Genomic DNA, 55,313 nt, shown 5'->3' on the forward strand with positions numbered 1-55,313 from the left:
TGCCGGTCCTCTGCTCCTCAGGGGTGCTCGACGCGCTCACCGAACAGCCGACGGACTGGGTCGCGCGCCTCGCCCCGGCACAGTCGCGCGGCTGGCGGATCTTCACGGACTTCCTTCTCGGCGCGGGCCACCGTCGCCTCGCCGTGGCACCCAGCCGAGCCTCTACTGGGCGTCCGGGGTCCGCGTCCTGCGCCGGGCCCGCCCCCGGCTCAGGCCTCCTGCAGCGCGGTGACCGGGAGTTCGCCCGAGCCCCGGACGATCAGTCGGGTGGGGACGGTGATGGTGCGGGCGCGGGAGCGGTCGCCGTCGAGTCGGTTCAGCGCGGTGGCGGCCGCCGCACTGCCGAGTCGTTCCGGGTCCTGCGCGACGACGGTCAGCGCCGGTTCGAGCGCCTCGGCGAGCGAGACGTCGTCGAAGGCGACGACGGCGACGTCCTTGCGCCCGCTGCGGGCCAGTTCGGCCACGATGCCCAGCGCCATGATGTTGTTGCCGGCGAAGAGGGCCGTGGGCGGGTCGGCCAGGGCGAGGAGCCGGGCGGTCGCGGCCTCGGCGCCCTGCTGGTCGTGGGCGTTGGTGACGAGCGCCCTGTCGTAGAGGATGTCGGCTTCCTGCAGGGCCGAGCGATAGCCGGCCAGACGTTCCCGGCGGGTGTACAGCTTCGGGGGCAGGTCGCCGACGAAGCCGATGCGCCGGTGTCCGTGCGCGACGAGGTGGGCGACGCCGTCGTGGGCTCCGGCACGGTTGGAGCTGACGATGCTGTCGGTGGCCAGTCCGACTCCTGGCCTGTCGAGGAAGATGACGGGCAGGCCCGCCGTGCGGTGGGACTTGAGGTGCGAGTGGTCGGCGCCGACGGACGGCACGACGATGAGGATGCTCACCCGGCGGGCCAGGAACTTGTCCGTCAGGGCGCGTTCACGGTCGGGCTCGTCCGCGGAGGAGCCCATGAGCAGGGTCAGTCCGCGTTCGCGGACGGTGTCCTCGATGGAGCGGGCGACGGCTCCGAAGAAGGGGTTGGCGAGGTCGGGGATGACCAGGCCGATGGTGGTGTCCGGACCGCCGACGCGGATGTTGCGGGCCATGAGGTTCGGCTGGAAGCCGAGCTTGGCCACGGCGGCCAGCACCTGTTCCCTGGTCTGCGCGGAGGCGGGCCCGTCCTCGTTGAGGACCCGGGAGACCGTCTTGGCGCTGACGCCTACTTCTCGGGCGACGTCGGCCAGGGTGGGGCGGCGGTTCGCTGCCATGGAGGAAACCGTCTCCTGAGGGCTCTCGGTTCCGGCCGCGGCCTCGGCCGGAAACTGTGAGAGCGGGGTCGAGCTGTCAGGTGGCCTGGACTCCGGCGGCCTTGGCGGCCTCGGAATCCGCTACGACAGTATCTCCGGCCTCGTCCACGGTGAGAGCGCCGGTCATGATGGCGACGACCTCGGCCATGGAGTAGTCGGACGGCTTGATCACAGCGGCGCGCCGGCCCAGCCGGTGCACGTGGATCCGGTCGGCGATCTCGAAGACGTGCGGCATGTTGTGACTGATCAGCACGACCGGCATGCCCTTGTCGCGGACCCGGCGGATGAGGTCCAGGACCTGCCCCGACTCCTTGACGCCGAGGGCCGCGGTGGGTTCGTCCATCACGACGACGGATCGGGCCCAGGCGACGGAACGGGCGACGGCGACGGCCTGCCGTTGTCCGCCGGAGAGGGTCTCCACCGACTGTGTCAGCGAACGCAGACCGATCTTCAGGTCGGCCATGTGCTCCGCCGCCTCCTGGCGCATGCGCTTCTTGTCGAGCATGCGGAAGACGCTGCCGAGGACACCGGGCCGGCGCAGTTCGCGGCCCAGGAACATGTTCGAGGCGATGTCCATGGAGGCGGCCACGGCCAGGTCCTGATAGACCGTCTCGATCCCGTGCGCGCGGGCGCTCTGCGGGCCCGAGAAGGCGATGGGCTCACCGTGGAGACGGATCTCGCCCGCGTCGGGGGCCACCGCGCCGGTGAGGGCCTTGATGAGGCTGGTCTTGCCGGCGCCGTTGTCGCCGATCACGGCGAGGACCTCGCCGGGCATCAGGTCGAAGTCCGCGCCGTCGATGGCGGTGACGTGGCCGTACCGCTTGACCAGACCGCGGGCCTGCAGCACGGGCGTGGGGGAGGAGGGGGCGCTCATCGGGCCTTCTTCCGGGAGATCTGGTCGACGGTCACCGCGAGGATCACCAGGACGCCGGTGATCAGGGTCTGGTAGATGGAGGCGACGCCCATCAGCTGCAGGCCGTTGCGGAACACGCCCACGATGAGGACGCCGATGAAGGTGCCCAGCACCGAACCCCGGCCGCCGAAGAGGCTGGTGCCGCCGAGGACGACGGCGGTGATGCTGTCGAGGTTGTCGGTCTGCCCGGCCTGCGGGTCGCCGACCCCGGTGCGGGAGATGAGCAGCAGGGCGGCGATGCCGTAGAGGAGGCCGGCCACCGTGTAGACGCCGATGGTGAGGCGTGAGGTGCGGATGCCGTTCAGCCGGGCCGCCTCGGCGCTGTTGCCCAGGGCGTAGACGTGCCGGCCCCAGCCGGTGCTGCTCAACGCGTAGGCGAGGAGGAGGAAGAGGGCGATGGTGACCAGCGAGCCGTAGGTGATGTCCGTGTGACCCATCGGGAAGGTCTCCCCGAGCGCGGTGAGCGGGCCGGGCAGGTTGGTGACCGTCTGCTCCGCGGAGTAGATGTGGGTCAGCGCGAACGCCACGTTGAGCATGCCGAGGGTCACGATGAACGGCGGCAGCGGGATCTTCTGCACCAGCAGCCCGTTGAGCAGTCCGAAGCCGCCGCAGACGGCGAGGCCGAGCGCGATCGCCACCAGCGGCGGGACCGAGCCCTCGGCCGCCGCCTTGGCGATCACGATGCTGCCGAACGCCATCACGGCCCCGCACGACAGGTCGATCCCCGCCGTGAGGATGATCAGGGTCTGCCCGATCGCGAGGGTGCCCACGACCATGACCTGCTGCACGATCAGCGAGAAGTTCCCGCCGGTCAGGAACTGGTCGGTCGAGAAGGAGAAGAAGGCGCAGGCCAGGAGGAGGGCGGCCAGGGGTCCGGTGGTAGGCGCCGTGAGCAGTCTGCGGGCCGTGGTCGGCGCTTTGAGCTCCGAGTAGGGCGTGGTCGTGGCTGTCATGCGAGGTCCTTGTCGGAAGACAGATGTCCGTGTCGGAGGACGGGGGCCGAAGCCCTCGCCGCCGGGACGAGGGGGCGGTCGTCCCTGGTCGGGGAGGCGGGCCGACCGCCCCGTCGGCGGGGAGTGACGGTGTCGTACGGTCCGGGGAGGGCTCAGCCCCAGCAGTTGTCCAGGCCGTAGGCGGTGTCCTTCGAGGTGACCCCGGCCTGCGCCTTGTCGGTGATCAGCGTGACGCCGGTGTCGGTGTAGCCGGACGCCTTCTTGCCGTCCTTGGCGTAGGCGACGACGGCCTTGACGCCCTCCGCGGCCATCTTCAGCGGGTACTGCTGCGACGTCGCGGCGATCTTGCCGTCCTTGACGGCCTGGGTGCCGGTGCAGCCGCCGTCGACGGAGACGATCAGCACGTCCTTCTCCCGGCCCTTGGCCTTGAGCGCGGTGAAGGCGCCGAGCGCCGCGGGCTCGTTGATGGTGTAGACGACGTTGATGTCGGGCGACTTCTGCAGACAGTTCTCCATCGCGGTCTGGCCCTTGGCCTGGTCGCCGCCGGTGTCCTGGGCGCACACGACGTCCTTGTCGGAGGCGCCGAAGCCCTTGAGGAAACCGTTGTGCCGCTGGACGCCGACGGAGACGCCCGGAGCCAGGTCGAGGGCGGCTATCTTCGCCGTCTTGCCCTTCATGGCGGCCTTGGCGTACTCGCCGATCAGCTGGCCGGCCTTCAGGTTGTCGGTGGCGAAGAGGGCGTCGACCGCGCTCTCCGGCTCGGTCGGCGTGTCCAGGGCGATGACCAGGACGCCCTTGGCGCGGGCCTTCTGGATCGCCGGCACGATCGCCTTGGAGTCGCTCGGGGTGATCAGGATGCCCTTGACCCCGGCGGCGACCATGTTCTCGATGGCCGTGACCTGCCCGGCGTTGTCCCCGTCGAACTTGCCCGCCGCGGTGGACAGGTCCGCGCCGTTCTCCTTGGCGGCCTTCTCCGCGCCCTCCTTCATCTTCACGAAGAACGGGTTGGTGTCGGTCTTGGTGATCAGGCCGACCTTCACGCTGCCCGAGCCCGAGCCGGAGCCGGCGGAGCCCGAGCCCGAGCCGGAGCCGGACCCGCAGGCCGTCAGGGTGAGGGCCGCCACGCCCGTGACCGCGGCGGCTCGGAGGAGGGAGGAGGACAGGCGAGTGGTGCGAGACATGAACGACTCCTGTGGGATAGCGGCACGGGGGTCGGGATCGGGATGTGCCCCCCGGGTGTCATCGTTGACTTATGTCATCGTTGACACTGCCTGGCGAGGATGATGGACTCCGGATCCCGGCAACGTCAATGCCTTCCACTCGTCACAAATCGGCAACGTCCGTCGCCGCCGTCTCCGCGCAGCCGGTCAGGGCCGGTGTCACCGCACCGCCCCCCGCGCCCGGTCTTTCCGAGCCCCTCGAGAGAGAGCAGCCCATGAACCCGCGTCAGATCACCGTGGTGGGAGAGTGCGTCGCGGACGCCTTCACCGAAGCGGCGCCCGCCGCCAACGAACTCGCCCTGCGCGTGCTGCCCGGCGGCGGACCCGCGAACACCGCAGTGGCCCTGGCCCGGCTCGGCACCCCGGCCCGCTTCCTCGCGCGTCTGTCCGGCGACGTCTTCGGCCGTCTGTTCCGCGCCCACCTGGAAGCGTCCGGCGTCGACCTGTCCTACGCCGTCGCCGCCGCCGAGCCCAGCACGCTGGCCGTGGCCGAGCTGGATCCCGCCGGGCAGGCGACGTTCTCCTTCCACGCGCAGAACACGGCCGACTGGCAGTGGACGCCGGCGGAACTGGCCGGGGTCGACCTGTCCGGCACGGCCTGTGTGCACACCGGCTCGCTGGCGCTCGTCCGTGAGCCCGGCGGGGCGGTGGTCGAGGAGTTCCTGACGGCGGCGGCTCCACGGGCCACCGTCAGCATCGATCCGAACGTCCGGCCGCTGCTGGTGCGCCCCGAGGTCTACCGCGCCCGGCTGGCGCGCTGGTGCGCTCTCGCCGACATCCTGCGCCTGAGCGAGGACGACCTGGAACTCCTCCTGCCCGGCGTCGCGCCCGAGCAGGCGTGCGACGTCTGGCATGCCGCGGGGGTGCGGCTCGTCGTGATCACCCTCGGCTCCGACGGCGCCCTGGCCTCGCTCGACGGCGAACGGCTGCGGGTGCCCGCGGTGCGCGCACGGGTCGTCGACACGGTCGGCGCGGGGGACTCCTTCACCGCGGGGCTGCTGCACCACCTCGGCGCCCACGGCCTCCTCGGCGGCCGGCTGGACGGCCTCGGCCTCGACGAAGTCGCCGCGGCCTGCCGGTTCGGCGCCCAGGTCGCGGCCCTGACCTGCTCGGTCGCCGGTCCCAATCCGCCGTGGCGGGACCAGCTGGCGCAGCTCACGGCGACCGGGGCCGCCTGACCGCGCGGCCGGACCGTGGCGCGGCCCGCGTCCGAACCGTTGACTCCTGCGCGGGACCTCGTCCATCATCGGGCCAGCCGGTGTCATCGATGACACAAGTCAACGATGACATGCGCCGGGCGATGGCGGTCCGGGCACCCTCTCCCGCGGCCTGCCCGGGTCGGGCACCCTCTCCCGCGGCCTGCCCGGGTCGGGCCGCGCCCGCGCACGACCCTCACCACGAACCCGAACCCCTCACCACGAACCCGAACCCCTCACCACGAACAAGGACGCGACCCCATGAAGAAGACCCTGCTCGCCGAGTTCACCGCCCGCGAGGGAACACAGGACGAGGTAGCCCGCCTGATCGGCGAGTACGCCCTGAAGGTGCGCGAGGAGGAGGGCAACGTCGTCTTCGACGTCTACACCAAGGAAGCCGCCCCGCGCGCGTTCTGGATCTTCGAGGTGTACCGGGACCAGGCCGCCTTCGAGGCGCACCTGAACGCCGCGTACGGCGGCCCTTTCAACGCCGCGCTCGTCCCGCTCATCGAAGAGGACGCCTCCGTGCTGACGTTCCTGACCCCGCTGGCCACCGAGTCCTGACGGGCCGTCGGCTCGGGCCGCCCACCCCGCGAGCGCCGACGGCCCCGCACGGCAGCCCTGTTCCGAGGCGGGTGTGCGGCAGCTCACTCGGAAAGGGTGACAGGGGGGTGTCGCGGACGGCTGCGAGGGTCGGCGCATGACGATCACGGACGAGGACTGCCTCGCGGAAACCCTGGCGTTCAACAGACAGTTCGAGGCCACTGCCGCGAGCCGTCCCTCCCGCGGACAGGCGCCCGACGCCGCCGTATTGGCGCGGCTGCGACGCAACCGGCTCGGCGGCCGCACACCGCCGGTGCGACTGCCGCAGGGCCGGCCCCGGCTCGTCGCCGACGACGTGCGCGTGCGGGTGTTCGTTCCCGACCGCGTCGACGGCGTCTACCTGCATCTCCACGGAGGCGGCTGGGCGTTCGGATCGGCGGACGGCCAGGACGAGAGGCTGTGGCAGCTCGCCGAGCAGACGCACCTGGCCGTGGTGAGCGTGGATTACCGCCTCGCGCCGGAGCACCCCTTCCCCGCGGGGCCCGACGACTGCGAGGCGGCGGCGCGTTGGCTGGTGACGCACGCCGAAACCGAGTTCGGCACCCGGCGGCTGCTGATCGGCGGCGAGTCGGCCGGGGCCCACCTGAGCGTCGTCACGCTGCTGCGACTCCGCGACCGGCATGGCGTCGCCGGCGCGTTCCGGGCGGCCCACCTGCTCTTCGGCCCCTACGACCTGTCGATGACGCCGAGCCAGCGCTTGTTCGGATCGAAGCCGCTGCTCAGCAACACCGATACGCTGCACGGCAGTTATGAGCTGTTCACGCCGGGGGCGACGGCGGAGCAGCGCCGCGACCCGGCCGTCTCGCCGCTGTTCGCCGATCTGACCGGCCTGCCGCCCGCGCGGATCGTCGTGGGAACCGAGGATCCGCTGCTCGACGACTCACTGTTCCTCGCGCAGCGCTGGCGGGCGGCCGGCGCTCCCGTCCGGCTCGGCGTCGTCGCGGGCGCCATGCACGGCTTCACCCTGTTCCCCCTGACCGTCACCGAGCGCGAACTGCGGCGTCAGCACCGCTTCCTGGCGACCGCGTGAGGGTAACGTCGGCCGCATGAACCGCACTGCTCGCCTGTACGCGCTGGTCGAGGAGTTGCGTGCGGCGGCGCCCCGTCCGCTGACGGTCGCGGCGCTCGCGACGCGGTTCGAGGTCAGCACACGCACGGTGCAGCGTGACCTGCAGACGTTGATGCGGACGGGGGTCCCGCTGCGCTCCGTGCCGGGGCGGGGCGGCGGCTGGGCGGTCGATCCGTCCATGACCCTGCCCCCGATCCGGCTGACCGTCGAGGAGGCCACGGCGCTGACCGCCGCGCTCGCCCTGGCCGACGCCCGCACTCCGTACGCCGGCGCCGCCCGTACGGCGGCGCAGAAGATCGTGGCCTCGATGACCCGCCCCGCCTCGGCCGCGGCCCGGGCGCTCGCCGGACGGATCGTCGCGGTGCCCGCGCCCGACGACCGTCCGATCCGCTGCACGGTGGAGCGGGCGCTCGACGAGGCCATGGCGCTGCGCCTGACCTACACCGACGCGACGGGACACGAAAGCGACCGCGTCGTGGAACCGGCCGGACTGCTCACCGCCGACGGTCGCTGGTACCTCATCGCCTGGTGCCGCACACGCCGGGCCGGTCGCGGCTTCCGGCTGGACCGGATCACGGCGGCGGCCCTCACCGGCGAACCGGCGTCGCCCCGTGACCTGCCCGCGCTGCTGCGGGGATCGGCCGCCGCCGCAGCGGTGCCGCCGGCCGCGCTGGCGTCCCTCGCGCCCCCGTCCTGAGGGCCGGCCGGTGAGCGGGCGGGAACGCCTGACGTCGAAGGGGCCCTGGGTATATCCCGTTGTGGGGTCGGTGGCGCGACCGTAGGGTCCCGGCATGTCTCTCCGTGCCCTCATGCGTCAAGCCCTCCCCGAAGCGATGCGCGCCCGCGACAAGGCGGCGGTCAGCGCCCTGCGCGCGACACTCGCCGCACTGGACAACGCGGAGGCGGTGCCCGTGGACGGAGCCCGCCTGCGCGGCGTGGCTCTCGAACAGTCACCGATGGGCGTCGGAGCCACCGAGGCGGCTCGGCGTGAGCTGAGCGAGGGCGAGATGACGGACCTCGTGCGCGCCGAGGCCGCCGAACGGCTGGAAGCCGCGGCCCAGTTGACCGCCCCGGCGCACGCCGACCGAGCCGCGCGACTGCGCGCGGAGGCCGCCGTCCTGCTGCGCTTCCTCGAACCCGCCTGACCCCGACTCTTGCAAAGAAGACGTTGCAAAGGAAGCGTTGCAACGTCTTCTTTGCAAGAGTATCGTCGTCTTCATGAACGAGCCCCGGGACCCACGGGTCCGCAGTCTCGACGCCCGCTCGCTGCGCGGGCTCGCACACCCGCTGCGTATGCAGCTGCTGGACGCCCTGCGCTTCGGCGGCCCGGCCACCGCGTCCCAACTGGCGGAGAAGCTGGGGGAGTCGAGCGGCGCCACCAGCTACCACCTGCGACAGCTCGCCGCCCACGGCTTCATCGAGGACGCCCCCGAGCGGGGGAAGGGCAGGGAGCGCTGGTGGAAGGCCGCCCATCAGGGGCTGCGCTTCGACGACGCCCTGCTCACGGACGCGAATCCGGACGTGCGCGGGGCCGCCGACACGTATCTCCACGAGGTCGCGACCAGTCAGGCGCGGGATCTGTCGACCTGGCTGGGCAACCGTCACACCTGGCCGGAAGAGTGGAACCGCACCTGGGACATGAGCAGTGCGACGCTACGGCTGACGCCCGAACTCGCTCGGGAGCTGGTCGAGAAGATGCACGCGCTCGTCGACGCCTACCGCGACCGTGCCGTCGACGCGGACGACCCCACCGGTGCTCAAGTACGCCTGCAGACCCGCGCGTTCCCCTTCTCCGCCGAATGAGAGGCCACCACCCGATGCACCCCGACACCCATCTCGCCCTGCACCGCGTCCGCGCCGCCGAGCTCCGCGCCGAAGCCGACGCCCACCGTCTCGCCGTCGCCGCTCGGCTCACGGGCGAGAGCGCGAACCCCGCAGGCCTGCGGACCCGCGTCGGCTGGGCCCTCGTGGAAGTCGGCCTGCGGCTGGCCGCCGCGCCCCGGACGGGCATCGCCGCTCTCTAGCCCTCGCTCTGGCAGGATCACGGCATGGAACGTGTGCTGGGAATCGGTGGATACTTCCTGCGGGCGGCCGACCCCGTGGCCCTGAGCGCCTGGTATCGCGATTGCCTCGGCCTGGAGGCCGACGACAACGGGGTGTGGAGTCAGGGACCCGGACCGACGGTGTTCGCGACGTTCGAGTCCGGGACCGACTACTTCGGATCCCGCACCCAGCAGACCATGCTGAACTTCCGGGTCCGCGACCTCGACGCGATGCTCGCGCAATTGCGCGCCACAGGCGCGGACGTCGAAAAGGAAACGCAGGACATGGAAGGCGTCGGCCGTTTCGGCTGGGTCACCGATCCGGAAGGGAACCGGGTCGAACTATGGCAATCCACCTGAAGACACAACCGCCCATGACGTGAGGTCACGGCGGAATGCGCCAGGCCTGCCGCACGGATTTCGGCACGCGGACGCAGAGATTCCGCCGTCGATGCGGGGGACCAGGCGCTTCTCGGCCTACTCCGAATGGAGGGGGCGTCTTTCGGTAATTCACGCAGGGGCGGACAGCCCCTGCGCGTCATGGTCGATCAACCGCCGATCGGGTGATGGCCGGGCCGCCGGCGAGGCCGGACCGAGGCCCGCTACCGCGCCGGACCAGGCGAAAGCCCACTGCACAGCGCTGCTCCGGGACTCCGGGAGGGGGTTTCGAACTCGCCTCCGCCGACCCCGGATGTCACGGTCCGGGCGGGTGACAGGCTTTCGCGGGGCCACGTGACGGGGGCCGCGCGGGCCCCTGTTCGGCGTTCGGATGTCGCACAGGCGGCGGATCATGGGGCGTTGCTCTCTGGTGGGCGCCGCTCTCGCCGTGTAGCGTCATCGTCAGCTGTCGTGGTTCGCAGTACCTGCCCGCGCCGTCGCGTGGGCGTTTTGCTGTGCAGTGCCGGACCAGGGCGATCACCTCCGGGGCCGCGCGGTGCGGTTCCCGACAACAACTGGGAGGCACCAGCATGGCCAGCGGAACTGTGAAGTGGTTCAACGCCGAAAAGGGCTTCGGCTTCATCGCCCAGGACGGCGGCGGACCGGACGTCTTCGCCCACTACTCCAACATCAACGCCTCCGGCTTCCGTGAGCTGCAGGAAGGCCAGGCGGTCACCTTCGACATCACCCAGGGCCAGAAGGGCCCGCAGGCGGAGAACATCACGCCTGCCTGATCTCGAACGCCGTCAGGCCCCGGAGCGCTCGCGCTCCGGGGCCTGACGCGTGCGACGGCCCCGGATCCGCGCCGGCTCACGCGGGACCGCCTGTCGCTACGCTCACGGCATGACAGCGGACGCGCGCCTCACCCAAGCCGAACTCCTCTACGAACGTGCCGTGTTCGGCGGCGACAGCGGTGCGCTGACGCCCGCCGGCCAGAGCCTCGACGCGGTCGAGGCGGACCTCGCACTGGCCCGCGGCCGACTGATCCACGCCCGCTTCGTGGAGGAGCGGGTCGCGGACACCCGCGAACTCGACCTCTTCGAGCGGGCGGCGGAGCTGTACGCGGAACTCGGCGACATACGCGGCGAGGGCGAGGCGGCCTTCTGGGTCGGCGCCTTCCACCAAGTGGTCCGCGACGACGTCGCAACCGCCGTTGCGGCCTTCGAGCGCGCCCTCGACCTCTCCACCCGGGCCGGAGACCGGCTCACGACGTCCTACGCGTTGCGGCACATCGGCTTCGCCGCGCACATGGCCGGCCGGCTCGACCGGGCGCGAGCGCACTTGGAGGAGTCCACCCGCCTCCGCCGAGAGCTGGGCTTCCTGCCGGGGGTGGCGGCGAACCTCATCGGGCTGGCCTACCTCGCCGCCCAGCAGGAGCGGCGGGACGAGGCGGCGGCACTGCTCGAAGAAGCCACGGAGCTCGCCGAGAGCACCGACTCGCAGGCGGTGCTGCGCTGGGCGACGGAAGCCCGCAAGGAGATCGGCCTGCCGTGAGACACGCACCGACGACGTGGTTCCCGGCGGAGAGACACGGGCGAACCCGTCACCCGGCCGTACTCCCCGTCGGGTGATCGGTGACGCGGGCGGCACCATCCTCACGCCGGGTCGCGGCCCCGCCGGAAGAGGGTGACGCGGGCGGCACCATCCTCCACGCCGGGCCGCGGCCCCGCCGGACGAGCTTTCACCCTCGGCCATTGCAACGAGAGGGGGCGCGGCTTGTTGCGTTATCCGTGAAGTCGTTGCAACGATATTTGGGCCATGAGCTGCTCCTTTGGCCTCCAGGTGCGATAAATGCGTTGTTGAAGGGGTGAAGGCAACGTAGCGTTTCTGCGGTAAGAAACTGCGGATCGACTGACGGGCCTCGCCGATGGGGAGGGGTCGATCCGCAGCGGGGGCGGTCGAAGGGGCGGGGTCATGAAGGCGGTGCGCAAGGGGCGGCGGGCGGTGCCCGACAGTGTCCTGGCTTTCGCCCGCTTCGTGGTGTGCGGCGGCGGAGTGGGGCTGGCCTCCAGCTTCGCCGTGGCGGCCCTCGCCTCCTGGATCCCTTGGACCCTGGCCAACGCCCTGGTCACCGCCGTCTCGACCCTCGTCGCCACCGATCTGCACGCGCGCTTCACGTTCGGCGCGGGCGGACGGGCGACGTGGCGGCAGCACACCCAGTCGGCCGGGTCCGCGGCGGCCGCGTACGCGATGACCTGCGCGGCGGTGCTCGTCCTGCGGACGGCGGTGGAATCGCCCGGCGCGGTGTGCGAACAGGCCGTGTACCTGTCCGCGTCCGCACTCGCCGGCGTCGCGCGGTTCGCGGTCCTGCGCCTGGTCGTCTTCGCGCGCGGCCGCTCCGGGGGCGCGGCCCCCGCTCCTGCCGTCCGGTCCGTCCCTGCCGTCCGGTCCGTCCCCGCAGCCCGGTCCGTCCCCGCAGTCCGGTCCGTCCCAGCGGTCCCCGCCGCCCGCATCGCCGGCCCGGCCCAGCCCGGAGCGCTCTGCCGCGCCGCCTGACCGAGCGGCGTGCGAGGGGCGGCATGCGGTCGGGCGATCGGGGCGGTGGGCGATGCGGAAAGCCGGGGTCGGCCGTCGAATATGGCGTGCGGCGCCGTCGGTGGGCGTAGCAGACTTCCCGGCATGGTCGACATGCGCACGTTCCGGGACGAGGTCGCGGGCTGGGCGGGGGGCGGCTCCAGTGGGCCGGCGGCGGAGCTGGCCGGACTGCTGGGGGTGCACACGGCCGTCCTGGTGGAGGGGCTGAGCGACCTCGCGGCCGTCGAGGCGCTGGCCGCGGTGCGGGGCCGGGACCTGGCGGCCGAGGGGGTGTGCGTGCTGCCGATGGGCGGGGCGATGAGCGTCGGCCGCCACGCGACGCTGCTGGGTCCGGCCGGCCTCGGCCTGCGCCTGGTCGGTCTGTGCGACGAGCGAGAGAAGCCCTTCTTCGACCGGGGCCTGGACCGGGCCCGGACGCCCCGATCCGCGGTCCACGTGTGCACGGCGGACCTGGAGGACGAGCTCATCCGTGCGCTGGGCCCCGCGCGGGTCGAGGAGATCGTCGAGGCGGAGGACGAACTGCGCGCCTGGCGGACGTTCGTCCGGCAGCCGGCCCAGCACGGCCGGCCCCGGCACCAGCAGTTGCGGCGCTTCCTCGGCACCAAGAAGGGGCGCAAGATCCGTTACGGACGCGTCCTGGTCGAAGCCCTCGCCCCTGGCCGGGTCCCCGCCCCGCTGGACGACCTCTTCGCCGCGCTGTGAATGCTCCGCTGCCGCCCGCGTGACCATTCCTTGCCGACGCCTTGCCCATGGTTTGGCGTGCGGGTGAGGACATGCGGGGCAGGGGAGAAGGCATGACAGTGAACGATTCCCGCCAGGGCGCCGCCCTCCTGTACGACCCGCTGCGGAACAAGGGGACCGCGTTCAGCGCGGCGGAGCGGGCCGAGTTCGGCCTCGACGGGCTGCTGCCGCCCGCCATGGAGACACTGGACGACCAGGCCGATCGTGCCTATGCGGCCTTCCTCGGCTACGACAAGCCGCTGAACCGGCACATCTACCTGCGTCAGCTCCAGGACACCAACGAGGTGCTGTTCCACCGGCTGGTCACACGCCACCTGGAGGAGATGCTGCCGGTCGTCTACACCCCGACGGTCGGCGAGGCGTGCCGGCGCTTCAGCGAGATCTACCGCCGTCCACGCGGGCTGTTCCTGTCGTACGAGGACCGCCACCGCTTCCGCGACCTCCTGCGCAACCGCCCGCACGACGAGGTGGACGTCATCGTCGTCACCGACGGCCAGCGCATCCTGGGGCTGGGCGACCAGGGGGTGGGCGGCATGGGCATCCCGATCGGCAAGCTCAGCCTCTACACGGCGATCGGCGGCATCCATCCCGCCCGTACGCTGCCCATCCTGCTCGACGCCGGCACGGACAACGAGGAACTGCTGAACAACCCCCACTACCTGGGCCGCCGCGAGCGCCGGGTGACGGGGGCCGAGTACGACGAGCTGGTCGAGGCGCTGGTCGCGGCCGTCGAAGCCGAGCTGCCGGGGACCCTGCTGCAGTGGGAGGACTTCGCCACGGCCCACGCCCGGCGGATCCTCAGCCGCTACCAGGACCGGCTGCTGACCTTCAACGACGACATCCAGGGCACCGCCGCCGTCGCGCTCGGCGCGCTCACCACGGCGACGCGGGTGGCGGGGACCCGACTCGCCGACCAGCGGATCGTGATCCTCGGCGCGGGCTCGGCAGCGGTCGGCGTGGCCGACATGATCCGCGTCGCGCTGGTCGACGACGGCGTGCCGGAGGAGGAGGCCGCCTCCCGCTTCTGGTTCGTGGACGTCGACGGGCTGCTGACCGGCTCCCGTCCCGGGCTGACCGACGAACAGCGGGTCTACGCCCGCGACGACGAACAGGAGGCGTACGGCCTGGCCGAGGTGGTGGACCGGGTCGAGCCGACCGTGCTGATCGGCCTGTCCACCGCGCACGGCGCCTTCACGGAGGAGATCGTGCGGCGGATGGCGGCCTCCTGTGACCGGCCGGTCGTCTTCCCGCTGTCCAACCCGACCTCGCACGCCGAGGCCGACCCCGCCGACCTGATGCGCTGGACGGACGGCAAGGCGCTGATCGCCACCGGCTCCCCGTTCCCGCCGGTGACGGTCGACGGCGTCGAGACGCCGGTCGCGCAGGCGAACAACGTGTACGTGTTCCCGGCCATCGGCCTGGCCGTCACCGCGTCCGGCGCCACCCGGGTGACCGACCGGATGATGGTGGCCGCCGCCCGTGCGGTCGGCGACTGCGCGGCCCGGTCCGCACCCGACGACAGCCGCGCCCCGGCGCCGCTGCTGCCGCCGCTGGGGCAGCTGCGGGACGCCGCCCGGGAGATCGCGGTGGCCGCCGCGCTGGCCGCGGTGGAGGAGGGCGTCGCCCCCGAGGCCACGCGGGAAGAACTGCGCGCGGCGGTCGAGGCGGCCCAGTGGAGTCCCCGGTACGCCCGGTGACGGCAGTCCCCGGCTGAGCCTTCGACGGCCGCGGGATCGCCGGGCGGCCGGCGCATGCGTCCACGCCGTCCGGCAGGAAATCGCCCGGCCATGGCGCTCAACGCGTTCGCGACCGGCCGCCGTGCCCCACGTCGCTTCGGTGGACGGACAGCGGGGATCTGTCGAGCCGCGTTCACTCGTCCGAGTTGTCCTTGCCCTCGATTCCCCGGCATCCGCATGTCGAGGTCATATGCGGAGCAGCATCCGCGCATGCAGAATGCCGCATTCGACGGAACACCGTCGGCAGAGGGGAACGGATCCGGTCCCCCCATCGTCTTCACCGCGGACTTCGCGTCCACCCGCCAATGGGTGGCGGGGCGTTCGTGGGCGTATCCGAACGGCGGACCGGTCAACCCCGGCGACAACAAACTGGATCACCTGACGGCGGACCCCGCCTACAGCCGCTCGGGGGTCTTCCGCGCCACCCTGCGCAAGGACGGCCGGTGGGACACGGGCCTGCTCACCACGGAGGGGAGTGAGGAGGCCTTCACCGTCCGCACCGGGGACGTGCTGGAGGCACGGGTCAGACTGCCCCACGAGGCCGGGGCCTGGCCCGCCATCTGGACCTGGCGGGACGGCGGTCAGGAGGTCGACGTCTTCGAGTACCACCCCGACAATCCCGACCTGCTGGAACTGACCAACCACGTCCGCGGCGGCAACTCGTACTACCGCGACCCCTCCGTCCGCCCGGGTGGATGGATCGATCTGCGGGTCCGGTTCGGCTCGCGGTCGGTGGTCTGGTGGGTGAACGGCAGCCAGGTGTTCGCCGACCGCCAGGGCGTCGGACGGTCCTGGCACGCCTACCTCATCGTCAACCTGTCGGTGTCGGCGGGCCGCTACCACCCGCCGCCGGCCCCCCACGTCAAGGAGATGTCGTACGAGGTCCACAACCTCGCGGTGAGACGTCCGGCCACGCTCTCGGAGGCGGAGTCCGACGAGCCCGAGACGGTGAGCGACGCCGACGGGCTCTGAAATGCCGGGCCCTGGAAGCCTGGGCCCCGCGCCGGGGTGCGCCCGCCGCCGGAGGGCCGCGAGGGGTGGGGACACCCCCACCTCGGCCCTGGGGCGCACCGGATCGCGCGCCGGTGGGGGCCTGACTAGCGTTCAGCCATGGTTCCGACTCTGCGCAAGCACCTCGCCCTGGGCGTCGCCACACTGCTCGCTGCCGGGGCGACCGGCGCCGTCGCCCGCCCGGCCCCTCCCGCGGCCGGGGAGCAGTTACGCCGCGACACCGAGGCGATCCACGCGCTCGGGGTCAGCGGCGTGCAGGCCCGCGCGGTCGCGCCCGACGGCCGGCAGTCCGTGGCCACCAGCGGCACAGCGGACCTGCGCACCGGCCGGCCGGTCCCTTCGGACGGCTACTTCCGTATGGCCAGCACCGCCAAGACGCTGCTGGCCACCGTGGTCCTGCAGGTGGAGGCCGAGGGCGCGCTGTCGCTGGACGACACGGTCGACCACTGGCTGCCGGGGGTGGTGCGGGGCAACGGCAACGACGGCCGCCACATCACCGTCCGCCAGCTCCTTCAGCACACCAGCGGAATCCACGACGATCTGCCCGGCTACACCACCCCCGAGGAGTATGACCGGCAGCGCCACGACGTCCACGCCCCTGAGCAGTTGATCGCCCGCGCGATGGCGCACCGGCCGGACTTCCCGCCCGGTCAGGGCTGGTCGTACGCCAACACGGGCTACGTCCTGCTCGGCTCCATCGTCCGGAAGGCGACCGGCCGTCCCGTCCACCAGGAGATCGAGGACCGTATCCTGCGCCCGCTCGGCCTCGACCGGACCCGCTGGACCGGCGTCTCTCCCGCCCTGCCGCGGCCGCACGCCAGGGCCTACCAACTCTTCGGCCCCCACCGGGCGGTGGACGTCACCGACCAGATACCGGTGGACCACGAGACCGCGTTCGCCACGACCACCCGGGACGAGAACCGCTTCCTGCGCGCGCTGCTCGCGGGCGGTCTGCTGCCGGCGCGACAGCTGGCCGAGATGAAGCGGACCGTCCCCGTGAACGCGGAGGTCCAACGGCTCTGGCCCGGCGGCCGCTACGGGCTCGGCCTGGTGGAACGCCCTCTGAGCTGCGGCGGAACCTACTGGAGCCACGAGGGCGGGGACGGTGGCTACATCACTCTCAACGGCGTCACCGAAGACGGTCGGCGAAGCGTCGTCGTCTCCATGTCCGAGGCCCGCGGCGACACTGCGGAACACATCCTGGGCCAGGAGAACGCAGCCGGCGTCCTGGTCGACCACGCGTTGTGCGCCGGGAGCTCCGGCGCCTCGTGACGGAGGCGTCGCACCGTGGTTCGCGCCCGTCGGCCCCGCCGGAAGACTGCGCGTCCGCTCGCGGAGGCGTCCCTGGTCGGGCGGTGGCGCTCGCTCGTACGCTTGCCCGCATGTCAGCGTCCGAGGAACCGCCGCCGAGGGATTCCGTTCCCCGCATGATCCACATCGTCGACCCCGTGCCCGTCCCGCTGCTGCCCACCCGCACGTGGACGCACGAGGAGTGGTCGCGCATCCAACAGGGGTTCGCGGCGCGGGACATGGACGACAAGTGGGACATCGTGGTCGACGGGCGGACGGCGTTCGTCCGCAGGAGCTGGACGGGGCACATCTTCTACGAGGCGACGTTCGAACCCGTCGACGGCGGCTGGCGGATCGGCTCGGCGGTGGTCGCGGCCGACGAGCGGCGGAGCCTCAGTCCGCGAGCCGCCTATGCGATCGACCAGGAGAACGGCGTCATGCTGGAGTGGATGATCAGCGGCATCCTGCTCGGTGAGCCCGGGGAAGACCTGCAGCGCCGGCTGCTCGCCGTTCTCGACCAGCCGCACCGCACGGACGAGAGGCTGCCCCGGCTGATGCTGCACACGACCCTGGGCCTGCGCTCGGTCCTCTGATCCGCAGGCGGCACCCGGCTGTCGGCGCCGCCTGCGAGACTCGCTCCATGACTGCGAAGCTGCCCCTGCACAGCCCCCGTTGGCGAGACCTCGACGGCGTGAGGGCCGACGAGGTGAAGGCACTGCTGGCGGAGATGGCCTCCGCGGCCGCCGGCGGGAGCGGCGATGCGTGGCGGCGGAGCTGGGCGAGCCTGGCCGAAGACCTGCTGGACGACGGGACCGTCTACGACGGAGCCTATGCGGCGCTGCCCCATCTCGTCGAAGCGGCGGCGCAACTGCCTCCGGAGCAGTCCGTCGCCTTCTGGGTGGACCTGGGCTTCATCGTGACCGCGGAGGACAGGCACCGCGTCCCGTCCGACCTGGAGGCGGGGTTCGCCGCCGCACTCCGGCTCGCCGAGCAGGCGGCTGTGCGCAGCCTGCTCGCCGGCGTGCCCGCTGAGGTCTGCACCTTGCTGGCACTGAGCTGCGTCGCGTTCGCCGGTCACCACACCGGCACGGCTCTGTGGCCGCTCGGGCCCCAGGACGGCGACCTCCGGCTCATGTGCCGTGCGTGCGACGTCGACACCGAGATCAGCGAGTTCTTCGTGGACCTGGCGCGTCCGCCCTTCCCTGCTCCGGAGCCGCCCGCTCCCGCCCCCGCCGGGCGGACCGAGCACCCCTGGGCAGGGGTCGCCGCGGCCCTGCGGGAGGAGACACCGAAGGAGGCGCTGGGACAGGGGTGGGAGCCGTTCCTCCGGGTGGCGCACGACGTCGCGGCCGCCGGCGTACCCCGGGAAACCCCGGGGCAGGCCGTCCTGTGCCTGGTCGCCGGCCTGGTCGCGGCCAAGGCCGTCCCGCCGTCGGCCGACGGGGAGCGGGGCCGCCGGCTGATGCTGCTGGCCGGCTGTTTCCGCTGCTGGAACTGCGAGCAGACATGGACGATCGCCGACGGCCTGGCGGAGAACCCGGGAGGCGCGCGGCCCCAGAGCCCTGGCACGCCGGCGTGGACGGCCGACGACGGACCGGCTGTCCTGCCCGAGCCGACGGCGTCGGACCGCCGGGCGGGCGAAGCGGCGACCCGGCTCCGGCAGGAGGGGGACGCCCTGCTCGCGGCCGACGGAACACCGTGGGGCCGCATCTCGGTGTTCGCCGGCGCCGATCCGGCCTCGATCGGCGGCATCGACGCGCTGACGATCGTGGCCGCGCCCGGCCGGCCGACGCTCGTGGCCGGCGCCGGGGACAAGGGCGTGGTGTGCTTGTGGGATCCGGCCGACGGCCGACTCGTCCACGCCCCGCTGCCGGGACATCCTGACCGTGTCTCCTCCATGACGGCCCTGCCCCTGCCCGACGGCGTCGTCCTGCTGGCGACCGGAGGCGACGCCGGGACGATCGTCCTGTGGGATCCGGTCGGCGCACAGCCGTTGGCCGTTCAGCCGGTGACCGTTGAGCTGACGACCGGGCGACCGGTGGCCGGCCCGCCCGCCCGCCAACCGGTCGGCGACCGGTCCGACGGCGTGAGCGGGATGTGCGTCGTGACCGTCCCCGACGGCCGGACCCTGCTGGTCACCGCCACGTCCCGGGGCGCGGTCCGGCTCAGGGATCCCGGTACCGGTGAGCCCGTCGGGCGCCTCAACCCCTATGGCCGGGCGATCCGTTCGATGGCCGCCGTCCCGGTCGCGGCCGGCCGTACGGTGATCGCCGCCGCCGACGTCCGAGGCGGCGTCGAGGTGTGGGACCCGGCCGTCGACGACCCCTGGGAGCGCGGCGCCGCCGTGCAGTTGAGCCGGCAGGCGCTCCACGACGCCGACCACCGGGTGGCAGCGGTGGCGACGGCGCCGACGCCCGACCGGCCGCTGCTGGCCACCGCCGACGACCGCGGCCGAGTCATGCTGTGGGACCCGGCGACCGGCGCCCCGGTCGGCGACGGCCTCGCCCCCTCGACGGGCACCGCCGGCCTTCCGGCGATGGCGGCCGCCACGCTGCACGACGGGCGCACCGCTCTGGTCGTCGGCAGCCGACGAGGACGCACCCTGCGGGTATGGGAACCGGAAACCGGGGCGGTGCGGAACATCGCTCTGGACGCGGCGCTCACCTGCCTGGCGGCCGTGGGCCCGCAGGTGATCGTGGGCCACGACCGAGGAGTCCTCAGCTTCCCGCTCACCGGGGAGTGAACCGTCCCCGCACGGCTCTCGGGGACGCGCCCTCACACGTCACGGCGCTCCACGACGAACACCGCGACCGACACCGTGACCAGAGGCCACAGCGCGAACACGGTCCAGGAGCCGGGGACCGTCGCGGTGTAGCCCAGGGACGCCGGTTCCGGGTCCCAGGTCTGCACCAGGCGGTTCCACGCCGCCGACACCAGCGCGTGCTTGACATCCGCCGACCAGCGGTTGCCGTCGGAGAACATGGTGGGCAGCATCAGCAGGACGAAGACGCCGGTCACCAAGGTCCCGGCGGCGTGCCGGAGCAGCACCCCGAGGCCCAGGCCGACCAGGGCGCAGACCGGGGCCAGCAGCGCGGACGCCGTCAGCGCCCGCAACACCCCGGGACGGGTGATCGCGACGCCGCCGTGACGCTCGTCCAGGACGGCCTGCGACACGTAGAAGGAGCCGGTGGAGACGACCGTGCCGACCGCGGTCCACACCGCGCCGGTGACGGCCGCCTTGGCCAGCACGACCGAGCCGCGGGCCGGAACGGCCACGGTGGTGGTGCGGATCAGTCCGCTGCTGTACTCGCCCACGACGGTGAGGGCGCCCATGCTCGCCGCGACGAGCATCAGCGTCCAGTAGCCGGCCGCCGGGTAGGCGTCGAAGGGCGGGAAGTCGGCGGGGCCGGAGACCGCGGCGCCGTCCGTCAGCGTGGCGACGGCGGCGGACCCGACGACGAAGACGACGGTGAGGGCGATCGTCCACGGGGTGGAGCGCAGGGACCGCGTCTTGATCCACTCGGAGACGAGCAGGTCGCGAAAGCGGGCGGGGGAAGCGGCGACGGTGGTCATCGGGACTGTCCTGTCGGGTATTCGACGCTGCCGGCGGTGAGTTGCATGAAGGCCTCCTCCAACGAGGCCCCTTGGGGCGTCAGTTCGACGAGCCGGACACGGTGGTCGCAGGCGATCGCTCCGATCCGGTCCGCCGGGAGCCCGGTCACGGTGAGCCTCCCCGTGCGCCCCTCCGCGCCGAGGGGCCCTTCCCTCTCGACCGAGGCGCCGGCCGCGATCAGCAGGGCCGCCAGCTCGGCGGCCTGCGGGGTGCCGACCACGACGCCGTGACGGGTGCCGCGGGCCGCGAAGTCCCGGAGCGGCTCGGCGGCGACGAGGCGGGCCCTGCCGATGACGACCAGCTGGTCGGCGGTGTTCTCCATCTCCGACATCAGGTGGCTGGACAGGAAGACCGTGCGCCCCTCGGCGGCCAGGCGCCGGAAGAGTCGGCGTACCCAGAGCACCCCCTCCGGATCCATGCCGTTGATCGGCTCGTCGAACAGGAGCACGGGCGGGTCGCCGAGCAGCGCGGCGGCGATGCCCAGCCGCTGTCTCATGCCGAGGGAGAAACCGCCGACGCGGCGGCCGGCCGCCTCGGACAGCCCCACCTCACCCAGAACCTCGCCGACCCGGCGCCGCGGAATGCCGTTGCTGCGAGCCAGTGCGGCCAGGTGCGCCTCGGCGCTGCGTCCGCCGTGCACCTGGCCCGCGTCGAGGAGCGCGCCGACGTGCCGCAGTCCGCGCGGGTGACTCCGGAACGGCACGCCGCTGACGGCGGCGGTGCCCGAGGTGGGCGCGTCCAGCCCCAGGATCATCCGCAAAGTGGTGGACTTGCCCGCTCCGTTGGGGCCGAGGAACCCCGTGACCCGGCCCGGTCGCACGGTGAAGGACAACTGGTCGACGGCCGTCTTGCCGCCGTAGCGCTTGGTGAGTTCGCTGACTTCGATCACGGCGTCCACAGTGCCGACAGGGGCCGTCCGCGGGCATGGGGCCGGGGGCGGCAATCAACGGGCCGGGATCGGCCCGTGGGCGTACGTCCGCGGGCTGATGCCGTGGCCCGGGACGGCCCGTTAGTCTCGCGGCGTGAACCTGGAGACGAAGACCGCCTCATCCCCTGCGCGCCTCCCGCACCTCAGTGCCGTTCCGGGCGGGGAAGGCCGCCGATGACGACGACCAAGGCTGCGGCGTGGGCGGGAGCCGTCTGCTATCTCGTCATGGTCGCCCTGCTGGTGGGGGCCGCTCCACGCGCGTCCGGCCTCGTCCACGGCGTGGGGGCGCTGCTGGCCGCGAGCATGCTCGCCGCTGTGGTGCGACGCAGTCCGCTGCTGACTCTGGGGCTGACGCTGTTCGGGTCCACGGCCGTGGTGGTCGGCCCGCCGAGCTCTGTGCGGCAGGAGACGGCGTCGTACCAGGGGCAGTTCGTGGCGTATCTGGCGGTCGACCTCGTGCTGGCTGTCATCGTCGCCACCTGCGTGCGACGGGCCTGGAGCCGTGCCGTGGCCGTGGCCGGCGTCGTGCAGCTCCTGGTGGTCGGCGGCTTCACGCACGGGGACGAGGTGGCCGTCAACGGGGTGATCGCGTTCCTCGCGCTGGCCGCGGCCTGCATGGCGGGTCTGCTGAGCCGTGAGCGTCGCGAGCACGCGGTCGCACTGCGCACGCAGGAGGTGGCCGAGGCCGTGACGGCCGAACGGCTGCGGATCGCCCGGGAGTTGCACGACATGGTCGCGCACAGCATCGGCGTCGTCGCCATCCAGGCCGGGGTGGGCAGCCGGGTCATCGACACGCGGCCCGCGGAGGCGCGCGAGGCCCTGCGGGCCATCGAGACGACCAGCAGAGAGACGCTCTCGGGTCTTCGGCGCACGCTGGTCTCACTCCGGCAGGCCGACCGCACGGCGACGGCGCCGGAGCAGCCGGGCCTCGCGCCCTCGCCGGGCCTCGCGGACGTCGACCGGCTGGCGGCGGCGACCGTGGGCGCGGGCGTACGGGTCGACGTGCGACGCAGCGGTGACCGGCGTGCCGTTCCGGCCGACATCGACCTGTCCGCCTACCGCATCGTGCAGGAAGCGCTGACCAACGTGGTGCGCCACGCGGGCGCCGAGCGGATCCGGGTGGCCATCGACTACGGGAGCGGGGACCTGTCCGTTGAGGTCGTCGACGACGGGCGGGGCGCGAGCGCGCACGGGACGGCCCAGGGCTTCGGCCTCGTCGGGATGCGGGAGCGGGTCGCCCTGTTGGGCGGCGAGCTCAGCACCGGGCCGCGCCCCGAGGGCGGCTTCCGGGTGGCCGCGCGTCTGCCGTTGCCGGCGCCCGCCGGAGTTCGGGTGGCAGCCCGATGACCGTCCGGGTGGTTCTCGCCGACGACCAGCCGTTGGTCCGGTCCGGTCTGCGCGTGCTCATGGCCGAGCACAGTGACCTGGAGGTCGTCGGCGAGGCCGCCACCGGCGCCGAAGCGGTACGACTCGTGCGGGACCTCAGCCCCGACGTCGTGGTGATGGACATCCGGATGCCCGGCATGGACGGGATCGAGGCCACCCGCCTGATCACCCATGGCGGCCCGGAGGCCGCCCGCGTCCTCGTCCTGACCACCTTCGACGAGGACGAACACGTCCACGGCGCGCTCCGGGCCGGCGCCAGCGGCTTCGTCGTCAAGGACATGGCGCTGGACGACATCCTCGCGGCGATCCGCGTGGTCGCCGCCGGCGACGCGTTGATCGCGCCGGGCGTGACCCGCCGGCTGATCGCCGACTTCGTCGCGCGTCCCACGGCCGCGCCGCAACGCTCCTGGCGGCCGGTCGAGGGCATCACCGAGCGGGAACGGGAAGTGCTGACGCTGGTCGGGCGCGGCCGGTCGAACACCGAGATCGCGCAGGACCTCTTCATCACGGTGGCCACCGCCAAGTCGCACGTCTCGCGGCTGCTCACCAAACTGGGCGCCCGGGACCGGGTCCACCTCGTCATCGTCGCCTACGAGGCGGGACTGGTAGCACCGTCCCGCTGAAGCGGCGCCGCGGCGTTCGCCGTCCCGTCGGCCCCGGACGCCCCCGTCCTCGGGGGCTGTCGACTTCGGGCATGTGTCGATGTGTCACAACGGCTGGGGCTGCCCGTCGAGCGGGACGTCCAGGCGGTCGGCGACGGCGACGAGGGCCGCTCCCAGCGGAAGCGCGACCCGGGTGAGGGCGTGCTGGTCGCCACGGGTCGGATCCCGGTTGACGATCAGGACCGGTTTCCCGGCCCGGGCCGCCTGGCGGACGAACCGGAGCCCTGACATCACCGTCAGCGAGGAGCCGAGGACCAGCAGGGAGGTCGCCCGGTCGACCAGCGTGCGGCAGTGCTCCACGCGCGGCGGCGGGACGGTTTCGCCGAAGAAGACCACATCCGGTTTCAGGATGCCGCCGCAGACCGCGCAGGGCACCACGACGAAGTCCCGGACCTGTTCGTCGGTGAGGTCGGCGTCGCCGTCCGGGTTCATCCCCGCGGCCACCGGGTCGAAGCCCGCGTTCGCCTGCTCCAGCCGCACGGCGAGTTCGTGTCGTGAGCCGGCCGCACCGCAGGACAGGCAGACGACCCGAGCCAGGTTTCCGTGCAGTTCCACGACGTCCCGGCTGCCGGCGGCCTGGTGCAGGCCGTCGACGTTCTGGGTGACGACGCCCGACAGCAGGCCGTGCCGCTCGAACGCGGCCACGGCCCGATGCCCGGCGTTGGGGCGGGCCCGGCCGAAGGTGCGCCAGCCGAGGTGGCTGCGCGCCCAGTACCGGCGCCGGGCCTGCGCGCCGGCGGTGAAGTCCTGGTAGGTCATCGGGGTGTGCCGGCTCAGGCTGCCGCCCGCGCCTCGGTAGTCGGGGATGCCCGATTCCGTGGAGAGACCGGCCCCGCTGAGCACCAGCACGCCGCCCTCGGTCAGCGCGTCGGTGACCTGCCGCAGATCGCTGGTGCCCGGCAGCGGGTCCGCGGTGGGGGTCCAGCTCAAGGTGGGGCGCATGCGCATGCCGCAAGGGTACGGAACACGGCGGCCCCGGGCAGCTGCCCGCCGTGGCGCGGAGGATCGCTCCCGGGGAGCCGAGGCGGTCAGCGGCCGGGGCGGACGAACTCGGGCTGGTCGAGCAGCCGCAGCCAGCTTCCGTCGGGCTGGCGTCGCACGACCTGCGCCCGGGCGCCGGATCCGTCCTGGGGCGGGGTCGAGGGGAGGGCGATGCCGTCGCTGATCAGCGTCGGCAGCGTTGGTTCCGGCTCGAAGCGGGGACGGTCGGCCAGCACCTTCTCCCACAGCGCCCGGATCGCCTCCCGTCCCACGGTCAGCTCGCCGGGAGGAAGCCCCACCACGCGCGCGGCGCTCGCCGCGGCCGGGGCGGTAGGCCAGGCGGTGGACGAGGTGACCGACCTGCTCCGCCGGCGGGCGTTCGCCGGACCCGACCCCGCCGACACCGCCCATTTGGTAGCCAACAGGCTTACGTCCGGGGCGAGTCGGGAATGCGTCCGGGGCGTCCGCGTGTTGACGACCGCCGACCCCTTCTCCTCTCCCCGGGAAGCAGGCAGGCTCATGACGTCCTCGCCGACCACGATGCGCGCCGTCCGACTCTCCGCCCCCGGCCCTGTGGACGACCTGCGGCCGACCACGCTCCCGCTCCCGCCCGAGAGGGACGGCTGGGTGCGCATCCGTGTCGAGGCGTTCGGCCTCAACCGCTCGGAGCTGAAACTGCGGCTCGGTCTGAGCGTGGGCGTCACCTTTCCGCGCGTGCCCGGAATCGAGGCTGCCGGCATCGTCGACGCGGCCCCGGCCGGCAGCGGGCTGACTCCCGGACAGAAGGTCGTCGCGATGATGGGCGACATGGGGCGTACCTACGACGGCGGTTACGCCGAGTACACGTCGGTGCCGTTGTCCCAGGTCATCCCCGTCGACACCGATCTGCCCTGGGAGGTGCTGGGCGCGCTGCCGGAGATGGTGCAGACCGCCTACGGCTCGCTCACCGTCGGTCTGGATCTGAGGCCCGGTCAGTCCGTGCTGATCCGGGGCGGCACATCCTCGGTGGGACTGGCCGCCGCGGCGCTGGCCGGATGGCGCGGCGCCACGGTGCTGTCCACCACCCGGCGGGACGACCGCCTCGCGCTGCTGAAGGAGCACGGCGTCGACCACCCCCTCCTCGACACGGGAGAGGTCGCGCCCGCCGTGCGCGCACTGTACCCGGACGGTGTCGACGCCGCGCTCGATCTCGTCGGCACGCCGACCCTGCCCGACACCCTGCGCGCCGTGCGCGTGCACGGCACGGCGTGCTTCGCCGGCAGCCTCTCCAACCAGTGGACGGTCCGCGACTTCTCCCCGAACGAGTACCTGCCCCGGGGCGTGCGGCTGGCCGGCTACTTCGGCGACGCGTCGGACCTGCCCCGCGAGGCGTTCCAGGAGATCGTCGACGCCGTCGCGGCCGGTCGGCTGGCCTTCCCCGTGGATCGCGTCTACGACGGTCTGGAACAGGTCCCGCAGGCTCACGACGACATGCAGCACGACCGCGCCACCGGCAAGCTCGTCGTCCGCGTCCGGCACTGAGGTCACTCGGCCGCCCGCGACTCGCGGCGAACGGGCCCGGCAGCCGAAGGCGAACGGCCAGGCCTGCCAACTGCCCTACCTGTTCGGCCTGGGCGGCCGTCCGCGCGACCTGACCGCGGCCCAGCGCCGGCTGGCCGACACGACGATCGACTACTGGACCCGCTTCGCCCGCACCGGCGACCCCGACGGCCCGTAGACGCCGCCCTGGTCACGCCGGGCGCCGCTGTCCCTGGTCCCGGACCGCGTCGTCCCCACCCGCACGGCGCGTCTTCGCCACCCCTGCGCGTTCTGGGCCGCCTTGGGGTCACGCCGGCCCCGCGCGCAACCGTCGTCCCTGTTCAGGCGTCGCACCCCACATGGAACGTGAATGGCTTTTCTCGCTCATCCCGCTCGTGATCGGGGTGTCCTTCCTCTGCGCCGGCGTGTACGGCCTGCGCCGCGCCGAGGCCCTGCGGCGCACCGGTGTCACCGCGCAGGGATGGATCGTGCGTCACGATCTCCGGCGGGACTCGGAGGGGGGCAGGTACTACCACCCCGTCGCGGCCTGGACGACGGGGGACGGCGTGGCGTGCCGGCAGGCCTCCCGGTTCGGCCGCGACTCCGTGGCCGGCCGTTTCGCCGTGGGCGCTCCCGTGGTGGTCCGCTACGACTCGGCCGACCCCAGCCGGTTCGAGATCGAGGGGTGGGACGTGACGACGGTCTACCGGGTGTTCGCCATCGTGGGCTCCCTGCTCACCGGGGGGACGTCGCTGGCGCTGCTCGTCCGGCTGCTCACGCTGTGAGCGGTGCCGTCGGATCGTAGATCCTCTGATTTGTGCGCTTTGTCCATGATCGCCCTATGCTGTTGTACGGGAGACCTCGAGCAGTCGAACGTGCCGACTCCTGGTCGGCGGGAAGCGGGCTTCCATGGCTGAGCGACTTAAAAGGTCCGGTTTGGTCGGCGAACTGTCGGCCGAGTTCGCCGGCACCATGATTCTCATCCTCTTCGGCTGTGGCGTGGTGGCCCAGGTGGTCGCCGGCGGAGCGCTCACGACGCCACCGGGAGGACTCGGAAACCACGACAGCATCGCCTGGGCCTGGGGCCTCGGCGTCACCCTGGGCGTCTACGTCGCCGCGCGACTGAGCGGCGCCCACCTCAATCCGGCGGTCACGGTGGCCCTGGCCGCGTTCAAGGGCTTCCCCTGGAGCAAGGTCGCGCCCTACGCGCTGGCCCAGACCGCCGGCGCCTTCGTGGCGGCCCTCATCGTGCGGTGGAACTACACCGAGGCACTGGCCAAGGCCGACCCCGGACACACCATCAAGACGCAGGGCGTGTTCTCCACGCTCCCCGCCAACGGCAATCCCAACCTGCCGGTCCACGAGTGGGGCGCGTTCCGCGACCAGATCATCGGCACCGCCATCCTGCTCCTGCTGATCCTGGCCGTCACGGACCTGCTGAACACGCCACCGGGCGCCAACCTGGCCCCGTTCATCGTCGGTCTGATCGTCGTGGCCATCGGCATGGCGTGGGGCACCAACGCGGGATACGCGATCAACCCGGCACGTGACTTCGGGCCCCGACTGGCCAGCTTCATCACGGGCTACGGCACAGCATGGCGAGATCAGTACGGGAACCTCTACTTCTGGGTGCCCATCGTCGGTCCGCTGATCGGCGGCCTGCTCGGCGCGTTCCTGTACAAGCTCTTCGTCGGCCGATTCCTGCCGACGGCGGAGCCGGAGCCTCCCGGCCGCGTTCCGTCCCCCGAGGAATGACCCCCACAGCAGAGGCGGCAACCCATGGCTGACTTCGTGGGCGCGGTGGACCAAGGCACCACCAGCACCCGATTCATGATCTTCGACCACGCCGGCAACGAGGTGGCGAAGCACCAGCTGGAGCACGCCCAGATCCTTCCGCGGTCGGGGTGGGTCGAACACGACCCGGTGGAGATCTGGGAACGCACCAACTCGGTGATGCAGAACGCGCTGCGCCACGGCAACCTCGCCCCCGAGGACCTGGCCGCGATCGGCATCACCAACCAGCGCGAGACCACCGTGGTGTGGGATCCGCGCAACGGACGTCCCTACTACAACGCCATCGTCTGGCAGGACACCCGCACCGACTCCATCGCCGCGGCGCTGGAGCGCTCGGGCAAGGGCGACGTCATCCGCCGCAAGGCGGGACTGCCGCCGGCGACCTACTTCTCCGGCGGCAAGATCCAGTGGATCCTGGAGAACGTCGACGGCGTCCGCGAGGCGGCCGAACAGGGCCACGCCCTCTTCGGCAACACGGACGCCTGGGTCCTGTGGAACCTGACCGGCGGCCCCGACGGCGGCGTCCACGCCACCGACGTGACCAACGCCAGTCGCACCATGCTGATGGACCTGGAGACCCTCGACTGGGACGACGAACTGCTGGGCTTCTTCGACATCCCCCGGCAGATGCTCCCCACCATCAACCCGTCGTCCCACGGCGAGGCGTTCGGCGTGACCCGCACCTCCCGGCCCCTGCGCGCCGCCATCCCCATCACCGGGGTGCTCGGCGACCAGCAGGCAGCCACGGTGGGACAGGTCTGCTACGCGCCGGGCGAGGCGAAGAACACCTACGGCACGGGCAACTTCCTCGTCCTCAACACCGGTACGGAGCTGGTGCGTTCACAGCACGGTCTGCTCACCACCGTGGCGTACCAGTTCGGCGACAGCCCGGCGATCTACGCCCTGGAGGGCTCCATCGCCGTCACCGGGTCCGCGGTGCAGTGGCTGCGCGACCAGATGAAGATCATCAACGATGCCGCGGAGAGCGAGACGCTCGCGCGCACCGTCGAGGACAACGGCGGGATGTACTTCGTGCCCGCCTTCTCGGGCCTGTTCGCACCGTACTGGCGCTCCGACGCCCGCGGCGCGATCGTCGGCCTGGCCCGGTACAACGACAGCGGTCACCTGGCCCGGGCGACCCTGGAGTCCATCTGTTACCAGAGCCGCGACGTCGTCGAGGCCATGGAGCAGGACTCCGGAGTCCACCTCGACGTGCTCAAGGTCGACGGCGGCGTCACCGCCAACGACCTGTGCATGCAGATCCAGGCCGACGTCCTGGGCGTGCCGGTCAGCCGCCCGGTGGTGGCCGAGACCACCGCGCTGGGCGCCGCCTACGCGGCGGGCCTGGCCACCGGCTTCTGGCGGGACACCGACGAACTGCGCACCCACTGGCAGGAGTCGAAGCGCTGGGAGCCCCAGTGGTCCGAGGACCAGCGCGAGGAAGGATACGCGGGCTGGAAGAAGGCGGTGGAGCGCACCCTCGACTGGGCCAAGGTCGAGTGACCCACAGCCCGACCACGGCAGGCGTCGCCCACGACCGTCGGGCGGCGCCTGCCGCATGTCGTGCGTCCGCCGTGCAGCCGGCGGGTCACCGGACGCGAATCTCGCAGAGCTCGCTTCCCTCTGGCCCCGACGCGGAGTACCTGTGTTGAATCGATTCAAACGGCAGCTTGCAGGCGGGATGCTCGATCCCCGCCGAGCCGGATGTCAACCCTGTGCGCGGTGCGCGGAAAGGATCGTCCGCCGCGGACTCGCGAGGAAGCGCGGGTGGGGAAGCGCGAACGCTGTCCCGTCCGGCCCGCCGTGTGCGGCCGAGCCGGAGGAGACGGCGTCGCGTCCTGCGCCGGCCGGGGAGGCGGGACGCGGGGTCGCCTCGGCGGGGAGTCAGCCGTGGTAGGCGATGTAACCGTTGCCGTCGGCGTCGTTGGCGCGCTTGGTGTAGGAGTGGACGTCCGCCTTGGCGCCGGTGGGCTTGAGCAGGTAGATGGTGTCCTTGTCGTTGTTCCAGATGAAGTTGCAGTTCTGGCGGTAGACGACGTTGCCCGCGTCGGAGTCGGCGCCCCTGCCGCCGCGCAGGTTCACATGGTCGCCGGGCTCCAGTCTGTGGCTGGCGGTGAAGGTGAACTTGTTGCCGGTCGCGTCCTTCACGACGTAGCCCTTGAGGTCGACCGTCGCGGTGCGCGAGTAGTTCTTGATCGTGAGGTACTCGTTCTTGGTGTTGCCGCCGGAGCACCGGTTGGAGTCGGCGCCTGGGGCGTCGTACTGGACGCCCTTGACCTTCAGCGCTGACGAGTACTCGGTGGCCTGGGCCGGTCCCGCCGTGATCGCGGCTATGGCGCCCGCGGCCGCGAGAGCGGCCAGGGCGTGGCGCTTGCGCATGAGGAATCCCCCCTCGGTGGTGCGAACGAAGCGCCAGGAGCATATCGAAGGTGATGAGGGGGTGTTCCTGTTGTGCGTGAATCGTGAAGGCTCCCCGTCGGGTGGGGGGCGTTCCGCTTGCGCTCGGCTCCGGTGGGGGACCCGGGCTCAGGTCTCGCGCCAGAGCCGCAACGCCCGGCGCTCGCCTGCCGTCATGGCGCCCCACACGCCGTCGTACTCGCCGCTGTGCAGCGCCCAGCTGCCGCAGGCGGTCATGACGGGGCACCGATTGCAGACGGCGCGGGCCTGCTCGATCTGCAGTCTCGACGGACCGTCCTCGCCGATGGGGAAGAAGAGTTCTGGATCTTCGAAGCGGCATGCCGCCAGGTCACGCCAGTTCACGCGCTGCCTCCCCGGAAGCCCGTCACACGGTCGACGTCATCGGAATACGGGAACAAGCGACTGATGGAGCGGAAAGACATCACCACAACCTCCGCGTGGCACTCCGGCTACCCGCTTCCGGGCAGCCCCTCGGAACGGTGCTCGACGCACCACATCACCCGGCAGAGGTAGGTGAAAATATAGGACTTTTTTTCCGTTTGGTACAGATCTGGCGGCTGACGGGAATCCGGGAGACGTCGAGGCCGCGGCGACGGGAAGTCCTGCCGCCGCTGAGGCAGCGGGAGCGCTTGTCGCTCCCCGCCCCCGCCCCGGCCACCGCTCTCGGTGCCGCGTGCGGCGAGGATTCCCTTCCCGGAAGGGAGCGTGGTGTCTGGCGAGGTGCTCATGCCGTGATCTCCGCATCGTCTGGGGACGGGGCCTGCGCCGTGGGTGTGTCGGTGCGGTGCGGCCCCCGGAACGCGGGGTCACGGGCGGTCGGGCCGCCACCCAGGGGCGGCAGCGGGCGCCTCGGGGACGGCGTGCGGGGCGACCACCCGCGCGGGCGCGTTCGGGTTCCGCGCCGGTGAGCGCCCGCGGGACCGGTGAGCCGTGCTGCTCGGGGCGGCGGACGCGGCCCGTCGCGGGGTGGGGGCCCGCTCCCGCCCCGCCGAGCGCGGAGACGTCGACCGTGTCACGACGACGGCACGGACGGCCCTGGGCGGACCGGCCTTCACGGACGTCTTCGAACACGGCGGACGGCTGACCCCAGAGGAGGCGGTCCACCGTGCTCGCGCGGCCCTCGACTGGCCGGAGGCCGCCCGACCGGGGCGGTAAGCCCGCTCGGCAGCTCGCCTGTCGCTGCACGGGACCACGGAAAGCCGAACGCCTTTGTGCCGGACGGTGATCGGTTCCCGCGACCCGTGCCGTCGGCGGACCGGATCTCTGCGCGAAGATCAGGAGGCATATGCTTTTGCACATGGTTGAGCATCGAGTGATCGACGTGAACGGGATCCGGCTGCACGTCGCGGAGGCCGGCGAAGGTCCTCTGGTCGTGCTCCTGCACGGCTTTCCCGAGTCGTGGCATTCGTGGCAGCACCAGTTCGCCCCGCTGGCCGCCGCCGGCTTCCGGGTCGTCGCACCCGACCAGCGCGGATACGGCCGCAGCGACCACCCCCAGGACGTGAACGCGTACAGCATCCTCCACCTGGTCGGCGACGTCGTCGGGCTGATCCACGCGCTCGGTGAGCAGCAGGCGTACGTCGTCGGTCACGACTGGGGTGCGCCGGTCGCCTGGCACACCGCGCTGCTGCGGCCGGACGTGGTGTTGGGGGTGGCGGGGCTCAGCGTGCCGCCGCCTTTCCGGGGGACGGAACCTCCGCTCGCCGCGATGGACCGCATGTTCGACGGCCGCTTCTACTGGAACTACTTCAACCGACCCGGCGTTGCGGACGCGGAGTTCGCCAAGGACCCGCGCACGACGTTGCGGAAGTTCTTCTGCATGGCGTCCGGCGACGCCCCGGAGGCCGCTCGGGGCAAGCAGCCGCTGATCGAGCCCGGGCGGGGGTGGCTGGAGACGATGCCCGATCCCGAGGTCCTGCCGGAGTGGTTGACCGAGGCCGATCTCGACGTCCTCACCGACAGCTTCTCGCAGGGCTTCACCGGCGCGCTCAACTGGTACCGCAACCTCGACCGGAACTGGGAGCTGACGGCGGCCTGGCACCAGGCGGTCGTGAGCGTTCCCGCGCTGTACGTCTACGGGGACCGCGATCTGGTCCCGGCCTTCCCGGGAACGCCCGAACTCATCGCGGCGCTCCCGGACCTGATGCCCGATCTGCGACGCGAGCCGCTCAGGCTGGAGGGGTGCGGGCACTGGACGCAGCAGGAGCGTCCGGCGGAGGTGAACGCGGCGCTCGTGGACTTCCTCACCGGGCTCCGCGGCTGACGTCCGCCGCCACCCCGCAGCCGCCGTCGTCCGGTGCCGCGTCATTTCTTGCCGCCCCCGGGGCCGCCACGGCCCCCGCGGCCTCCGGGCCGGCCGGCCGCGTGGTGCGACCGACGGGCCCCGAGGGGGAACGAGCGTCACACGGTGGTGCAGGCGGTGCCGTTCAGGGTGAATGCGGAGGGCTTGGCGAAGGCGCCGCTGTAGGCGCCCTGGAACCCGAAGGCGACCCGGCCGCCGGCCGCGATGTCCGCGTTGTAGGCCAGGTTGCTCGCGGTGACGGCGCCTGAGGACGGGGAGACGTTCGCGCCCCAGCCGCTGGTGATCTGCTGCCCGGACGGCAGCGTGAACGCCACCTTCCAGCCGCTCACGGCGGAGGAGCCGGTGTTGGTGACGGTGACGTCGGCGGTGAAGCCGCCCTGCCAGACGTTCGTCGCGTACGCCACCTTGCAGGTCGTGGACCCGCCGGGGCCGCCCGGGTCGGTCGAGGTGCCCGTGTTGACGGACGAGGAGAACGAGTTCACGGCGAGGCCCGAGCCGTTCTGCCACGGCTCGAAACCGGCCTGAATGCTCGTCAGGTACCAGCTGTTCTGGGCCAGTCCCCGGGAGACGGCCTGCCGCGCGAAGTCCATGACGTCGAAGGACCAGCTCGTGATCGTCGACGGGGCGACGAACGACAGGACGTCGTTCGAGCCGTTGTTGCCGGACCACACCTGCCAGTCGCGCCCCGCCACGGAGGCGGTGCCGACCGGGGAGCCCACGGGCTGGACCGACCCGACCTTGTTGAACCAGATCATGATCTCGGTCCGGTTCACGCCGTCGGTGCGGGGCGTGGGGTCGAGCCAGATGTCGTAGGCGGCGTCGTACACCGCGTTGTTGACGTAGCCGTACGAGATGCTGGTGGGCGCGCTGGAGATGCCGCGGAGCTGGGCGGGGAGGTTGGTGCCGGGCGAGCAGTTGGTGTAGTGGCAGCCGTTGAAGACGGACGGGTACGACTTCGGGGCGCCGTTCGTGGGGACGGACCCGTCGGCCTGGGTGATGCGGAAGCCCGAGTCGGTGACGTTGATGCACTGGGCGTCGCTGGTGCCCCAGCGGTTGTTCTGGACGACGTAGCGGCCCTGGATCGTCGTCGACCCGAACTGCTGGCACACGGTGGTGTCGGCGTGCGCCGCCGGCGCGGTCAGCACCAGCGCGGCGAGTGAGACGAGTGAGGCGAGCAGCGCGCCGAGCAGGCCACGCGCGCGGGGGGCATGGTGCGGTGAAGGACGCATGCGGATCCTCTTCAGAGGGAGGGGGGTAACGGGAGCGTTCCCGCGACTTGTGCATGGGAGCGCTCCCAATCCGGTTCCGCTGGGACTGTAGGGAGGGTTCGCGGGACTGACAAGACTGTCGGCATGAACCTGTCCAACCCGATGTCGTCACCGCAGGTCGGAGGGGGGCGCGCTGCCGCGCCACATCCGTGCCGGGAGCACTGGCGAGACACGCCGGCAGGCGGGGATCAGGCGGATTCGCGTACGACGAGCTCCGTGCGCAGGATGACGTGACGCCAGGCAACCGCGCCCTCTTCCATCTCCTCCAGGAGCAGCCGGACCATGGCCCGACCGATCTCCTCGATCGGCTGCCGCACCGTCGTCAGACGGGGTTCGGTCCGCTGGGCCAGCGGAAAGTCGTCGAAACCGATCACGGCGACATCCTCGGGAACCCGGCGTCCAGCGGCGCGCAGGGCCTCCAGAGCACCCGCGGCCGTGGTGTCCGACGCGGCGAGGACGCCGTCGATGTCCGGGTGCCGTTCGAGGAGCTCGGCCATGGCCCGGCGTCCGCTGTCCGCCGTGAAGTCGCTCTCGGCGACGCGGAACTGCTCGCCGCCCAGGCCCGCCAGCGTCAGGGCTTCCTCGTAACCGCGCAACCGGCACTGTGCGGCGTAGAGGTCGAGCGGTCCGGTGATGGTCGCCACGACCCTTCGGCCCTGTCGCAGAAGGTGGGAGACGGCGGTGCGGGCCCCGCCGATGTTGTCCGCGTCGACGTAGCTGATGTACTCCTCACCAGAGCGGCGTCCGAGGAGAACGGTGGGCAACCGGGCGTCGGCGAGCATGTCGGGCAGTGGATCGCCGGCGTGCACGGACATCAGCAGGGCCCCGTCGACCCGGCCGCCGCGCGCGTACTCGAGGAAGCGCTGTCGCTCGGCGTCCGAGCGGACCAGGGTCAGCAACAACTGGATCCCGGTGTCCGTCAGCGCGTCACCGAGCGAGCGGACGGTCTCGGAGAAGAAGGGCTCGGCGAACATGCGCCAGTCCGGCTCCGTCATGACCAGGGCGACGGCGTCGGCCCGCCGGCCGGCCAGGGAACGCGCCGCGAGATTGGGCACGTACCCCAGTTCCTCGATGGCCCGCTGCACGGCTCGGCGCGTCGATTCCTTCACGCCCGCCGCGTTGTTGACGACACGGGAGACCGTGCCCCGTCCCACCTGTGCGTGGGCGGCCACCTCCTCCAGCGTCGGTGTCCCCGGGCGCCGTCTGCCCATGACCACCTCCCCCCACGAGATCACCGATCTTACCGGCCGGGGGTGGGCGAGCACATGAGTTCACCAGCGGGCGGAGGCCTGCAGCACGTCTTTACGGCCATGCTGGGAGCGCTCCCGAACAGGGGACGGGCACGGAGTCGCCGGAATGACGTGCCCGATCGGCCGCGTCCGTCGACGATTTGGGCCCTCACACCGGCGTCGGCGATGGGCGCGTATGCGACGCGGGGGTTCTGGCAGTCGCTGTGGGCGTGGCCGCGGCTCTGGGTGCGCGTACAGGTTCCATGTGCTGTTCCTCCTTGCGTCGTGCGACTCATGGAGAGATGCCAAGGTCCGAATCCAGTGGGAGCGCTCCCATCGTGGGGACGAATGCCGACGCGGTCAAGACGTCGGTGCGTTCGAAGTCCGAACCGGGCCAGTGGGAGGGAAAGTCTCGCAAGAGCCCTAGGAAATCCGGGCGGTGGGCGTTAACTTCCTCCTCACCAGTGGGAGCGATTCCGTCACTCGACGCGTCCGTAGCGGCGCGCCAAGCTGCAAGGACTCGCTCATGCGACACCCCCCGCGTTCAGTACTTTTGGTCGGCCGCAGTTCGGTCGCACTCCTCCCGGGCACGGGTCGGCTCGTGCTCTCGACCAGGGCGCCACGGCGGCGACGACCGTCGTTTGACGGGCCGTCAGCAGGTGTAAGGGCGGCGTCTGTCGAGTACGCAGGCCCCTCGGGTCCGCGTGGTCGGCAGTCCGGACGGGCCTGGCGGCCGCCCGGAACCGGAACTGGTGCCGATCCCGGTCCCGGTCCCGGTCCCGATCCCGGTCCCGAACCCGGTCCTGAACCCGAACCCGGTCCCGGTCCCGGTCCAAGTCCCGATCTCGGTCCCGAACCCGAACCCGAACCCGAACCCGGTCCCGGTCCCCGTCCCGGTCCCGGTCCCACGGACGATCCGTCCCGTCGGTAGTCGGCGGTCGGCACCCACGCGCACCACGAGGCATGAGGGACCGCTCCCGCGGCCCGTCCCCGAACTGTCCCTGCGCTCTTTTCCGCCGGGGGACCGCCGCCGCGTGGGCGTCGGACCACGAGAGCTTTCGCGCGCACGCCTGCGTGACGGAGCTTTCGCGCGCCTCCAGGCGCGAGGAGACCTTTCGCGCAGCCCTCCATTCGTCAGGCCCCATCGAGAGAAGGAAGCCCCCACTCATGAGTCACACCAGGACATCGCTGCTCGTCGCCCTGGCGCTGGTCGCCGGGTTGTCGGGGACGACGCTCCTCGTCGGCCAGGCCGGCGCGGCCACCTCGGCCATCCCCTGCACCGTCGACTACAAGGTGCAGAGCCAGTGGGACACCGGCTTCACCGCGGCCGTGACCATCACCAACAACGCGGCCACCAAGTCGGGTTGGTCGGTGAAGTGGTCGTACGCCGGAAGCCAGAAGGTCACCAACGGCTGGAACGCGAAGATCACCCAGAGCGGCGCCGACGTCACCGCCGCCAACGAGAGCTACAACGGCACGCTGGCGAGCGGCGGTGCGGTCAGCTTCGGTTTCAACGGCTCCTACAGCGGAGCCAACAGCGTGCCCGCCGCCTTCACGCTCGACGGCGTCGCCTGCAACATCGACAGCGGCGCGGGCACCGGTGGGGGTACGGGCGGCGGCACCGGCGGGGACACCGGGGGAGGCGCCGGCGGTGGAACGGGCGGGGACACGGGAGGAACCGCCGGCGGGGGTACCGGAGGGGGCGGCGGTGGCGGCGGCAGCCGTGTGGACAACCCCTACACCGGCGCCAAGGTGTACGTGAACCCCGAGTGGTCCGCCAAGGCCGCCGCCGAACCGGGCGGCAGCCGCATCGCCGACCAGCCCACCGCCGTCTGGCTCGACCGGATCGCGGCCGTCAACGGCGTCGGCGGCGGCATGGGCCTACGGGCCCACCTCGACGAGGCCCTGAAGCAGAGGGGCTCCGGCGACCTCGTCGTCCAGCTCGTCATCTACGACCTGCCCGGCCGCGACTGCGCCGCCCTCGCTTCCAACGGCGAACTGGGACCCGGCGACCTCGACAAGTACAAGACCCAGTACATCGACCCCATCGCCTCCATCCTGTCCGAACCTCGGTACGCGGGCCTGCGGATCGCCACGGTCATCGAACCGGACTCGCTGCCCAACCTGGTCACCAACGCCGGCGGCACCAACACCACCACCGACGCCTGCGTCACCATGAAGGCCAACGGCAACTACGAGAAGGGCGTCGGCTACGCCCTGGACAAGCTGGGCGCCATCCCGAACGTCTACAACTACATCGACGCCGCGCACCACGGCTGGCTCGGCTGGGACAGCAACCTGGGTCCCGCGGTGCAGGAATTCCAGAAGGTCGCGACGTCGAACGGCGCGAGCGTGGACGACGTGGCCGGCTTCATCGTCAACACCGCCAACTACAGCCCCACCAAAGAGCCGTACCTGAAGATCACCGACACGGTGAACGGTCAGACGGTGCGACAGTCGAAGTGGGTGGACTGGAACCAGTACGTGGACGAGCAGTCCTTCGCGCAGGCCCTGCGTGACAAGCTCGTGGCGGCCGGGTTCCGATCCGGTCTGGGCATGCTGATCGACACCTCGCGCAACGGCTGGGGCGGCGCCGCCCGGCCCACCGGTCCCGCCTCGCCGACCACCGTGGACGGCTACGTCGACGGCAGCCGCACCGACCGGCGCCTGCACGCCGGCAACTGGTGCAACCAGAGCGGAGCGGGCCTCGGCGAACGGCCCACCGCGGCTCCGGCCGCCGGCATCGACGCGTATGTGTGGGTCAAGCCGCCGGGGGAGTCGGACGGCAACAGCGCCGCCGTCCCCAACGACGAGGGCAAGGGCTTCGACCGGATGTGCGACCCGACGTACGGGGGCAACGCCCGCAACGGCAACAGTCCGACGGGCGCACTGCCGAACTCGCCGCTGGCCGGCCACTGGTTCCCGGCCCAGTTCCAGCAGTTGGTGCAGAACGCCTACCCGCCGCTGCCGTAATCCGCTGAAGTGCTGACCCGCTGACGTGGTGCGCGTCCGCCGGGGTCGCTGCCGAGCGACCCCGGCGGGCCGCGGTCCACGACCGGCAGCGACGACCGGACGCGCGCCCACATCCCCGACACGGGAGATCCCCCGCGGGACACGCAGGACACGCGGGACCCGCGGGGCGCGCAGGACACGCAGGGCGCGCAGGACACGCAGGACAAGGCACTGCCGCCCGCCCGTGACGTCACCCGTGACGCGTGCGAACTTCAGGGGCCTTCGGGGGTCTTGGATCAGGTGTCGCGCAGGGACTGGTGTGGATCATGGTCAGGCCGAGGGGTCGCGGTGCCCGGTTGGGCCTGATGCTCATCAGCCGTGGACGATGGCCAGGCCGAGCCTCTGTCACCCTGCCGTCGCGGTCGCCGTCGCGTCTTCGAGGACGGAGGCCGCGACGGCGATCGCGCCGGTCGATCCGCTGTTCAGTCGCGGGAGTTGCCGAACAGCAGGCGGTAAGCGATGAGCAGCACGAGGGCGCCGCCGACAGCCGCGCCCCAGGTGTAGAGGTCGAAGAAGTGCTTCTCCACGGGGCGGTCGAGGAAGCGGGCGGAGATCCAGCCGCCCACGAAGGCGCCGGCTATGCCGATGAGGGTGGTGCCGATGAATCCGCCCGGATCACGTCCGGGGAGCAGGATCTTGGCGATGGCTCCGGCGAGCAGGCCGAGGATGATCCAACCGATGATGCCCACGTCGTACGTCCTCCAGAGGTGTCGGTTGCATCGGTTGCCCGGTTGCGCAACTCCCATAGGTGCCGGTGAAGACGCGGTGCGCTGCCCGGGCGGTTGCGAGGCGGAGTGCGGGAATCCGGGTGGCCCCTGGACTGGGTCGACGCGCAGGCGCGGGCGACCAGGACGGGACGGGAGACGGCTGTGGCTGCGGACAGCGGTGGCTTCGAGGATCCCCCGGCCGAGGTCCTGGAAGAGACGCGGCCTCCTTCGGGCTGCCGCCTACCTCAAGTAGGCAGCGTTGAACTGGATGCCTCCCGGTCGGCCGACCGGGAGGTCAGGCGGTCAGTGCGGGTCTGCCGGGGGGTCGGGGGCGGGGTGGGCCAGGCGGCGGAGGAGGGGGACGACCTGGTCGACGGGCACCGGCTGGAAGAAGCGCGCGTCGGCGAGCTCGACGGCGGCGATCGCGCGGGGGGCCAGGTCCGCGCCGGCCTCGGTGACGCGCAGGCGCTTGGCGCGGGCGTCGGCCGGGTCGGCCTCGCGGGTGACGAGTCCCTTCTGCTCCAAGGTGCGCAGGACCTGGGAGGTCATCTTGACGTCCGTGCCCGCCTGTCGGGCCAGAGTCAGCTGATTGGGACGCTCACCCTGGGAGTTGAGCCACCATGCGCAGGCGAGCAGCACGAACTGGACGTGCGTGAGACCGAGCGGGGCGAGGGTCGCGGCGATGTCGCGCTGCCAGCGGAGCGTGGCGTGCCACAGCAGTAGTCCGGGGCTGTCGTCGGGGCTGAGGGGCATCAGCGCTGAGCCAGCTCGACCAGGGAGGCCATGGTCTCGGGCCAGTCGGCGGTGATGCCCGGGCCGATCTGAGGTCCGGCCTCGTCGGCGCCCGGGCCGCTGATCTCCATGCGGTACACCACCCGGCTGCGGTCGTGGCCGAGGCGCTCGATCCGGTGGGCGGTCCGCAGCAGCAGATCCCCGAAGCGGGCCTCGTCGACGAACAGTTCGCCTTCGGTGACCTCGGCGACGCGCAGCAGTACCGGGTCGTCCCCGGGCGGCGTCATCGTGATGTGGGCGCCCGTCGTGAACGGGCCGTCGATCTCGACCTTCTCGATCTCGGCGTTCCAGGCGCCCCAGTTCTCGACGTCCGCCCAGAGCCGCCAGATCGCCTCGGGAGCGGCGCTGGTCTCGATGCCGTGCTCGTACTTCCACATGGGGGGTCGACCTCCTCGACTGGATGATGTGTCTACAGACTATCTGCGCGCAGTCTATTTGTCGAGAGGTCGCCCGGTGGCGGCGGGGCGGCTCCGATCGGGCCTTGGGCGGTCGCCGTCGCGCGACCCTCGCACAGACGCGGACAGACGCGGACGCGGGCGCGGGCGCGGGCGCGGGCGCGGGCGCGGGCGCGGGAGGGGTGCCGGCGCTGGGGGGTGACCGCTACGGGGGCTTTGGAGGGTTACCGGGCGGGCAGCGCCTCCAGCATCGCCCGGGCGGTGGCCGCCGGGTCGTATCCGTCGGCGACGCCCGGGACGAGGATGATGTCGCCCTCGATGTGCCGCGAACGCAGCGGAGCGATCTCCTGGTACGCGGCCGAGTCCCACCACTCACGCGCCCGGGACAGCGAGGGAAAGCCGATCACCACGACGTGTCCGGGCCAGCCGCCCTCCTTCACCTCGTGCTGCGCGCCGTGCACCAGGAAGCGGCCCCCGTAGGGCGCGAGGGTGTCGGTGATGCGCTCCATGTACTCGGCGATCTCCGGGTGGGGGGCGGCCTCTCGCAGATGGGCGATCGCGTAGGCGGTCATGACGTCCTCCGTCTCGTCGACTCCTTGACGCCGACGATGCTGGCACCGCGGCCGCACCGCGGTCGATGACCTCTCAGGTAAGCGCGCCCCGGGACGGATCGGCGGAGCGGCGAAAGCTGGTGAATTCGGGCGAGTTGTGGGCCGGTGACGGCCTCGGGTCCCCCCGTCGGGGGTTCTTCCCTGACACGGTGACACCTGTCGTGCGTATGGATGGACGAAACAGCGGCCAGGCGTGCCGGACGAGGCGAAGGCGCCTGGCGGACGAAGAGGAGAGCAGACGCGTATGAACCCCAGTGCTCACATCGAGGCCGTCTACGCGGCAGTCTGCCGGCGCAACCCCGGAGAGAGCGAGTTCCATCAGGCGGTCGGCGAGGTGCTGCACACGCTGGCACCGGCGATGCAGGCGCATCCGGAGTACGTGGAGGCGCTGATCGCCGAGCGGCTGTGCGAGCCGGAGCGTCAGCTGATCTTCCGGGTGCCGTGGGTGGACGACGCGGGACGCGCGCAGGTCAACCGCGGCTTCCGGGTGGAGTTCAGCAGCGCGCTCGGCCCCTACAAGGGTGGTCTGCGGTTCCACCCGAGCGTCAATCTGGGCATCGTGAAGTTCCTGGGCTTCGAGCAGATCTTCAAGAACGCGCTGACCGGACTGGCGATCGGCGGCGGCAAGGGCGGCTCGGACTTCGACCCCAAGGGCCGTACCGACGGCGAGGTCATGCGCTTCTGCCAGGCGTTCATGACCGAGCTGTACCGGCATCTGGGCGAGCACACGGACGTCCCCGCGGGCGACATCGGGGTGGGCGGGCGCGAGATCGGCTACCTCTTCGGCCAGTACAAGCGGATCACCAACCGCTTCGAGGCGGGGGTGCTGACCGGCAAGGGCGTCTCGTGGGGCGGCTCGCAGGCGCGGACCGAGGCGACCGGCTACGGCGCGGTGTACTTCGCGCAGGAGATGCTGGCCACGCGCGCGGACGGTTTCGACGGCCGCAAGGTCGTGGTCTCCGGCTCCGGGAACGTGGCCCTCTACGCGATCGAGAAGGTGCACGCGCTGGGTGGGTCGGTGGTGGCCTGCTCCGACTCCTCCGGGTACCTCGTCGACGCGGACGGCATCGACCTGGAACTGCTGAAGACGATCAAGGAAGCGCGGCGGGCGCGTCTGTCGGCGTACGCGGAGGCCAGGCCCACGGCACGCTTCTCCGAGCGGGGCTCGGTCTTCGACGTGCCCTGCGACGTCGCGCTGCCGTGCGCCACGCAGAACGAGCTGGGCGCACCGGACGCGGCCGCGCTGGTGAAGAACGGCGTCCGGGCCGTCGCCGAGGGCGCCAACATGCCGTGCACCCCGGAGGCGATCGAGGTGTTCCGGGAGGCGGGCATCCTCTTCGGACCGGGCAAGGCCGCCAACGCGGGCGGCGTGGCCACCTCGGCGCTGGAGATGCAGCAGAACGCCTCCCGTGACGTCTGGACCTTCGAGCAGACGGAGAAGCGGCTGGCCGCGGTCATGCAGAGCGTCCACGCGCAGTGCCGCGCCACCGCGGAAGCCTACGGAGGCGCCCCCGACGACTACGTGCTGGGCGCCAACGTCGCGGGCTTCCTTCGCGTGGCCGAGGCGATGACGGCCCAGGGCGTCGTGTAACCACACCGGTTGCGCCCCCGGGGAGATCAGGGGCGCACCGTGGTCGCCTCGCGCAGAGCCTGAAGCCCACGGATGTCAGCGCCGCGTCGAACTGCCGCGCGGCGGCGGCTCCTTGCCCGGCGGAGCCCCTGGGGGAGAGGGAGGGGGCGGGTGTGCCGGACGACCAGCGATGCGAGACTCCGCGCCATCCGGGGATGATCGCAGAAGCGCGCGAACCGACGCACGGCAGTTTTCCGCGCGCCGCCCCCCTGTACGGCACACGCGGCGGCGCAGACGTCCCCCGGGCGTCTGCGCCGCCGGCGTCCGCCGGGCCCGCCCCCGTACTCCGGGCCCCGCGGACGCCCGGGCCCCGTCCTCCACCCCCCTACTCCGCCCCCCGCGGACGCCCGGGCCCCCGTCCTCCCCCCCCGTCCTCCGCCCCCCGTACTCCGGGCCCCGCGGGCGCCGGTCCCCCGCGCCGGCGCCACTCCGGCTCAGGCCTGCACGAGCACGGTGCACCAGACCTCGTTGTTGTCGCCGATGCCGCAGTCGCCGATCTCCCCGGTACGGACCTTCGTCCAGACGCCCTTGGCGCGCCAGTGCCAGGTGCCTACCCGCGAGAAGCGCTCGTGGTAGCCGTGACTGGCGAAGGTGAACGCGTCGACGTCATTGCCGGTGCCGTTGCCCCCCTTCGTGCCGTTGCCGAACGACTTCTGGTTGCACTTGGCGTGCTTGAACTCACTCCCGGTGCCGCCGCCCCAGTTCCACACGTCGCAGTAGTGCGGGCCCTCGCCGAGGCTCATCGTGTAGTGCATGGTCTCGCCGGTCCTGTTCTTCACCGCGCCGCACAGGCTGCCCACGCAACCGTCCGCGGAGGCGGTCGTCGCCCCCGCGACGACCACTCCGGACGCCATGAAGGCGGTCGCGACGACGGCGACGGCCGTCCGGTTCTTCACTCGGGACATCATCTTGCCCATGAACGTTCCATTCTCTCGTTGCGTCGGCTCGGCTCGGCTCGGCTCAGCCACGCCTCGCGCGAGCGTCGGCAGGGCGGCCGGCGACATCGCTCCCCGGCAGCCCTGCGCGAGCCGGCGTGGGTGTTCTCGGCGGCACACGGCGTCTGCCGTGATCCGCCTGACGGCACGTGAGACGAGGATCTACGGTGAACCTTGCGAAAACCTTGTGACGGCTGTCCTGCGGCAACCCCGGAGTGAAGGACGCAAGGCCGCCTGGACCCGGACCTTCCCGGCGGGCGAAGTCCCCGTCGCCGCAAGGGCCGTTCCACCGTCCGTCCCACGTGAGGCACGATGAACCTGTACCTACTCGGGCCGTTGGAACTGCGCGCCGCCGGGCGCGTGGTCGACGCCGGGCAGCCGCGCCGTCGAGCGGTCCTCGCGGCACTGGCGGCCGACGCCGGCCGGCCGGTCCCCGTGAGCACGTTGATGGAACGCGTCTGGGACACCGCCGCGCCCGAGGGGGCCCGGTCGGTCCTCTACGCGCACATCAGCCGTCTGCGGCGGCTCCTCGACGACGCCGCGCCCCTGGCGGACGGCCCTGAGGGGCAGGCGTCCGCGACACCGCTGCGCATCAGCCGGACCGCCGGGGGATACCTGCTGGAGGCGGACGAGCACGCCGTCGACCTGCTGCGTTTCCGTTCGCTCGTCGCGCGGGGGCACGAGCCGCACCTGCCCGACGCGCGCCGCGCACCCCTCCTCCAGGAGGCCCTGCGGTTGTGGCGGGGCGTGCCGTTGGCGGGGCTGCCGGGGGCGTGGGCGGAGCGCGTGCGGGCGGTGTGGACGCAGGAGCGACTGGAGGCCGCGCTCGCCTGGGCCCGCGTCCTGCTGAAGCAGGACCGGCCGGAGGAAGTGCCCGCGGTGCTGCGGCCGTTACTGGCGGAGCACCCGCTGTGCGAGCCGCTCGCCACGGCGGTGATCCGGAGTCTGGCCGCCGCCGGGAGGACGGCCGAGGCGATGGACGCGTACACCGTGATCCGCCGGCAGCTCACCGCCGAGCTGGGCGTGGCCCCCGGCCGCGAACTGCGGGCGGTGTACGAGGAGATGGCACGCGGCGCCGTGCGGGAGGACTCGGCGGGCGCAGGTCGCGCTCCGGTCGTCGTCGGCGGGCCCGCCCTGGCCGCGGCCCCGATACCCGCGCAACTCCCCATGGCGGTCAGCCATTTCAGCGGGCGGGACGAGCAGCTGGCCGAGCTGACCCGGCATCTGGTCGCCGAGGACGGCCCGGGCGCGGGGGAGTGCGGGGCGGCCGTGGTCGTCTCCGCCGTCTCCGGGACCGCGGGCGTCGGCAAGACGGCGCTGGCCGTGCGCTGGGCGCACCGGATGCGCGAGGCCTTCCCCGACGGGCAGCTCTACGTGGACCTGCGAGGCTACGATCCGGACGAGCCGGTCTCCGCCGCCCAGGCGCTCGCCGGATTCCTCACCGCCCTGGGCGTGCCCGGCCAGGAGATACCGCTGCGGCTCAACGACCGGGCGGCGCGCTACCGCACGGCGCTCGACGGACGCCGTCTGCTCGTCCTCCTCGACAACGCCGCCTCCGCCGCCCAGGTGCGCCCGCTGCTGCCGGGGAGCCCCACGTGCAAGGTGTTGATCACCAGCCGGGACTCGCTGTCGTCCCTGGTCTCGGTGCACGGAGCGCACCGAGTGAACCTCGACGTCCTCTCCCCGCAGGAGGCGCTCGTCCTGCTGCGCGCCCTGATCGGGCCGCGCGTCGACGCCGAACCCGCGGCCGCCGCCGCCCTCGCGGAACAGTGCGGGCGGCTGCCCCTGGCCCTGCGGGTGGCGGCCGAACTGGTGCTGTCACGTCGCCACGAGACCCTGACCCGGCTCGTGGACGAACTGCGCGACCGCCGGAAGCGGCTCGATCTGCTGGACTCCGGCGACGGAGATCCCCGGGCCGCCGTCCGCGCCGTCTTCTCCTGGTCCTACGACCGTCTCCCCGACCGGGAGGCCCGCCTCTTCCGGCTGCTGGGCCTGCACCCGGGCCCCGACGCGGACGTGCACTCGGCCGCCGCCCTGGCCGGCGAGAGCGTGGAACGGACGCGGCGCTCCCTGGACGTGCTCTCCCGTGCGCATCTGGTGCACCGCAGCGGGCCCGGCCGCCACGGCATGCACGATCTGCTGCGCGCCTACGCCGCGGAGCTCGCGGACCGGCACGACGCGCCGGCGGAGCGCGACGCGGCCACCACCCGTCTGCTGGACCACTGTCTCGCTTCGTCGGCGGCGGCCATGGACGTGCTCTATCCCGCCGAACGGCATCTGCGCCCCGCCGTCGAGACGCCCGACACCGGTCTGCCGCCGCTGCGCACGGCCGACGAGTGCCGCGCGTGGCTGCGCGCCGCGCAACCCACCCTGGTGGCCCTGTGCTCCAGGACCGAGGAGCCCGGACCGTCCCGGCACACCGTGCGGATCGCCACCACCCTCCACCGCCACTACGAGCGCTCGGGGCACTTCGCCGACGCGCTGAGCGTTCACACGCACGCCGTGCGGGCGGCCCGCGCGGTGGGAGACGTCCGGGGGGAGGTCGACGTCCTCGCCTGTGTCGGCGCGGTCCACCGGCGGCTCGGGGACTACGAGAGCGCCCGACGGCACCACGACGACGCGCTGACGCTGTGCCGCCGGGTCGGCTACCGGGCCGGCGAGGCCCGCCACCTCACCAACGTGGGCGTGCTGCACGAACTGCAGGGCCGGTATCAGGAGGCCGCCGAGCACCACGAGAAGGCGGTCGAGCTGTTCCGCGCGGTCGGCGACGCCCACGGCGAGGCCGACGTGCTGAACAACCTCGGCATCGTGCAGGAACTGCTGGAGGACTACCAGGCGTCGATCGAGCGGTACCAGCAGGCGCTGGCGCTGTACCGGCGGACGGGCCACACGTTCGGGGAGGCCAGCGCCCTGGGCAACCTGGGCATCGTCCTGGCGCGGCTGGGCGACCACACGGCCGCGGCGGGGCGCTTCGAGCAGGCGCTCGCCCTGTTCCGGCGGCTCGGGAACACCGGGGGAGAGGCGCACGCACTGTCCAACCTGGGGAACGCGCTGTGCCGTCAGGGCCGGTACGAGGAGGCCGCCGAGCATCAGCGGCAGGCGCTGGCGCACTTCCGGCGGACCGGGGAGACGTACGGGGAGACGGGCGCCCTCAACGGCCTGGGCGAGGCCTTGCAGGGCGCCGCACGGCACGCGGAGGCCCTGCAGGCGCACGCGTCGGCGCTGGAACTGGCCCGCGGCATAGGGGAGCAGGAGGAGCAGGCCCGCGCCCACATCGGCGCGGCCCTCGTACGGCAGGACAGGGGGGAGCGGGCGGACGCAGCCGGCCACCTGCGCCAGGCGCTGTCCCTGTACACGGCGCTGGGCTCGCCCCGGGCGGAGGAAGCGCGCAAGGCGCTGCTGTCGGTGACGGGCGAGCAGTCCGCCGCCGACGGCGGCGAGCGGTGATCGCCCGCCCCCGCCGTTACGGACGTCACAGCGCCGAGGTCGTCTGCTCCCCGGAGGCGCTGCCCGCGAGCCACTCGTCCCAGCCCAGGTTGAAGGCGGCGTAGCCGTTGTCGGCCGGGGCCTTGGCCCGGGGTGAGCCGGTGATGGTGACGGGGTCGCCCTGCTTGACCTGCTCGTAGAACCACTTGGCGTCCGACATGGACAGGTGGACGCAGCCGTGCGAGCCGCGAGCGCTGCCGCTGCCCGGGTTCGGGTCGCCCGTCGAGTAGTGCACGTAGGTGCCGGACTGGGTCAGGTGGACGTCCCAGGGCAGCGTCAGGTCGTAGAAGTTGGGGCTGCCCTTGTCGCAGCTGATACCGACGCTGCAGGAGGTCATGTGGACCTCCTTCTCCTTGTCGATGACGGCCATCGTGCCGTTCCACGTCGGGTACTCGGCGCTGCCGGCGTTGATCGACAGGTTGCGCACGGGCGCGCCGTTCCGGGTGACCTTCATGGTGTGGCCGGTCACCGACACATCGGCGCGCACGTCGTCGCCGACCTTGAAGGTGTGCGTGTAAGTGCGCACGCCGTAGCGCCCGTTGCCGTTGCCGACGCCGTTCATCTCCGCGTCGACCTTCACGCTCGTGCCGGACGGCCAGTAGCTCTTCGGACGCCAGTCGGCGCGCTTGTCGCCGAACCAGTGCCAGGCGCCGGCCACCGGCTGCGAGGCGCTCACCTTCATGTGCTTCTCGACCGTGGCCCGGGCCTTGGCGGCCACCGGGTTGGTGAAGACCACCGAGATGGGCATGGCCACACCGACCGTGGTCCCCGTCTGCGGCGTGATCGTCTCCAGGAGCATCGGCGGGCCCGCGGGCTTCGTCGGCGACGGCGAGGCGCTCGCACCGGGCTTGCCCGACGCCTTCGCGTCGCCGCCGCCCGCCTTGTCGCCGCCGCCCCCGGATCCGCCGCAGGCAGTCGCACTCACCAGCATCGCCCCCGTGACGAGTGCGATCCCTATGCCGCCCTTGCGCCGTCCCACGACCTGTCCCCGCTCTCTCGCTCTTCGCCCCTGAAGGGCCCCACTTGCTCTGAGACGGCCACGAGGCGGTCCGCAGTTGCACATGTCGCGTAAAAGATGCCTCAAAAACGGCCACCCCGAGCGGCCCCGCCGACGTCGGCGCTGACCAGCCCGGCCTGCGGACGGCGCCCGCGGCCGGAGTCCGCGGCCGGAGTCCGCCGAAGGCGAGTCAGCGCTTGCCCGTGCGCGTACCCGGTGCCGTGGGCCCGTACACCCGTGCGAGTCGATCACTCGACCGTGAATTCACCCCTCGCCGCAGTCGCTTCGACGCGATGCTCGCAGGGGCGACGCGTGACCGGCGCCGCCCGGACGTCCTACGGGTGGGGAAACGATGACGCGTGACGCGGGACACCGTGGCGGACTGGACGAGCACGCGGTGCTGCTGGCGGCCGGGCTGGCCGATCTGGCGGTGAGCACGCTGGGTTCGGCCCTGGGTGCGGTACGCGGACTGCTGCGCCGCTCGGACACCGCGGAGCTGGCGGCGCAGGCCGAGCAGGATCTCGCGGCGCGCGGACGGCTGGTGCTGGACCGTTACGCGGCCGCACCCCCCGCCCACCTGGAGGTCCTCGCCCGCCGTGCGCAGGCCCGCAGGTCCGCCGACGATGTCTGACCGGTGGGAGCCGGCCGCGTTCAAGGGCCGCGTCGACGAGGTGGTGCGCCGCTTCGTCGCCCAGGAGGCCGACGAGTTCGCGCGGATCGATCCGCTCCTGGAGCCGGTGGCCGAGCAGCTCGAGGCGGCGGTCGCGGACGGCAAACGGCTGCGGGCGGCGTTCTGCTACTGGGGCTGGCGCGCGGCCGGGCAGCCGGACAGCGACGCGCTGATGCGCGCGGCGGCCTCCATGGAGCTCGTGCACGCCGCCGCGGTCGTGCACGACGACCTCATCGACGACAGTCCGCTGCGGCACGGACGACCCACGGCCCATGTCGCCCTGTGCGGCGCCCCGGCCGCGCGTCCGTCGGTCGACGCCGCCGTGACCCGGACGGCGGGACGATCGCTGGCGATGCTGGTCGGTGACCTGTTGATGGCGCTGGCCGGCCAGTTGTTCGCCGCCAGCGGTCTGCCCGCCGCCTACCTCGCGCGGGCCCGCCCCCTGTGGTCGGTGATGGCCCGCGAGCTGGTCGCCGGCGAGTGCCTGGAGATCCTGCGCACCGGAGCCGGCCCGGACACGGCCGCGTCGCTGAAGGTGATCCGCTACAAGACCGCCAAGTACACCGTCGAGCAGCCGTTGTTGATCGGCGGTGCGCTGGCCGGGGCCGGTGTGCGGCTGCGCGAGGGCTACTCCGCCTACGGTCTGCCGCTCGGCGAGGCGTTCCAGCTGCGGGACGATCTGCTCGGCCTCTTCGGAGACCCGCGACGCACCGGTAAGGCCAACGACGACGACATCCGCGGCAACCGGCCCACGGCGCTGCTGGCCGAGACCTGGCGTCTGGCCGGGGAGACCGACCGCGAGCGGCTGCGCGCTCTGCTGGCCCGACGCCGCCCGGAAGCGGACGTCACGGACGCCGAGGGGCTGGACACGGACGCCCTGGACGGAGTGCGCGAGGTGATGCGCCGGCTGAAGGCCCCCGACCGCATCGAGGACATGGTCGACGCGCGTGTGGAGCAGGCGCTCGACGCACTGCACGAGTGGGACGCGCCCGCGCACGCCACCAGAGCCCTGACCGCCCTGGCCAGGTCCGCGGCCGACCGCCTGTCCTGACCGGCCCGTGCCGCCCGGCGGCACAGCCTCCGCCCCGGCCGGTCGCCGGCCCGAGCCACTCCGTCCGTCCACAGGTCCTGAAACAGGAGCAAGGAGCCCCGTCATGGCCCACACCGAGGCCTCCATGAACGCCCTGCGGCACAGCGGCGACGAACTCGCCGACGCCACGGTCGCCGCGCTCTTCGAACGAGGCGAGGTCGGCACGTTCAACACCCTGATGCGCTACGTCTCCACCGCCGGAGCGCCGCTGCCGCACGGCCTGCCCGACGTCGCACGGGAGTACCTGGAAGCCACCCGTGTCCCGCCGTCCTGGGTGGACTGGTCGGAGATGGAGAGGGCGCGGCTGTTCTTCATCGACAACAACGTGCACATCTCCACCGCGCTCTCCTTCGCCTCCATGCCCGCCTGTTACGTCGTCCCGCACGTGGCGAGACTGCTGTCCACAACCCACGGGCTGCAGTACCCCTCCCAACGGATGGCGGAGACGGGCCAGTTCACCGTCTACCTGATGCAGCCCGACGCCTTCGAGGCCGGCGGTCGCTTCCTTCCCGCCGCACAGAAGGTCCGCCTCCTGCACGCCTCGATCCGCCACCACCTACGACGCGAGAACCGCTGGGACGTGGACGCGCTCGGGACGCCGATCTGTCAGGAGGACATGATCGGCGGGCAGATGTTCTTCTCCCTGCTCGTGCTGGACAGCCTGCACCGTCTGGGCGTCCACATGTCACAGGAAGGCGCGGAGGCCTACTACTACGCCTGGCGCGTGGTCGGCGCGATGCTGGGCGTCGACCAGGACGCCGTCCCCGAGACCCTGGGGGAGGCACGCCGCTTCCTCGATCTGTACATGATCCGGCACATGGGCCCCTCCGCCGAAGGCGCGCAGCTGACCCGGCAGCTCATCGACCTCTACGAGGAGGTGGTGCCCGGCACCTTCTTCGACCCGATCGTCTCCGCGCTGATCCGCCACCTCGTCGGCGACACCTGCGCCGACTGGCTCGACGTCCCGCACACGCCGTGGGACACCGTGGTGAGGGCCGTGCCGCACCTCCTCGGCGTCCTGGAGACCATCGAGGACCGCTCCCCGCTCGGCGCCTGGGCGCTGGACCGGCTCGGCCACCTCACCACGGTGCTGGAGCTCTCCTCCCTCACCCGCGGTCGCGTCATGCACTACGCCGTGCCCGAACAGCTCAGGCAGGACTACGGCCTGTCCAGCGCGGTGACCCGGAAGCGGCGGTGGATCCCGCCGGCGGCGACGGTGTCCTGATCCTCCGCCGCCCGTACTCCGGCGAACCCCCGCTGTGCGGCGCACTGGCGCACGGAAGGTGTGAACATCGGATTAGGGGCGTGACGAGGGGGTAGCCGCGCGGCTGTGCCGGTCGCATGCCGGCGGCGACGATCGGGCTTCGACGTGGGAGGGGTATGTCATGACGCTGATGAGCACGACGGCAACGGACGCGCGGGTGCACGAGTTGCCGGAGATCGCCGACCCCTCCCGGGTGGCGCCCAAGGACGCCCGCGCGCTGTCGAAACTCTTCTTCGACCAGCTGGCGGTCCTGGAGGAGGGCACCGCGGAGTACAGCTACGCGCGGAACACGCTGATCGAGATGAACATGTCCCTGGTCCGCTTCGCGGCCGGCCGGTTCCGCGGTCGTGGGCCGGAGGAGATGGAGGACATCGTCCAGGTCGGCATGATCGGCCTGATCAAGGCGATCGACCGGTTCGACCTGTCCCGGGAGGCGGAGTTCACCTCGTTCGCGATCCCCTACATCGTGGGTGAGATCAAGCGGTTCTTCCGGGACACCACCTGGGCCGTGCACGTCCCGCGCCGACTGCAGGAGGCCCGCGTCCACCTCGCGCGCGCCACGGAGGAGCTGCGCAGCCGCCTGGGACGCACCCCGACGGTCGGGGAACTGTCGGAGCTGATGAGTCTGCCCGAGCACGAGGTGCGTGAGGCCCGGCTCGCCGCGAACGGCTACAACTCCTCCTCCCTGGACGCCACGATCAGCGGCAGCGAGGACGGCGAAGCGGCCCTGCAGGACTTCATCGGCGTCCAGGACGGCGCGCTGGAGCTGGTGGAGGACTTCCACGCCCTGGCCCCCCTGCTCGGCGAACTCGACGACCGGGACCGCCGGATCATTCACATGCGGTTCGTGGAGGAGCTCACCCAGGCCCAGATCGGCGAACGGCTGGGCGTCTCGCAGATGCACGTCTCGCGGCTGCTGTCGCGCACGCTCGCCCGGCTGCGGGCAGGCCTGCTCACCCAGCACTGAAACGGCCCGCCTCATACTCCAGCCCTAGCCCGTGACTGGCTGGAGTCGGCTCATGCCCTCCTGGGCTTGCGAGGCTTGGCCCAGTCGCCGTGCGGACGGATTTGTTCCTGGGCCAGCCTGGCGGCGTCGCCATCCGACGAGCTGCACGGCATCGCGTATGGATCCGTTCGGCTGGCCGGGCCGGTTGTCGAGCTCGTCGTAGAAGCCCAGCAGCCCCAGCACCGCGTCCCCCTCCACGACGGCCCTTTCCATCCCTCTGGCACAGCGTAGGTCCGGCCGCCGGCAGGAGGCGTTCGAGGTGCTGATGGGCCGGAGAGCGGGCCGATTCGCGCGATCGTCCTGTTCCCGCTCCTCCGCGGGGGCCGGGTGGCTCATATGTGCGGGGTGTGGAGAAGACGGGCGCGGCCGGTGGTGACGCGCGGTTGGGCGGGAGCGGTGAGCGGCGTCTGAGAGGGTGGAGCCCATGGACATCGAGCGCAGGAACAACGTCACCGTCACCGGCAACCCGCGAGGTCGCACGGTCGTGCTGGCCCACGGGTTCGGCTGTGACCAGAACATGTGGCGGCTCACGGTACCGGCTCTGAGCAGCGACTACCGTGTGGTCATGTTCGACTACGTCGGCTCCGGCCGCTCGGATCCGTCGGCCTTCTCGCCGGAGCGGTACGCCTCCCTCGACGGCTATGCCCGAGACGTGACCGAGGTGTGCGAAGCACTGGACCTGCGCGACGCGGTGTTCGTCGGGCACTCGGTCAGCGCGATGATCGGGGTGCTGGCCGCCGACCTGGCTCCGGAGCGCATCGGGGCGCTGGTGATGGTCGCCCCGTCTCCGCGGTACATCGACGACGAGGGCTACCGGGGCGGGTTCAGCGCCGAGGACATCGACGAGCTGCTGGGCTCCCTGGAGTCGAACTACCTGGGCTGGTCCGCGGCGATGGCGCCGGTGATCATGGGGAACGCGGACCGGCCCGAGCTCGGGGCGGAGCTGACCAACAGCTTCTGCGCCACCGACCCGGACATGGCGCGCGTCTTCGCCCGGACGACGTTCCTGTCGGACACGAGGGACGCCCTGAAGAGCGTCCAGGTGCCGACTCTGGTGCTGGAATGCACCCAGGACGTCATCGCCCCCCGGGAGGTCGGCGCCTTCGTCCACCAGGCGATCCCCGGTTCGACGCTGGTCACCCTCGACGCGACCGGGCACTGCCCGCACCTGTCCGCCGCGGAGGCCACCAACGAGGCGATCACCGCCTTCCTGGCGAGTCAGCGGTGATGTGCCGGACCGGGCAGCAGCCCGACCGGCAGGACATGGGCGACCGGCAGAGCACGGCCGACGGGCAGGGCACGGGGGACCGGCAGAGCACGGCCGGCCGGCAGGGCACGGGGGACCGGCAGAGGACGGCCGACCGGCAGTCGGCGACCGCGGCGTTCGCCGCGCTGCTCGAGGACAGCGCCGAGGAGCTGTACGAGAACGCGCCGTGCGGGTATCTGTCCACGCTGATGGACGGCACCATCGCGAAGATCAACGGCACGCTCCTCGGCTGGCTGCGCCTGGAGCGGGACGCGGTGGTGGGACGGAAGAGGTTCACCGACCTGCTGACCGTGGGCGGCAAGCTGTACCACGAGACGCATTTCGCGCCGCTGCTGCGCATGCAGGGCGAGATCGGCGGCATCGCCCTGGAGGTCAGGGCGGCCGACGGCGAGCGCATGCCGGTGCTGGTCTCCTCCGTGATCAAGCAGGGCGGAAACGGTGAGCCGTTGCTGATCCGCACCACCCTGTTCGACGCCCGGGACCGCCGCGCCTACGAAGCCGAACTCCTGCGGGCCAGGAAGGAGGCCGAGGAAGCACGCAGACAGGCGGAGGCCGACCGCGCCAGGCTTCAGGACGCCCTGGCCGCGCTCCAGCAGTCGCTGCTGCCCGATTTCCTGCCTACCGTGCCCGGCGTCGAGACGGCCGTCCACTACCGCGCCGCCTCTCCCGACCGGCTCGGCGGCGACTTCTACGACCTCTTCCCCCTCGGCGGCGAACGCTTCGCCTTCTTCCTCGGCGATGTGTGCGGCAAGGGGCCCCAGGCGGCCGCGGTCACCTCGCTGACCCGCTACACGCTGCGCGCCGCCGCCCTGCACGACGGCGACCCCGTCTCCGCCCTCACCACCCTCAACACGGTGCTGCACGAGCGCTACACCGGCGGCGACCCGCGCTACTGCACCGCCATATTCGGCGTGATCGAACCCGATGCCGCGAGCGGGCGAGCCGCCGTCCGGCTCGCCTCGGGCGGCCACCCCTCGGCCCTCGTCATGCGGGCCGACGGCACGGCCGACTTCCTGCCCACTCCCGGCGGCTTCCTCGTCGGCGCCCTGCCCGACGCGCGCTTCGCCACCGCCGCATGCGTTCTCGCCCCCGGCGACACCCTGCTGCTCTACACCGACGGCCTCACCGAGGCCCGCACCGGCGAGGACCGCGGCAGCCTGTACGGGGACGAAGCCCTGCGCGATTTCGCAGCCGACCACGCCGGCCGGCCTCCGCACGCCGTCATCGAAGCCCTCACCGGTCTGCTGGACGGCTTCGGCGACGGCCTCGACGACGACACCGCCCTTCTCGCCCTCGGCGTTCCCGCCCCCGACCTCAGGACCGAAGATCCCGCATGAGCCCACTGAAGATCACCACCCGAGACGCCACGACTGGTCCCGTTCTGGAGATCATCGGTGAACTCGACTATCAGCACGCCGCCGAACTGACCGACCTGCTCGCCACGATCACCCTCGACCCGGGACAACGGCTGGTCCTGGACCTGGCCCGCATGGAGTTCTGCGACTCCAGCGGCATCAGCGCCCTGATCGCCGCCCGCAACCTCGCGCACGCCGCTCGGGCCGACGTCGCCCTGGCCGCGGTCCCCGCCCACACCCTGCGCGTCCTGCGCGTCGTCGGCCTCGACCAGATCTTCCCCCTCCATCCCGACAGCGACGCGGCCACTCGGCTCTGACGGCGGCACGCGCGCTCGGCGGCGCGGACCGCCGCGCCATCGCGAGCTGCGACCCGGGGCCACGGTGTGCGCCGCCCGCGCCCGGGTAGACGGAGGCGAGAGACCGAAGCGCCACAAGAGCGGTGAACGCGACGAAAGAGCCTCACATGGTCATCCCGCTGAGGAAGCAGACGGCAGACGAACAGGGCCGGGACGAAGGCGTCCCGCTGCGCTACGGCGCGATCTGGGGGGACGGCGCCGCTCGCGCGGCCGACGCCCGCCAGGCCCTGCGTGCCTTCCTCGGCCACGCCCGGGGCACGGACCGCACCGTGGTGCCCAACACCCTGGCGGCCGACGCCGAACTCGCAACGAGCGAAATGATCACCAACGCCATCCTGCATGCTCCGGGTCCCTGCGGGATGACCCTCGAGCTGACCGGCGACGAACTGACGATCACCGTGTGGGACAGCTCGACCGAGAAGCCGGCGCCGAAGAAGGCCGACCCGCGCCGCATCGGCGGTCACGGCATGCACCTGGTGCACACCGTCAGCGACAAGGTCGTCGTCGCACTGCGCGCCACGGGGAAGCTGGTCACCGCCCATCTGTCCCTGCGGCCAGACCGGAACGGTCCCGGCCTTCGCGAAGCCGCCTTCCCGGCCTTCATGGCGGGCTGA

Annotated in this window: 53 protein-coding genes and 1 pseudogene; 36 read left to right on the forward strand and 18 right to left on the reverse strand. The window is 72.1% G+C overall.

Translation table 11 applies throughout. The features are described 5' to 3' along the window. Positions 1–193, forward strand: a pseudogene (locus tag ACFVYK_RS22015) (amino acid ABC transporter substrate-binding protein); the annotation flags it as partial. Positions 194–209: 16 nt separating this feature from the next. Here ACFVYK_RS22015 and ACFVYK_RS22020 read toward each other — a convergent pair. The 4 genes from ACFVYK_RS22020 to ACFVYK_RS22035 form a co-directional block, all read right to left on the reverse strand. After that, on the reverse strand, positions 210–1,241 hold the full coding sequence (locus ACFVYK_RS22020; protein WP_389776519.1) for a LacI family DNA-binding transcriptional regulator: 1,032 nt from the start codon (positions 1,239–1,241) through the stop codon (positions 210–212). A 76-nt stretch (positions 1,242–1,317) separates the two neighbouring features. Next, positions 1,318–2,154, reverse strand: a complete 837-nt coding sequence (locus tag ACFVYK_RS22025) for an ATP-binding cassette domain-containing protein (RefSeq protein WP_389776521.1) — start codon at positions 2,152–2,154, stop codon at positions 1,318–1,320. Next, positions 2,151–3,146, reverse strand: coding sequence for an ABC transporter permease (locus ACFVYK_RS22030; RefSeq protein WP_389776524.1), 996 nt, complete (start codon positions 3,144–3,146; stop codon positions 2,151–2,153). The genes ACFVYK_RS22025 and ACFVYK_RS22030 overlap by 4 nt, the downstream gene beginning before the upstream one ends. 152 nt (positions 3,147–3,298) lie before the next feature. Further along, positions 3,299–4,327: a sugar ABC transporter substrate-binding protein gene (locus ACFVYK_RS22035; protein ID WP_389776527.1), complete on the reverse strand. Its 1,029-nt coding sequence runs from the start codon at positions 4,325–4,327 to the stop codon at positions 3,299–3,301. A 254-nt stretch (positions 4,328–4,581) separates the two neighbouring features. Here ACFVYK_RS22035 and ACFVYK_RS22040 point away from each other — a divergent pair, with 254 nt between their 5' ends. From ACFVYK_RS22040 to ACFVYK_RS22120, 17 genes are all read left to right on the forward strand, one after another. Continuing rightward, complete coding sequence (locus ACFVYK_RS22040; RefSeq protein ID WP_389776529.1) at positions 4,582–5,544, forward strand: carbohydrate kinase; 963 nt, start codon at positions 4,582–4,584, stop codon at positions 5,542–5,544. 279 nt (positions 5,545–5,823) lie between these two features. After that, positions 5,824–6,126: a putative quinol monooxygenase gene (locus ACFVYK_RS22045; protein ID WP_389776531.1), complete on the forward strand. Its 303-nt coding sequence runs from the start codon at positions 5,824–5,826 to the stop codon at positions 6,124–6,126. A 136-nt stretch (positions 6,127–6,262) separates the two neighbouring features. Further along, entirely contained in the window at positions 6,263–7,195 is a 933-nt protein-coding gene (locus tag ACFVYK_RS22050; RefSeq protein WP_389776533.1) for an alpha/beta hydrolase, read from the forward strand. A 16-nt stretch (positions 7,196–7,211) separates the two neighbouring features. Continuing rightward, positions 7,212–7,931, forward strand: coding sequence for a helix-turn-helix transcriptional regulator (locus ACFVYK_RS22055; RefSeq protein WP_389776535.1), 720 nt, complete (start codon positions 7,212–7,214; stop codon positions 7,929–7,931). A 136-nt stretch (positions 7,932–8,067) separates the two neighbouring features. Continuing rightward, positions 8,068–8,379, forward strand: coding sequence for a hypothetical protein (locus ACFVYK_RS22060; RefSeq protein ID WP_389776668.1), 312 nt, complete (start codon positions 8,068–8,070; stop codon positions 8,377–8,379). 73 nt (positions 8,380–8,452) lie between these two features. Next, positions 8,453–9,037: an ArsR/SmtB family transcription factor gene (locus tag ACFVYK_RS22065; protein ID WP_389776538.1), complete on the forward strand. Its 585-nt coding sequence runs from the start codon at positions 8,453–8,455 to the stop codon at positions 9,035–9,037. Positions 9,038–9,051: 14 nt separating this feature from the next. Then, entirely contained in the window at positions 9,052–9,258 is a 207-nt protein-coding gene (locus ACFVYK_RS22070; RefSeq protein ID WP_389776540.1) for a hypothetical protein, read from the forward strand. Positions 9,259–9,282: 24 nt separating this feature from the next. Then, a complete protein-coding gene (locus ACFVYK_RS22075) occupies positions 9,283–9,636 on the forward strand; it encodes a VOC family protein (RefSeq protein ID WP_389776543.1) in 354 nt (117 codons plus the stop codon). Positions 9,637–10,244: 608 nt separating this feature from the next. After that, complete coding sequence (locus ACFVYK_RS22080) at positions 10,245–10,448, forward strand: cold-shock protein (protein WP_037751662.1); 204 nt, start codon at positions 10,245–10,247, stop codon at positions 10,446–10,448. A gap of 109 nt (positions 10,449–10,557) precedes the next feature. Beyond that, positions 10,558–11,208 carry a tetratricopeptide repeat protein gene (locus tag ACFVYK_RS22085; RefSeq protein WP_389776546.1) on the forward strand — a complete coding sequence of 217 codons (651 nt, stop codon included), beginning with the start codon at positions 10,558–10,560 and terminating at the stop codon, positions 11,206–11,208. Between the two features lie 420 nt (positions 11,209–11,628). Beyond that, positions 11,629–12,210, forward strand: a complete 582-nt coding sequence (locus tag ACFVYK_RS22090; protein WP_389776548.1) for a hypothetical protein — start codon at positions 11,629–11,631, stop codon at positions 12,208–12,210. Positions 12,211–12,333: 123 nt separating this feature from the next. Further along, positions 12,334–12,951 (forward strand): TOPRIM nucleotidyl transferase/hydrolase domain-containing protein, encoded by a 618-nt coding sequence (locus ACFVYK_RS22095; protein ID WP_389776551.1) that lies wholly within the window; start codon positions 12,334–12,336, stop codon positions 12,949–12,951. Between the two features lie 92 nt (positions 12,952–13,043). Then, on the forward strand, positions 13,044–14,687 hold the full coding sequence (locus tag ACFVYK_RS22100; RefSeq protein ID WP_389776554.1) for an NAD-dependent malic enzyme: 1,644 nt from the start codon (positions 13,044–13,046) through the stop codon (positions 14,685–14,687). Between the two features lie 249 nt (positions 14,688–14,936). After that, on the forward strand, positions 14,937–15,698 hold the full coding sequence (locus tag ACFVYK_RS22105) for a beta-glucanase (RefSeq protein ID WP_389776557.1): 762 nt from the start codon (positions 14,937–14,939) through the stop codon (positions 15,696–15,698). 138 nt (positions 15,699–15,836) lie between these two features. Further along, positions 15,837–17,009, forward strand: coding sequence for a serine hydrolase domain-containing protein (locus ACFVYK_RS22110; protein WP_389776560.1), 1,173 nt, complete (start codon positions 15,837–15,839; stop codon positions 17,007–17,009). Between the two features lie 110 nt (positions 17,010–17,119). Beyond that, complete coding sequence (locus tag ACFVYK_RS22115; protein ID WP_389776563.1) at positions 17,120–17,620, forward strand: hypothetical protein; 501 nt, start codon at positions 17,120–17,122, stop codon at positions 17,618–17,620. A gap of 47 nt (positions 17,621–17,667) precedes the next feature. After that, positions 17,668–19,770, forward strand: coding sequence for a WD40 repeat domain-containing protein (locus ACFVYK_RS22120; RefSeq protein ID WP_389776566.1), 2,103 nt, complete (start codon positions 17,668–17,670; stop codon positions 19,768–19,770). Between the two features lie 32 nt (positions 19,771–19,802). Here ACFVYK_RS22120 and ACFVYK_RS22125 read toward each other — a convergent pair whose 3' ends face one another. Together ACFVYK_RS22125 and ACFVYK_RS22130 are read right to left on the reverse strand one after the other, a co-directional pair. Further along, on the reverse strand, positions 19,803–20,600 hold the full coding sequence (locus ACFVYK_RS22125) for an ABC transporter permease (RefSeq protein ID WP_389776568.1): 798 nt from the start codon (positions 20,598–20,600) through the stop codon (positions 19,803–19,805). Next, complete coding sequence (locus ACFVYK_RS22130; RefSeq protein ID WP_389776571.1) at positions 20,597–21,529, reverse strand: ABC transporter ATP-binding protein; 933 nt, start codon at positions 21,527–21,529, stop codon at positions 20,597–20,599. The genes ACFVYK_RS22125 and ACFVYK_RS22130 overlap by 4 nt, the downstream gene beginning before the upstream one ends. Positions 21,530–21,742: 213 nt before the next feature. Here ACFVYK_RS22130 and ACFVYK_RS22135 point away from each other — a divergent pair, with 213 nt between their 5' ends. Further along, the gene (locus ACFVYK_RS22135) at positions 21,743–22,915 is read left to right on the forward strand and encodes a sensor histidine kinase (RefSeq protein WP_389776574.1); all 1,173 of its coding nucleotides are present in this window, start codon (positions 21,743–21,745) and stop codon (positions 22,913–22,915) included. After that, on the forward strand, positions 22,912–23,577 hold the full coding sequence (locus ACFVYK_RS22140; protein WP_389776577.1) for a response regulator: 666 nt from the start codon (positions 22,912–22,914) through the stop codon (positions 23,575–23,577). The genes ACFVYK_RS22135 and ACFVYK_RS22140 overlap by 4 nt, the downstream gene beginning before the upstream one ends. Before the next feature lie 84 nt (positions 23,578–23,661). Here the strand turns inward: ACFVYK_RS22140 and ACFVYK_RS22145 are convergent, their stop codons facing one another. After that, positions 23,662–24,564, reverse strand: coding sequence for an NAD-dependent protein deacetylase (locus tag ACFVYK_RS22145; protein WP_389776580.1), 903 nt, complete (start codon positions 24,562–24,564; stop codon positions 23,662–23,664). A gap of 80 nt (positions 24,565–24,644) precedes the next feature. Beyond that, complete coding sequence (locus ACFVYK_RS22150) at positions 24,645–25,001, reverse strand: YybH family protein (RefSeq protein WP_389776671.1); 357 nt, start codon at positions 24,999–25,001, stop codon at positions 24,645–24,647. Positions 25,002–25,116: 115 nt separating this feature from the next. Here ACFVYK_RS22150 and ACFVYK_RS22155 point away from each other — a divergent pair, with 115 nt between their 5' ends. The 4 genes from ACFVYK_RS22155 (at position 25,117) to glpK (ending at position 29,412) form a co-directional block, all read left to right on the forward strand. Further along, the gene (locus ACFVYK_RS22155; RefSeq protein WP_389776582.1) at positions 25,117–26,118 is read left to right on the forward strand and encodes a zinc-binding dehydrogenase; all 1,002 of its coding nucleotides are present in this window, start codon (positions 25,117–25,119) and stop codon (positions 26,116–26,118) included. Between the two features lie 356 nt (positions 26,119–26,474). Then, complete coding sequence (locus ACFVYK_RS22160) at positions 26,475–26,900, forward strand: DUF3592 domain-containing protein (RefSeq protein ID WP_389776585.1); 426 nt, start codon at positions 26,475–26,477, stop codon at positions 26,898–26,900. 124 nt (positions 26,901–27,024) lie between these two features. Further along, complete coding sequence (locus ACFVYK_RS22165; RefSeq protein WP_389776588.1) at positions 27,025–27,870, forward strand: MIP/aquaporin family protein; 846 nt, start codon at positions 27,025–27,027, stop codon at positions 27,868–27,870. A gap of 24 nt (positions 27,871–27,894) precedes the next feature. Next, complete coding sequence (gene glpK / locus ACFVYK_RS22170) at positions 27,895–29,412, forward strand: glycerol kinase GlpK (protein WP_389776591.1); 1,518 nt, start codon at positions 27,895–27,897, stop codon at positions 29,410–29,412. Between the two features lie 381 nt (positions 29,413–29,793). Here the strand turns inward: glpK and ACFVYK_RS22175 are convergent, their stop codons facing one another. Then, the gene (locus tag ACFVYK_RS22175) at positions 29,794–30,288 is read right to left on the reverse strand and encodes a lamin tail domain-containing protein (RefSeq protein ID WP_389776595.1); all 495 of its coding nucleotides are present in this window, start codon (positions 30,286–30,288) and stop codon (positions 29,794–29,796) included. Positions 30,289–30,435: 147 nt separating this feature from the next. Beyond that, entirely contained in the window at positions 30,436–30,669 is a 234-nt protein-coding gene (locus tag ACFVYK_RS22180; RefSeq protein WP_389776598.1) for a WhiB family transcriptional regulator, read from the reverse strand. A gap of 955 nt (positions 30,670–31,624) precedes the next feature. Here ACFVYK_RS22180 and ACFVYK_RS22185 point away from each other — a divergent pair. After that, entirely contained in the window at positions 31,625–32,590 is a 966-nt protein-coding gene (locus tag ACFVYK_RS22185; protein ID WP_389776601.1) for an alpha/beta fold hydrolase, read from the forward strand. Between the two features lie 137 nt (positions 32,591–32,727). Here the strand turns inward: ACFVYK_RS22185 and ACFVYK_RS22190 are convergent, their stop codons facing one another. Continuing rightward, positions 32,728–33,858, reverse strand: coding sequence for a cellulose binding domain-containing protein (locus ACFVYK_RS22190; RefSeq protein WP_389776604.1), 1,131 nt, complete (start codon positions 33,856–33,858; stop codon positions 32,728–32,730). A gap of 227 nt (positions 33,859–34,085) precedes the next feature. Further along, complete coding sequence (locus ACFVYK_RS22195) at positions 34,086–35,108, reverse strand: LacI family DNA-binding transcriptional regulator (protein ID WP_389776607.1); 1,023 nt, start codon at positions 35,106–35,108, stop codon at positions 34,086–34,088. A 1,185-nt stretch (positions 35,109–36,293) separates the two neighbouring features. On the opposite strand from ACFVYK_RS22195, the gene ACFVYK_RS22200 reads away from it, so the two are divergent. After that, positions 36,294–38,099 (forward strand): glycoside hydrolase family 6 protein, encoded by a 1,806-nt coding sequence (locus tag ACFVYK_RS22200; protein WP_389776610.1) that lies wholly within the window; start codon positions 36,294–36,296, stop codon positions 38,097–38,099. Between the two features lie 461 nt (positions 38,100–38,560). Here the strand turns inward: ACFVYK_RS22200 and ACFVYK_RS22205 are convergent, their stop codons facing one another. The 4 genes from ACFVYK_RS22205 to ACFVYK_RS22220 form a co-directional block, all read right to left on the reverse strand. Further along, positions 38,561–38,827 (reverse strand): GlsB/YeaQ/YmgE family stress response membrane protein, encoded by a 267-nt coding sequence (locus ACFVYK_RS22205; protein ID WP_389776613.1) that lies wholly within the window; start codon positions 38,825–38,827, stop codon positions 38,561–38,563. Positions 38,828–39,148: 321 nt separating this feature from the next. Beyond that, positions 39,149–39,598 carry a MarR family winged helix-turn-helix transcriptional regulator gene (locus ACFVYK_RS22210; protein ID WP_389776615.1) on the reverse strand — a complete coding sequence of 150 codons (450 nt, stop codon included), beginning with the start codon at positions 39,596–39,598 and terminating at the stop codon, positions 39,149–39,151. Next, complete coding sequence (locus tag ACFVYK_RS22215; protein ID WP_389776618.1) at positions 39,598–40,014, reverse strand: SRPBCC family protein; 417 nt, start codon at positions 40,012–40,014, stop codon at positions 39,598–39,600. Before ACFVYK_RS22215 ends, ACFVYK_RS22210 begins: the two co-directional genes overlap by 1 nt. 242 nt (positions 40,015–40,256) lie before the next feature. Next, entirely contained in the window at positions 40,257–40,604 is a 348-nt protein-coding gene (locus tag ACFVYK_RS22220) for a DUF1330 domain-containing protein (RefSeq protein ID WP_389776621.1), read from the reverse strand. A 283-nt stretch (positions 40,605–40,887) separates the two neighbouring features. Here ACFVYK_RS22220 and gdhA point away from each other — a divergent pair, with 283 nt between their 5' ends. Further along, positions 40,888–42,234 carry an NADP-specific glutamate dehydrogenase gene (gdhA, locus tag ACFVYK_RS22225; protein ID WP_389776623.1) on the forward strand — a complete coding sequence of 449 codons (1,347 nt, stop codon included), beginning with the start codon at positions 40,888–40,890 and terminating at the stop codon, positions 42,232–42,234. Between the two features lie 473 nt (positions 42,235–42,707). Here the strand turns inward: gdhA and ACFVYK_RS22230 are convergent, their stop codons facing one another. After that, entirely contained in the window at positions 42,708–43,190 is a 483-nt protein-coding gene (locus ACFVYK_RS22230; protein ID WP_389776626.1) for a hypothetical protein, read from the reverse strand. A 330-nt stretch (positions 43,191–43,520) separates the two neighbouring features. Between ACFVYK_RS22230 and ACFVYK_RS22235 the strand changes: the two genes are divergently transcribed. Then, entirely contained in the window at positions 43,521–46,655 is a 3,135-nt protein-coding gene (locus ACFVYK_RS22235; protein ID WP_389776629.1) for a tetratricopeptide repeat protein, read from the forward strand. A gap of 25 nt (positions 46,656–46,680) precedes the next feature. Here ACFVYK_RS22235 and ACFVYK_RS22240 read toward each other — a convergent pair whose 3' ends face one another. Then, positions 46,681–47,673 carry an Ig-like domain-containing protein gene (locus ACFVYK_RS22240; RefSeq protein ID WP_389776632.1) on the reverse strand — a complete coding sequence of 331 codons (993 nt, stop codon included), beginning with the start codon at positions 47,671–47,673 and terminating at the stop codon, positions 46,681–46,683. A gap of 370 nt (positions 47,674–48,043) precedes the next feature. Here ACFVYK_RS22240 and ACFVYK_RS22245 point away from each other — a divergent pair, with 370 nt between their 5' ends. From ACFVYK_RS22245 to ACFVYK_RS22280, 8 genes are all read left to right on the forward strand, one after another. After that, positions 48,044–48,322 (forward strand): polyprenyl synthetase, encoded by a 279-nt coding sequence (locus ACFVYK_RS22245; protein WP_389776635.1) that lies wholly within the window; start codon positions 48,044–48,046, stop codon positions 48,320–48,322. Next, complete coding sequence (locus ACFVYK_RS22250; RefSeq protein ID WP_389776638.1) at positions 48,315–49,412, forward strand: polyprenyl synthetase family protein; 1,098 nt, start codon at positions 48,315–48,317, stop codon at positions 49,410–49,412. The genes ACFVYK_RS22245 and ACFVYK_RS22250 overlap by 8 nt, the downstream gene beginning before the upstream one ends. Before the next feature lie 103 nt (positions 49,413–49,515). Further along, positions 49,516–50,676 (forward strand): oxygenase MpaB family protein, encoded by a 1,161-nt coding sequence (locus ACFVYK_RS22255; RefSeq protein WP_389776641.1) that lies wholly within the window; start codon positions 49,516–49,518, stop codon positions 50,674–50,676. A gap of 160 nt (positions 50,677–50,836) precedes the next feature. Beyond that, positions 50,837–51,682, forward strand: a complete 846-nt coding sequence (locus tag ACFVYK_RS22260) for an RNA polymerase sigma factor SigF (protein WP_389776643.1) — start codon at positions 50,837–50,839, stop codon at positions 51,680–51,682. Between the two features lie 463 nt (positions 51,683–52,145). Continuing rightward, positions 52,146–52,949 carry an alpha/beta fold hydrolase gene (locus ACFVYK_RS22265; protein ID WP_389776645.1) on the forward strand — a complete coding sequence of 268 codons (804 nt, stop codon included), beginning with the start codon at positions 52,146–52,148 and terminating at the stop codon, positions 52,947–52,949. Continuing rightward, a complete protein-coding gene (locus ACFVYK_RS22270; RefSeq protein WP_389776647.1) occupies positions 52,949–54,325 on the forward strand; it encodes a PP2C family protein-serine/threonine phosphatase in 1,377 nt (458 codons plus the stop codon). The genes ACFVYK_RS22265 and ACFVYK_RS22270 overlap by 1 nt, the downstream gene beginning before the upstream one ends. Next, positions 54,322–54,660: an STAS domain-containing protein gene (locus ACFVYK_RS22275; RefSeq protein ID WP_389776650.1), complete on the forward strand. Its 339-nt coding sequence runs from the start codon at positions 54,322–54,324 to the stop codon at positions 54,658–54,660. The genes ACFVYK_RS22270 and ACFVYK_RS22275 overlap by 4 nt, the downstream gene beginning before the upstream one ends. A gap of 146 nt (positions 54,661–54,806) precedes the next feature. After that, on the forward strand, positions 54,807–55,313 hold the full coding sequence (locus ACFVYK_RS22280) for an ATP-binding protein (protein ID WP_389776652.1): 507 nt from the start codon (positions 54,807–54,809) through the stop codon (positions 55,311–55,313).

This window comes from Streptomyces sp. NPDC058291, assembly GCF_042880855.1.
Classification (GTDB): Bacteria; Actinomycetota; Actinomycetes; order Streptomycetales; family Streptomycetaceae; genus Streptomyces.

Bases quoted from the DNA above. Each gene is read 5' to 3' on its own strand.
- ACFVYK_RS22035 (WP_389776527.1), bottom strand. From the start codon at position 4,327: ATGTCTCGCACCACTCGCCTGTCCTCCTCCCTCCTCCGAGCCGCCGCG.
- ACFVYK_RS22245 (WP_389776635.1), top strand. From the start codon at position 48,044: ATGACGCGTGACGCGGGACACCGTGGCGGACTGGACGAGCACGCGGTG.
- ACFVYK_RS22155 (WP_389776582.1), top strand. From the start codon at position 25,117: ATGACGTCCTCGCCGACCACGATGCGCGCCGTCCGACTCTCCGCCCCC.
- ACFVYK_RS22270 (WP_389776647.1), top strand. From the start codon at position 52,949: ATGTGCCGGACCGGGCAGCAGCCCGACCGGCAGGACATGGGCGACCGG.
- ACFVYK_RS22090 (WP_389776548.1), top strand. From the start codon at position 11,629: ATGAAGGCGGTGCGCAAGGGGCGGCGGGCGGTGCCCGACAGTGTCCTG.
- ACFVYK_RS22175 (WP_389776595.1), bottom strand. From the start codon at position 30,288: ATGCGCAAGCGCCACGCCCTGGCCGCTCTCGCGGCCGCGGGCGCCATA.
- ACFVYK_RS22185 (WP_389776601.1), top strand. From the start codon at position 31,625: ATGGTTGAGCATCGAGTGATCGACGTGAACGGGATCCGGCTGCACGTC.
- ACFVYK_RS22110 (WP_389776560.1), top strand. From the start codon at position 15,837: ATGGTTCCGACTCTGCGCAAGCACCTCGCCCTGGGCGTCGCCACACTG.
- ACFVYK_RS22055 (WP_389776535.1), top strand. From the start codon at position 7,212: ATGAACCGCACTGCTCGCCTGTACGCGCTGGTCGAGGAGTTGCGTGCG.
- ACFVYK_RS22060 (WP_389776668.1), top strand. From the start codon at position 8,068: ATGCGCGCCCGCGACAAGGCGGCGGTCAGCGCCCTGCGCGCGACACTC.
- ACFVYK_RS22045 (WP_389776531.1), top strand. From the start codon at position 5,824: ATGAAGAAGACCCTGCTCGCCGAGTTCACCGCCCGCGAGGGAACACAG.
- ACFVYK_RS22030 (WP_389776524.1), bottom strand. From the start codon at position 3,146: ATGACAGCCACGACCACGCCCTACTCGGAGCTCAAAGCGCCGACCACG.
- ACFVYK_RS22050 (WP_389776533.1), top strand. From the start codon at position 6,263: ATGACGATCACGGACGAGGACTGCCTCGCGGAAACCCTGGCGTTCAAC.
- ACFVYK_RS22165 (WP_389776588.1), top strand. From the start codon at position 27,025: ATGGCTGAGCGACTTAAAAGGTCCGGTTTGGTCGGCGAACTGTCGGCC.
- ACFVYK_RS22195 (WP_389776607.1), bottom strand. From the start codon at position 35,108: ATGGGCAGACGGCGCCCGGGGACACCGACGCTGGAGGAGGTGGCCGCC.
- ACFVYK_RS22265 (WP_389776645.1), top strand. From the start codon at position 52,146: ATGGACATCGAGCGCAGGAACAACGTCACCGTCACCGGCAACCCGCGA.
- glpK (WP_389776591.1), top strand. From the start codon at position 27,895: ATGGCTGACTTCGTGGGCGCGGTGGACCAAGGCACCACCAGCACCCGA.
- ACFVYK_RS22275 (WP_389776650.1), top strand. From the start codon at position 54,322: ATGAGCCCACTGAAGATCACCACCCGAGACGCCACGACTGGTCCCGTT.
- ACFVYK_RS22235 (WP_389776629.1), top strand. From the start codon at position 43,521: ATGAACCTGTACCTACTCGGGCCGTTGGAACTGCGCGCCGCCGGGCGC.
- ACFVYK_RS22140 (WP_389776577.1), top strand. From the start codon at position 22,912: ATGACCGTCCGGGTGGTTCTCGCCGACGACCAGCCGTTGGTCCGGTCC.
- ACFVYK_RS22255 (WP_389776641.1), top strand. From the start codon at position 49,516: ATGGCCCACACCGAGGCCTCCATGAACGCCCTGCGGCACAGCGGCGAC.
- ACFVYK_RS22105 (WP_389776557.1), top strand. From the start codon at position 14,937: ATGCAGAATGCCGCATTCGACGGAACACCGTCGGCAGAGGGGAACGGA.
- ACFVYK_RS22160 (WP_389776585.1), top strand. From the start codon at position 26,475: ATGGAACGTGAATGGCTTTTCTCGCTCATCCCGCTCGTGATCGGGGTG.
- ACFVYK_RS22135 (WP_389776574.1), top strand. From the start codon at position 21,743: ATGACGACGACCAAGGCTGCGGCGTGGGCGGGAGCCGTCTGCTATCTC.
- ACFVYK_RS22230 (WP_389776626.1), bottom strand. From the start codon at position 43,190: ATGGGCAAGATGATGTCCCGAGTGAAGAACCGGACGGCCGTCGCCGTC.
- ACFVYK_RS22120 (WP_389776566.1), top strand. From the start codon at position 17,668: ATGACTGCGAAGCTGCCCCTGCACAGCCCCCGTTGGCGAGACCTCGAC.
- ACFVYK_RS22200 (WP_389776610.1), top strand. From the start codon at position 36,294: ATGAGTCACACCAGGACATCGCTGCTCGTCGCCCTGGCGCTGGTCGCC.
- ACFVYK_RS22190 (WP_389776604.1), bottom strand. From the start codon at position 33,858: ATGCGTCCTTCACCGCACCATGCCCCCCGCGCGCGTGGCCTGCTCGGC.
- ACFVYK_RS22210 (WP_389776615.1), bottom strand. From the start codon at position 39,598: ATGCCCCTCAGCCCCGACGACAGCCCCGGACTACTGCTGTGGCACGCC.
- ACFVYK_RS22065 (WP_389776538.1), top strand. From the start codon at position 8,453: ATGAACGAGCCCCGGGACCCACGGGTCCGCAGTCTCGACGCCCGCTCG.
- ACFVYK_RS22095 (WP_389776551.1), top strand. From the start codon at position 12,334: ATGGTCGACATGCGCACGTTCCGGGACGAGGTCGCGGGCTGGGCGGGG.
- ACFVYK_RS22085 (WP_389776546.1), top strand. From the start codon at position 10,558: ATGACAGCGGACGCGCGCCTCACCCAAGCCGAACTCCTCTACGAACGT.
- ACFVYK_RS22280 (WP_389776652.1), top strand. From the start codon at position 54,807: ATGGTCATCCCGCTGAGGAAGCAGACGGCAGACGAACAGGGCCGGGAC.
- ACFVYK_RS22080 (WP_037751662.1), top strand. From the start codon at position 10,245: ATGGCCAGCGGAACTGTGAAGTGGTTCAACGCCGAAAAGGGCTTCGGC.
- ACFVYK_RS22215 (WP_389776618.1), bottom strand. From the start codon at position 40,014: ATGTGGAAGTACGAGCACGGCATCGAGACCAGCGCCGCTCCCGAGGCG.
- ACFVYK_RS22100 (WP_389776554.1), top strand. From the start codon at position 13,044: ATGACAGTGAACGATTCCCGCCAGGGCGCCGCCCTCCTGTACGACCCG.
- ACFVYK_RS22260 (WP_389776643.1), top strand. From the start codon at position 50,837: ATGACGCTGATGAGCACGACGGCAACGGACGCGCGGGTGCACGAGTTG.
- ACFVYK_RS22025 (WP_389776521.1), bottom strand. From the start codon at position 2,154: ATGAGCGCCCCCTCCTCCCCCACGCCCGTGCTGCAGGCCCGCGGTCTG.
- ACFVYK_RS22075 (WP_389776543.1), top strand. From the start codon at position 9,283: ATGGAACGTGTGCTGGGAATCGGTGGATACTTCCTGCGGGCGGCCGAC.
- ACFVYK_RS22220 (WP_389776621.1), bottom strand. From the start codon at position 40,604: ATGACCGCCTACGCGATCGCCCATCTGCGAGAGGCCGCCCCCCACCCG.
- gdhA (WP_389776623.1), top strand. From the start codon at position 40,888: ATGAACCCCAGTGCTCACATCGAGGCCGTCTACGCGGCAGTCTGCCGG.
- ACFVYK_RS22040 (WP_389776529.1), top strand. From the start codon at position 4,582: ATGAACCCGCGTCAGATCACCGTGGTGGGAGAGTGCGTCGCGGACGCC.
- ACFVYK_RS22250 (WP_389776638.1), top strand. From the start codon at position 48,315: ATGTCTGACCGGTGGGAGCCGGCCGCGTTCAAGGGCCGCGTCGACGAG.
- ACFVYK_RS22115 (WP_389776563.1), top strand. From the start codon at position 17,120: ATGTCAGCGTCCGAGGAACCGCCGCCGAGGGATTCCGTTCCCCGCATG.
- ACFVYK_RS22070 (WP_389776540.1), top strand. From the start codon at position 9,052: ATGCACCCCGACACCCATCTCGCCCTGCACCGCGTCCGCGCCGCCGAG.
- ACFVYK_RS22145 (WP_389776580.1), bottom strand. From the start codon at position 24,564: ATGCGCATGCGCCCCACCTTGAGCTGGACCCCCACCGCGGACCCGCTG.
- ACFVYK_RS22020 (WP_389776519.1), bottom strand. From the start codon at position 1,241: ATGGCAGCGAACCGCCGCCCCACCCTGGCCGACGTCGCCCGAGAAGTA.
- ACFVYK_RS22125 (WP_389776568.1), bottom strand. From the start codon at position 20,600: ATGACCACCGTCGCCGCTTCCCCCGCCCGCTTTCGCGACCTGCTCGTC.